45 protein-coding genes (1 of these 45 running past the window's edge) are annotated in these 57,671 nt (G+C 54.5%); 26 read left to right on the plus strand and 19 right to left on the minus strand.

Features of this window, described 5'->3' with window-relative positions:
* Nucleotides 1-413: 413 nt before the first annotated feature.
* A complete protein-coding gene (locus JFT58_RS22845) occupies nucleotides 414-4,358 on the minus strand; it encodes a YobI family P-loop NTPase (protein WP_198834641.1) in 3,945 nt (1,314 codons plus the stop codon).
* 436 nt (nucleotides 4,359-4,794) lie between these two features.
* Nucleotides 4,795-7,605 carry a UvrD-helicase domain-containing protein gene (locus JFT58_RS22850; RefSeq protein WP_198834642.1) on the minus strand — a complete coding sequence of 937 codons (2,811 nt, stop codon included), beginning with the start codon at nucleotides 7,603-7,605 and terminating at the stop codon, nucleotides 4,795-4,797.
* A gap of 210 nt (nucleotides 7,606-7,815) precedes the next feature.
* Between JFT58_RS22850 and JFT58_RS22855 the strand changes: the two genes are divergently transcribed.
* Together JFT58_RS22855 and JFT58_RS22860 are read left to right on the plus strand one after the other, a co-directional pair.
* Nucleotides 7,816-12,087 (plus strand): hypothetical protein, encoded by a 4,272-nt coding sequence (locus JFT58_RS22855; RefSeq protein ID WP_233095432.1) that lies wholly within the window; start codon nucleotides 7,816-7,818, stop codon nucleotides 12,085-12,087.
* A gap of 187 nt (nucleotides 12,088-12,274) precedes the next feature.
* Nucleotides 12,275-12,643 carry a histone-like nucleoid-structuring protein, MvaT/MvaU family gene (locus JFT58_RS22860; RefSeq protein WP_186572942.1) on the plus strand — a complete coding sequence of 123 codons (369 nt, stop codon included), beginning with the start codon at nucleotides 12,275-12,277 and terminating at the stop codon, nucleotides 12,641-12,643.
* Between the two features lie 126 nt (nucleotides 12,644-12,769).
* On the opposite strand, the gene JFT58_RS22865 is transcribed toward JFT58_RS22860, so the two are convergent.
* The 4 genes from JFT58_RS22865 to JFT58_RS30680 all read right to left on the minus strand — a co-directional run bounded on the left by JFT58_RS22865 (nucleotide 12,770) and on the right by JFT58_RS30680 (nucleotide 18,180).
* Nucleotides 12,770-13,462: an ImmA/IrrE family metallo-endopeptidase gene (locus JFT58_RS22865; protein WP_053256027.1), complete on the minus strand. Its 693-nt coding sequence runs from the start codon at nucleotides 13,460-13,462 to the stop codon at nucleotides 12,770-12,772.
* Nucleotides 13,463-13,643: 181 nt separating this feature from the next.
* Nucleotides 13,644-14,987: an RES domain-containing protein gene (locus tag JFT58_RS22870; protein WP_186572943.1), complete on the minus strand. Its 1,344-nt coding sequence runs from the start codon at nucleotides 14,985-14,987 to the stop codon at nucleotides 13,644-13,646.
* Nucleotides 14,988-15,114: 127 nt separating this feature from the next.
* Complete coding sequence (locus JFT58_RS22875) at nucleotides 15,115-16,047, minus strand: hypothetical protein (RefSeq protein ID WP_131696322.1); 933 nt, start codon at nucleotides 16,045-16,047, stop codon at nucleotides 15,115-15,117.
* A gap of 207 nt (nucleotides 16,048-16,254) precedes the next feature.
* Nucleotides 16,255-18,180 carry a DUF4209 domain-containing protein gene (locus JFT58_RS30680; RefSeq protein WP_198834643.1) on the minus strand — a complete coding sequence of 642 codons (1,926 nt, stop codon included), beginning with the start codon at nucleotides 18,178-18,180 and terminating at the stop codon, nucleotides 16,255-16,257.
* Nucleotides 18,181-18,714: 534 nt separating this feature from the next.
* Between JFT58_RS30680 and JFT58_RS22885 the strand changes: the two genes are divergently transcribed.
* The 5 genes from JFT58_RS22885 to JFT58_RS22905 all read left to right on the plus strand — a co-directional run bounded on the left by JFT58_RS22885 (nucleotide 18,715) and on the right by JFT58_RS22905 (nucleotide 23,877).
* The gene (locus JFT58_RS22885; protein WP_233095433.1) at nucleotides 18,715-19,989 is read left to right on the plus strand and encodes an ABC-three component system protein; all 1,275 of its coding nucleotides are present in this window, start codon (nucleotides 18,715-18,717) and stop codon (nucleotides 19,987-19,989) included.
* Nucleotides 19,986-20,474, plus strand: a complete 489-nt coding sequence (locus JFT58_RS22890; protein WP_017135679.1) for a three component ABC system middle component — start codon at nucleotides 19,986-19,988, stop codon at nucleotides 20,472-20,474. The genes JFT58_RS22885 and JFT58_RS22890 overlap by 4 nt, the downstream gene beginning before the upstream one ends.
* On the plus strand, nucleotides 20,471-22,435 hold the full coding sequence (locus JFT58_RS22895; RefSeq protein WP_181127115.1) for a DUF3732 domain-containing protein: 1,965 nt from the start codon (nucleotides 20,471-20,473) through the stop codon (nucleotides 22,433-22,435). Before JFT58_RS22890 ends, JFT58_RS22895 begins: the two co-directional genes overlap by 4 nt.
* Nucleotides 22,436-22,515: 80 nt before the next feature.
* Nucleotides 22,516-22,833: a hypothetical protein gene (locus tag JFT58_RS22900; protein ID WP_122676546.1), complete on the plus strand. Its 318-nt coding sequence runs from the start codon at nucleotides 22,516-22,518 to the stop codon at nucleotides 22,831-22,833.
* A 642-nt stretch (nucleotides 22,834-23,475) separates the two neighbouring features.
* A complete protein-coding gene (locus tag JFT58_RS22905) occupies nucleotides 23,476-23,877 on the plus strand; it encodes a helix-turn-helix domain-containing protein (RefSeq protein ID WP_198834644.1) in 402 nt (133 codons plus the stop codon).
* A 22-nt stretch (nucleotides 23,878-23,899) separates the two neighbouring features.
* On the opposite strand, the gene JFT58_RS22910 is transcribed toward JFT58_RS22905, so the two are convergent.
* Entirely contained in the window at nucleotides 23,900-24,241 is a 342-nt protein-coding gene (locus tag JFT58_RS22910) for a hypothetical protein (protein ID WP_017135675.1), read from the minus strand.
* 101 nt (nucleotides 24,242-24,342) lie between these two features.
* On the opposite strand from JFT58_RS22910, the gene JFT58_RS22915 reads away from it, so the two are divergent.
* The 4 genes from JFT58_RS22915 (at nucleotide 24,343) to JFT58_RS22930 (ending at nucleotide 30,770) form a co-directional block, all read left to right on the plus strand.
* A complete protein-coding gene (locus JFT58_RS22915; protein WP_017135674.1) occupies nucleotides 24,343-24,495 on the plus strand; it encodes a hypothetical protein in 153 nt (50 codons plus the stop codon).
* Nucleotides 24,496-24,827: 332 nt separating this feature from the next.
* Complete coding sequence (locus tag JFT58_RS22920) at nucleotides 24,828-27,248, plus strand: tellurite resistance TerB family protein (protein WP_198834645.1); 2,421 nt, start codon at nucleotides 24,828-24,830, stop codon at nucleotides 27,246-27,248.
* Entirely contained in the window at nucleotides 27,245-28,540 is a 1,296-nt protein-coding gene (locus JFT58_RS22925; protein ID WP_017135672.1) for an ATP-binding protein, read from the plus strand. Before JFT58_RS22920 ends, JFT58_RS22925 begins: the two co-directional genes overlap by 4 nt.
* Nucleotides 28,541-28,583: 43 nt before the next feature.
* Nucleotides 28,584-30,770: a DEAD/DEAH box helicase gene (locus tag JFT58_RS22930; protein ID WP_026013578.1), complete on the plus strand. Its 2,187-nt coding sequence runs from the start codon at nucleotides 28,584-28,586 to the stop codon at nucleotides 30,768-30,770.
* A 227-nt stretch (nucleotides 30,771-30,997) separates the two neighbouring features.
* Here the strand turns inward: JFT58_RS22930 and JFT58_RS22935 are convergent, their stop codons facing one another.
* Nucleotides 30,998-31,987, minus strand: a complete 990-nt coding sequence (locus tag JFT58_RS22935; protein ID WP_198834646.1) for a DNA-binding protein — start codon at nucleotides 31,985-31,987, stop codon at nucleotides 30,998-31,000.
* 201 nt (nucleotides 31,988-32,188) lie between these two features.
* Here JFT58_RS22935 and JFT58_RS22940 point away from each other — a divergent pair, with 201 nt between their 5' ends.
* The 8 genes from JFT58_RS22940 to JFT58_RS22965 all read left to right on the plus strand — a co-directional run bounded on the left by JFT58_RS22940 (nucleotide 32,189) and on the right by JFT58_RS22965 (nucleotide 38,874).
* Entirely contained in the window at nucleotides 32,189-33,133 is a 945-nt protein-coding gene (locus tag JFT58_RS22940) for a tyrosine-type recombinase/integrase (protein WP_198834647.1), read from the plus strand.
* Nucleotides 33,134-33,211: 78 nt separating this feature from the next.
* Entirely contained in the window at nucleotides 33,212-33,604 is a 393-nt protein-coding gene (locus tag JFT58_RS22945) for a hypothetical protein (RefSeq protein WP_198834648.1), read from the plus strand.
* Between the two features lie 406 nt (nucleotides 33,605-34,010).
* The gene (locus JFT58_RS30425) at nucleotides 34,011-34,421 is read left to right on the plus strand and encodes a hypothetical protein (protein WP_233095434.1); all 411 of its coding nucleotides are present in this window, start codon (nucleotides 34,011-34,013) and stop codon (nucleotides 34,419-34,421) included.
* Nucleotides 34,418-34,804 carry a GMC oxidoreductase gene (locus JFT58_RS30430; protein ID WP_233095435.1) on the plus strand — a complete coding sequence of 129 codons (387 nt, stop codon included), beginning with the start codon at nucleotides 34,418-34,420 and terminating at the stop codon, nucleotides 34,802-34,804. Before JFT58_RS30425 ends, JFT58_RS30430 begins: the two co-directional genes overlap by 4 nt.
* Before the next feature lie 68 nt (nucleotides 34,805-34,872).
* On the plus strand, nucleotides 34,873-35,292 hold the full coding sequence (locus JFT58_RS30435; RefSeq protein WP_233095436.1) for a c-type cytochrome: 420 nt from the start codon (nucleotides 34,873-34,875) through the stop codon (nucleotides 35,290-35,292).
* The gene (locus JFT58_RS30440; RefSeq protein WP_233095437.1) at nucleotides 35,289-36,128 is read left to right on the plus strand and encodes a c-type cytochrome; all 840 of its coding nucleotides are present in this window, start codon (nucleotides 35,289-35,291) and stop codon (nucleotides 36,126-36,128) included. The genes JFT58_RS30435 and JFT58_RS30440 overlap by 4 nt, the downstream gene beginning before the upstream one ends.
* Nucleotides 36,129-36,311: 183 nt before the next feature.
* A complete protein-coding gene (locus tag JFT58_RS22960) occupies nucleotides 36,312-38,024 on the plus strand; it encodes an AAA family ATPase (protein WP_198834649.1) in 1,713 nt (570 codons plus the stop codon).
* Entirely contained in the window at nucleotides 38,014-38,874 is an 861-nt protein-coding gene (locus JFT58_RS22965) for a hypothetical protein (protein ID WP_198834650.1), read from the plus strand. Before JFT58_RS22960 ends, JFT58_RS22965 begins: the two co-directional genes overlap by 11 nt.
* A 446-nt stretch (nucleotides 38,875-39,320) precedes the next feature.
* On the opposite strand, the gene JFT58_RS30850 is transcribed toward JFT58_RS22965, so the two are convergent.
* Nucleotides 39,321-39,635: a hypothetical protein gene (locus JFT58_RS30850; RefSeq protein WP_198834651.1), complete on the minus strand. Its 315-nt coding sequence runs from the start codon at nucleotides 39,633-39,635 to the stop codon at nucleotides 39,321-39,323.
* A 227-nt stretch (nucleotides 39,636-39,862) separates the two neighbouring features.
* Between JFT58_RS30850 and JFT58_RS22975 the strand changes: the two genes are divergently transcribed.
* Entirely contained in the window at nucleotides 39,863-40,156 is a 294-nt protein-coding gene (locus JFT58_RS22975) for a hypothetical protein (protein ID WP_198834652.1), read from the plus strand.
* 136 nt (nucleotides 40,157-40,292) lie between these two features.
* Here JFT58_RS22975 and JFT58_RS22980 read toward each other — a convergent pair whose 3' ends face one another.
* The 6 genes from JFT58_RS22980 to JFT58_RS23005 form a co-directional block, all read right to left on the minus strand.
* Nucleotides 40,293-42,287: a UvrD-helicase domain-containing protein gene (locus tag JFT58_RS22980; protein WP_198834653.1), complete on the minus strand. Its 1,995-nt coding sequence runs from the start codon at nucleotides 42,285-42,287 to the stop codon at nucleotides 40,293-40,295.
* A complete protein-coding gene (locus JFT58_RS22985) occupies nucleotides 42,287-44,368 on the minus strand; it encodes an ATP-dependent nuclease (protein ID WP_198834654.1) in 2,082 nt (693 codons plus the stop codon). The genes JFT58_RS22980 and JFT58_RS22985 overlap by 1 nt, the downstream gene beginning before the upstream one ends.
* A 203-nt stretch (nucleotides 44,369-44,571) precedes the next feature.
* Nucleotides 44,572-44,838 carry a hypothetical protein gene (locus JFT58_RS22990; RefSeq protein ID WP_198834655.1) on the minus strand — a complete coding sequence of 89 codons (267 nt, stop codon included), beginning with the start codon at nucleotides 44,836-44,838 and terminating at the stop codon, nucleotides 44,572-44,574.
* A 39-nt stretch (nucleotides 44,839-44,877) separates the two neighbouring features.
* Complete coding sequence (locus JFT58_RS22995; protein WP_198834656.1) at nucleotides 44,878-45,375, minus strand: hypothetical protein; 498 nt, start codon at nucleotides 45,373-45,375, stop codon at nucleotides 44,878-44,880.
* A gap of 173 nt (nucleotides 45,376-45,548) precedes the next feature.
* Nucleotides 45,549-45,872, minus strand: a complete 324-nt coding sequence (locus tag JFT58_RS23000; protein WP_198834657.1) for a hypothetical protein — start codon at nucleotides 45,870-45,872, stop codon at nucleotides 45,549-45,551.
* The gene (locus JFT58_RS23005; protein WP_198834658.1) at nucleotides 45,872-46,606 is read right to left on the minus strand and encodes a metallophosphoesterase family protein; all 735 of its coding nucleotides are present in this window, start codon (nucleotides 46,604-46,606) and stop codon (nucleotides 45,872-45,874) included. The genes JFT58_RS23000 and JFT58_RS23005 overlap by 1 nt, the downstream gene beginning before the upstream one ends.
* A 315-nt stretch (nucleotides 46,607-46,921) precedes the next feature.
* Between JFT58_RS23005 and JFT58_RS23010 the strand changes: the two genes are divergently transcribed.
* Entirely contained in the window at nucleotides 46,922-47,299 is a 378-nt protein-coding gene (locus tag JFT58_RS23010) for a helix-turn-helix domain-containing protein (RefSeq protein ID WP_233095438.1), read from the plus strand.
* A gap of 628 nt (nucleotides 47,300-47,927) precedes the next feature.
* Here JFT58_RS23010 and JFT58_RS23015 read toward each other — a convergent pair.
* Genes JFT58_RS23015 through JFT58_RS23030 form a run of 4 tightly spaced genes read right to left on the minus strand, consistent with a single transcriptional unit; the run spans nucleotide 47,928 to nucleotide 52,372 of the window.
* Nucleotides 47,928-48,899 (minus strand): hypothetical protein, encoded by a 972-nt coding sequence (locus tag JFT58_RS23015; RefSeq protein ID WP_198834659.1) that lies wholly within the window; start codon nucleotides 48,897-48,899, stop codon nucleotides 47,928-47,930.
* Between the two features lie 45 nt (nucleotides 48,900-48,944).
* On the minus strand, nucleotides 48,945-49,607 hold the full coding sequence (locus tag JFT58_RS23020; RefSeq protein WP_198834660.1) for a hypothetical protein: 663 nt from the start codon (nucleotides 49,605-49,607) through the stop codon (nucleotides 48,945-48,947).
* Nucleotides 49,608-49,609: 2 nt separating this feature from the next.
* Nucleotides 49,610-50,497, minus strand: a complete 888-nt coding sequence (locus tag JFT58_RS23025; protein ID WP_198834661.1) for a TniB family NTP-binding protein — start codon at nucleotides 50,495-50,497, stop codon at nucleotides 49,610-49,612.
* A 3-nt stretch (nucleotides 50,498-50,500) separates the two neighbouring features.
* The gene (locus JFT58_RS23030) at nucleotides 50,501-52,372 is read right to left on the minus strand and encodes a Mu transposase C-terminal domain-containing protein (RefSeq protein ID WP_198834662.1); all 1,872 of its coding nucleotides are present in this window, start codon (nucleotides 52,370-52,372) and stop codon (nucleotides 50,501-50,503) included.
* Between the two features lie 1,124 nt (nucleotides 52,373-53,496).
* On the opposite strand from JFT58_RS23030, the gene JFT58_RS23035 reads away from it, so the two are divergent.
* From JFT58_RS23035 to JFT58_RS23055, 5 genes are all read left to right on the plus strand, one after another.
* Nucleotides 53,497-54,330: a phytanoyl-CoA dioxygenase family protein gene (locus tag JFT58_RS23035; protein ID WP_054896447.1), complete on the plus strand. Its 834-nt coding sequence runs from the start codon at nucleotides 53,497-53,499 to the stop codon at nucleotides 54,328-54,330.
* A 12-nt stretch (nucleotides 54,331-54,342) separates the two neighbouring features.
* Nucleotides 54,343-54,759 (plus strand): RidA family protein, encoded by a 417-nt coding sequence (locus tag JFT58_RS23040; protein ID WP_054896446.1) that lies wholly within the window; start codon nucleotides 54,343-54,345, stop codon nucleotides 54,757-54,759.
* A gap of 90 nt (nucleotides 54,760-54,849) precedes the next feature.
* Nucleotides 54,850-55,512, plus strand: coding sequence for a TetR/AcrR family transcriptional regulator (locus JFT58_RS23045; RefSeq protein WP_054896445.1), 663 nt, complete (start codon nucleotides 54,850-54,852; stop codon nucleotides 55,510-55,512).
* 187 nt (nucleotides 55,513-55,699) lie between these two features.
* On the plus strand, nucleotides 55,700-57,184 hold the full coding sequence (locus JFT58_RS23050) for a flavin monoamine oxidase family protein (protein ID WP_054896444.1): 1,485 nt from the start codon (nucleotides 55,700-55,702) through the stop codon (nucleotides 57,182-57,184).
* Nucleotides 57,184-57,671 carry the 5' portion of a c-type cytochrome gene (locus JFT58_RS23055; protein WP_054896443.1) on the plus strand. Its footprint extends 169 nt past the window's final position, so only the first 488 of its 657 coding nucleotides appear in the window; its start codon is at nucleotides 57,184-57,186; its stop codon lies beyond the right edge, outside the window. Before JFT58_RS23050 ends, JFT58_RS23055 begins: the two co-directional genes overlap by 1 nt.

Consider the following 57,671-nt stretch of genomic DNA (forward strand, 5'->3'; position numbering starts at 1 on the left):
TTCTTTTCGGTCACTTGTTTGACCGCCTGGATTTTGAATTCTTCGGGATATCGCTGGTTGCTCATGGCACCTCCTAATGGGCCTCATTTTAAGGCTTGGAGGTGTCTACGAAACTAGGGGCGATTCACCGTGTTGTGTCGTGTGGCGCATTAAGCAGATCTCGTGAGCTGATACTTCAAAGACATCACAGACGACTCACAAGCTGCACCGGAGAGATACACGGATCGCTACATGGCGTTAATCGTCAATCGATAAAGTGCTTAAGCCACGCTGACTCAATGAACAAAACGGTTGTGGTGAGTCTTCATGAGTCCTTAGGAATACATTTGTACTCCATCACCATCCCGGTCACCTAGGCCCTGACAACCTCCACTCGTGACCAGAGCATTCCCACACTGCTCGGCAAACAACGACTATAGCCTCCCATCCTCAGTCGTCATGGTTGAAGGCCTGGTAGTCGCGACGATGACGTCGTCCTCTGGGGTCACCGTTGCCAGGTACCCCTCAGATTTCATCGCGCCAACCAACCTCTGGTTTGACTCAGTGTTTCTTACCTTAATCTTCTTGACCTTCGAGCTCACGGTTTTGAAGTCCTCATCGCCGAGCAACGCCAGAGCTGCTGAAACGTCCGGCCACTTCATCCCTGGAAGACATTGTGTCAGCATTTCAGAACGATGCTCCGGCGTGAGGCTTGCGTTGCGAACCAGATGTCGCAGCACAGGCGTCAGCGAATCAGCAAACCTTTCGCCAGCTTGGTTGGCTAGCGTAGATACACGGCCGAGCTCAGGAACCGCTTCGGGTTTGCTTTCAATCGTCTCCAAGCTAAGCCCTGACCACATCTGAATTTTCAGTGTGAGTGGCAACGATTTGCTTCTGCTCAACGTGAACATCGAGTCGAGTTGGAGCGAGCCGATATCGATCTCTGCCTTCGCTAAATCCCACCGTTCAACCAGATACTGGCCTTCGAGGTGTGGGCAAGTACTCAATACGATGTCCCTGATCTCCGAGCTGTATGGAAGGAATGATGAGGCCACCAGCATGACCCAGCGCCCCGCAGGTAAGACCGCTTTGATCATTGATAGATCTTGGAGCACGACTCCATCGAGCAATACCTTGAGCACGTCATTACTGATATTGGTGGAGTTAAGAAGATACTGCTGCAGCGTCCAATCTGCGCTCGTTGACTGCCACAGCTTGCCCTTGAGAGACGATGCGTTCCGCGCGATGAAGCCCGTGAATAGCGTTGCGGATTCCGCTCCACTTTCATCGCCCGAATCGTGGCCGTCTCGTGCAATGATTTTGTCGTAATAAATCCATACGGCCTCTACTTTGGCCGCCAGACGATCAGACTCAAGTGCCTTTCCCCACAGGTGCTTCGGGGCATCAGTGAGTGCCTGTAGGTCGCATGTCGTATGATCAAAGAGTCTGTCTGCCAGGTCATCATTCGAGTCCAGCTCTGCCAGTAAGCTCGCCAATGATTCGCTTGATTCATCCAGGACAGCAGACTGATCCAGAAGCGCTTTGGCGAGCTCATCGGCGTGAGATAGCAGATAATCACCGAGCCCATCGATGCCCAAAGCCTGCAGTCTACGCAGAGACACGATGCCCACATCTGCAGGATCAGATTTGGCCTCTTTAGAATCCCGCTGAGCTTCCGACTTCGCGCATATCAGCGATAGCATTGGCAGGTTGATCTTGATGCAGCGCCAGTCGATCAGCCTTTCGAGGTCTGCGAGACTCATCATATGGCCCAGTGAGGCAAACTGGACTGGGTAAGCCCTCAGCCACGCCCAAGCTCCCACATTGCTCTCTAATCCTGGCATCAGGCGTGAGGCATCTTCCAGCCAATCGATCGTAGGAATCAGATCCGTTGAAGCGTCATCGGCCAGGGTCTTGAAGTCGGATTCTGACAGGTTGCCGGCGATTACTTTGACGAGGGACTGACGGGCCTCGCTTCCTTCAAACACGCCGCCAGCGTCCCCCGTGTCTCTAGCGTCGAAGAGGCTCTGAAACAGTTTGGGTTCGAGGCGGTACACGGCGCGGATAAATTCAGCCGCTTCTGTTCGGTTCAAAAGTTCGCGTACAGCGACGGCCATCCGTTCGGGGTGTTCGTTGAGGCCGCTCTTAAGTATGTGGCTTAGCTGGGCATCTGCTGAGTTAGTTGCGAACGAGGTTGGTCGGACGCTGAGACAGGCGATCAAATCGACGATGATCCCCCTGCCCTCGTCGAGTTCGTCGCTCTTAAGCTTCTCCAGCACGGTATTCGGACTGTCGACAGGCGTGGATACCTCAGGCAGCACGCCACGTCTCAGCGAAAGTATCAGATCTTTGTCTCCAGGTGTCAGCGAACCTTGATAGAAATAACCAAGGTAGTCCGTGTAGTCGGCGTCGAGAAAACCATGCAGCATCAGATAGCTGACGACGTTCAAGCCTGGAAGTTTGTTTCTTACGACATTCCCATAGCCTTTTTTGACGGCAGTACTGAAGGACATCCGGATGACCTGATCCGATTGCTTCTGCACCGCTGCGATTTCGTCCGCGATTGTGCTGAGTCGCCGCCCAAGCAAAGCATGGCGCCGTTCATAGGATGTAGCGGTGAGCAGCTCAGCCTTCGAGACATTTCTAGATGGGTTTCTGGCCCGCCCGAATTGATCCAAGACAACCATTGAGAGAGGCCCGGCGTGATTCATGAATACGTCGAACACCTCGTCGGTCACGAACTGCTTTGGCGTGTACTGGGTACCAGTGATTAGGACATGGGTTGCCGTGTCCATTTCGGTCAGTCGAAGAAGCGTGAACCACACGTAGGCCCTCAACTCAGTGACATTGTTGGCCAGTTCGAAGACCCGGTCATCTCGCTCACGCCGCAAGTCATCAAGTCGCTTGGCATTGGCGCTGTTCTCCTGGGTTTTCCAGGCAGCCAGTCCATTGATGACGCCATAAATCGCCCCTCGGCGTTTGACCAGGTCGGCGTACGCTCCGGGATGCAGATTTCGAATGGCGACAATCGCAAACAGCTTGTCTGGCTCTAGGCGTAGGCTGCTGGCAAGGATATTTGAGAACATATCGAATTCATTGACGATATTTTTCACCAGCCGGAGGTCATCGATGTAGTAGCAGACCGTCTCCACCAGTCGACGGTCGAGATGTTCGCCCAAGGGTTTCGATTTGAAGGTTCGATGGTTCAGCAGCTCCATCATCTTTTCTTGGGAGTTTTCCGAGTTGATGACGGGGATCACTGGGACGATGAGGTCAAAAAACTTGGTTTTCTCGCCGACGACGAACATTTCATCGCGCAGCGCGTAGACGAAATAGACGGGGCGTTTCACCTGAGGTGATTGCTTGATGATGAAATTGATTTCTCGCAATCGGGTGAACACGTCATGGATACCGAACCGGTCGAGATCCTCAATGATCACCACGTCAATGCTGCTGCGTTCAAAGCAGTAAATGATTTCATCGATATTTTTGTGCAGGACGGAGCCATGGTGGGTGGTCTCCAGTTTCCCGCCTTTGAGCGTCAACCCATCGATACTGAACAGCGAACCCAGCCTCAGACACGTGTGTAGCAGGAGTACGCACCCTAAGACGGCGATCCCGACGGCCAGCGGGCTCGGGATCAACAGCAGCCATTCCATGAGCCAAGTCGGTTCGATCTTCGGCAGCTTTTCTGCCACAGGAACGTAAAGTCTCAGCGCTGCCAAAATGAGGGCGCTATAGCAGAGCGTTTTCCACCAGATCTTCAGGCCGGAAGCCTGATCGATTCTCTTAAGGCGGGTCTTGGGAAGCGTCTTTGCTGGGACGGCGTACAGGAGCTGCTGGACGATCGTCTCCTCAATCCGAGCAACGAGATCGGATTCAGCCTTGTTTGCCTCGGATTTAGATTCCTGCCCTGCCTTGGTGGAGGATTCGGAGGGCCGCGAAGAGTCCGAGGCCACGTCGGTATCGCTAACAAGCTCAGACGCCCCGGAGATTTCGTTATCCTTGCCGAAGGTAGCCAACGAAACAAACGCGTAGACAAACTCTGGGTGGCGGTGGACGAAGGTGCGAAGCACGCTGCTCTTCCCTGCCCCGTACTCCCCCGTAATAGCGATGTTCCTGACTTGATCATTCCTCAGACCGTTCAATAACTCGCGCTCATACCGCTGTATCTTCTCTGGCTCAATGAGCACAGGGGTTAGCGGCTGGAACAGATTTTCATGAGTAGGCGTGGCCAAGAACGCATATGCGGCCTTGTAAGCAGCGACGACCGCGCAAGGGTATCGCTTCAGGCCGGCCAGCTTGCGGCGAGTCTCGTTGTTCCAGACGGTATAGGCATGTACTGCCCGGTGATAAATGGCGCGCAAGCGAATGAACATCCGTGTCTCCAAGCAGGCTGGCGGCTACCAGGCATTCATCTGCCGAAGACTGAATGATCGATCTTGGGTCTGAGCGGGAAGGTGAACTTCCGGTGAGCCTGGTACGAGGGTTGGGATGATAGCTCACGGCCATCTTCGCCTGCGAACCCTTTGTTCACCAGGCAAGAGCTAGGCGCTAGCTTACCTCTGCACGATCCGCATGCATGACCAGGCCGGGAGAGGATTAATCAGGCTGAGAAGAACGTTATTTGGGCCGGCCTAGCCGTCGCTGCCGGATCGAGAATCTTGGGAGCTTGGACGTTGTGTGCATACGGAGTGTCGGTAAGCCGCTAGCCGCCAACAAAAGATTACCATCAGCATGCGCGGTGAATGACTTGTTGCCCGCGCATACCTGCAAAATATCCGAGTTCATGTTGGAGGCTCACGACTGATGTCCCTACGTGCGTTTCTTCGGCGGCTTGTATTTGCACCTGGGAAAGGTTGAGCAGGATTGGAATTCTCCGTACGGCCCTCGTCGCCATATCAGCTCCCCTACCTTGCAGCCCGGACAGACAGGCCCCTTGGCCATGGCGGGAGCTTGCGCAGTGGCCGCCCCAGCAGAGGCCCTATCGGACTTAAGTTCAGCGGACGCCGGCTGTGTTATCGCTCGTCCGTTGTCATCACAGGGAGCTACGACACCTTCGTCGATCAACTCTTGCAGGAAAGATGAGCGGCGCCCTGCGACTGTGAACATCGCAATGCTGCGCCTTGCCCTTGTGAGTGCGACGTAGAACAGCCGGCGTTCCTCACTGGATGGAAAGGTGTCGCCCTGCGGCATAACCAGGGAGAACAGTGGATCGTCAACTTTAACGTTTGGAAACCCACGCATGACCATGCCTGGGAGAATCACATAGTCGGCCTCGTCACCCTTCGAGGTATGCACGGTCTTGAACCTGAACGCCATACGATCGCCAAAACGTTGCTGCCAATCGTGACTCAGGAATTTGGCATCAAGCTTGTAGCGTCCCAATACGAAGACATTCACTTTGCCGCCCCGTCCCAATGGCACGCTTCCATCGCAGATCTGCTGGTAAAGGCGCTCGACATATTTATCAACCGCTTGGGCTACCTTGTTCCGGTGCTCGACCTGTATAGCCTGAAAAGCGGGCCCGATGGCCTCCGTCACAGAGTTCACGTTCTTCTTGAACTGCGCAGGGTTCTTCGATACGAATCGGCTTGAGACGTCACAAATGGCCTGCGGGCATCTGAACGTCGTTTCAAGCCGGAGAACCTGGCCGTGGCCGTACCAGGGTTTGAAACCTGTCATGACGGAAACGTCAGCGCCCGCGAACCGATTGATCGATTGCCAGTCGTCCCCCACGGCGAACAGAAACCGATTAGGCTGCCGAACGAGGGCCTTGCAAAGTCGGGCTCGTGCTCGCGACGCGTCCTGATACTCATCGGCCATAACCAAGTCGTACGGCGACCGGTGCCCTGCCTCCAAATACCCTGCAGCCTTGTTAATCATGTCCTCGAAGTCGATTCCGTTCTCTGCGGCCAAGGCTCCGTTCCATTTCTTGACTACAGGAATCAACAGGTCAACGAACATCTCGAACCGGTACTTGAAGGCCCTACTGTCCATATCGGCCAAGCGAGCCATCAAATCCTGTTCCGTGTAGCAGTTGCTTTTGAAGTGAGTGATGAACGTCCGAATCAGTCCGAGTAGGTCGGCATGCTTGATGGGTTCCAGACCATTGGAAGGGATCGGTCGATCAGGGTTTGGATCGAGCTCGATGCCCCTGTCAGTGAGCTCTTTTGCAAGATGGGTGAACGCTTCCCCAGTGCAGACTTGATGCGAAAGCGTTTCGATCAGACGTGTTCCCTTCTGCTTGTGGATCTGGCGCTTCCACGCCACCCCGTCCAGGTATTTCTTGAACTGCTCAGGCGGCTGGCCATCTTCGTCCAGAGCAAAATGCTCATGGTAGAGATTTAGACCTGGGTAGAAGAAATCCGGGAAGTACTGACGATGTTCTGACGTCGCAGTCGGGTGTTCGTACTCACGCTCGTACTGGTAGTCAACACCGTTGTAAAAAAGCCAGTTGGCGATGATGCACTCTTCCTGGCTGGCCACCTCCTCGCCTTTTAGGGTCACCAGTTTCCCCTCGCCGTCCGAGTTTGTCGTGTCAAATAGCTTGTCTTTGTGCGAAAGAGGCAGGTGCCGGCCAAACACTAAACGGAAAATGTCCCAACGCGTACGGAATGCTGGAGACTTGTCTTTGAGGTCATCAACGATTTCGCCCAGCTTGGCCAACGCGAGATGCTCTTTACGCGCCCAGGCGGGTACATGAGGTGTGCTGCCGGTAGCCGAACCTATGATCTTCAGCCCTAACGAATGGAATGTCATGGCTGCGATCTCGACGCTAGGCTGGCCAAGGCGCTCAAGAGACGCATTGGCCCGAGCTTGCAGCTCTGCAGCAGCATCCTTGTTGTAAGCCAGCATGACGATCGATGTGGGGCTGACAATCCCCCGATGCATGGCATAGATAGCCTTGGCGACCATGGTGGAGGTCTTGCCAGAGCCAGCCGATGCGACAACCTGAACCCGATTGTCAAAGCACACCACTGCCGCCGCCTGCTCGTCAGTTAAAGGCTTACTTTCTACCTTGTCGAAAAGCTCCCGGCAGTCACTAAGCTCTCGCTTCGTGTGCAGCTTGTTGCGCTCTTCCCATGTGCTCGCCCAATCAGACGTCCACCGTTCGATATCGAACTCAGCTTGGGCATACCCATCATTCAGATGGGCCCTCACCTCTGGGGTGTCAAGTAGCTCTTTTAGCGCCGCTACGCTCAACTCCAGGCTTGGTTTGCTACCCAGTAATGCTTGCTGGTTTTCATAGGTAAGCCAGCGGTGCTTTTGATCAGCGGTTGCTAAGGCATGGTCAGCCTCTGCGAGCCACCGGGACAGCTTGGCGTAGTAGGAATCGAAGCGTTGGCAGCGGGATCGTTTGAGGAGATCGTTCAGTGCACGGTGCAGAGCTGGAGCGCGTAGGTTCGAGAGTCCACCAAAGCGCACGCCGGTGCTTGCAGGCCACACCAGTTCCGACCAGAGCATGCGGCTTTTGATTTCAAAGCTTGGGAGCGTTTCTGGTGCTATGTGGTATTGCTCCCCACCGACGGCCACGACAAGACGATCGCTTTCGACGAGGAGACGCCAGTTGGCTGATCTAGTCAGTAAGCGCCCTAACCTAGATGGCGTCCATTCCAAAAACATACACGATTCCTACACCCAAATAGGCGCAATTCTATCCCAATCTTCAGGGCTTTCGGACGCGCGCATGGATAGGTTCAGATCTCGGGGCTGGAACTATCCCAGTTGGTTCCGCTCTGGCGAATACCTGCGACCAAGGACTGATCTTCAAGTTTGTGATCATGCACCTGCTGTTATGTACACCTGGATGCCCTCTACGCACGGAAACGTTTAATGCCCTCCAGGCTTCCCGGGCTGCGCGCTCCGGTTGTCCTGGACAGCGTTGCAGGCAACGGCATAGCGGCTAACTTTAGTTCCCCCTACCCTTCGAGTTCAAAGCTGATTTCCCGTCAAACGGAAGTTATGATGCTCTCTACGCATCCGCCGACGTCGAGCGCCGCCGGGCAAGCATGGAGCTGTTCAAACGTGACAATCGAGCGGTATTTTTCTCGCCATCTGCGTCTTGAAAACAACGAATCATCTGGCTGTCTAGCCATCGTTGATGAGGATGGTCTCCTTGCCATTGCAGGCCCCAAGGTCATATTGGGGGAGCCGGGCATGGGTAAAAGCCAGCTGATTGAGGAATTAGGACGGCGCTTAGACGTCCGGCCAATCAGCGCGCAACGGTTCATCGCCAGCGGCAACCCGGGGCGTTTTCATTTTCCTGGTAAACCTCTGTTGATAGATGGGCTCGACGAAGCCATGGCGCGGCGGGATAGCGATGCTGTGGATATGGTGTTAGGGAAGCTTGAGGATGCCGGGCATCCCGACTTCATCCTTTGCTGCAGGTCGAGAGAATGGCAGTCACGCAATGTTGTGAACCTAGCGCAAATTTATGGCTCAGCCCCCAGCATCCTAACCATCGAAGCGTTTACGAGGTTTGATGCCTTTGCTTTCATGCGCCAGCTCTACCCAGAACTCGATGTGGATCATGTCCTTGATCACCTTGAGGATCAAGGGATTGCCGAGCTCTACCATAATCCTCTGACTCTTAGCCTCATTGGCAAAGTCGCTGTTGCTGACAGGACTCTCCCTGCTACACGTGCGGGCCTCTTCGAACGGGTGTGCACTCTACTCTGGCCTGAGCATGACCCTCACCGTATTGACGGCGCGCTTGGCCTTCTTTCTGAAGAACAAGCGCTTTCGGCCGCTGGGGCTCTCTGCGCGGGATTGCTACTCGCGAGCGGGGACGCGATCAGTCGCTCCGGCCCTAATCATCTCGTAGTAGGGGATGTCAGGCTTGCAGAGCTCAGCGAGCTGCCCGAGGCGGAAGCCGCACAAGCAGTTTTTTCCTCAAAACTGTTCCAGACTGTTGGCCCGGAACGGGCAAAGCCCATACACCGCGTGGTTGCAGAGTTTCTCGGGGCTCGATGGCTGTCAAAGGTCGCAATAACCACTCAAGCACAGAAGAGAGTGCTCGCTCAGTTTCGCACCGGCGGCAGTGTGCCTGCGAGTTTGCGAGGCCTGCACGCGTGGTTGTCTTACCACAGCCAAGCTATGTCATCTGCGGTGATTGCAGCCGATCCATATGGCGTGTTGCGGTATGGCGAGACGGCGAACCTCACTGCAGAGCAAGCTCAAAGCATGCTCGACGCGCTTACATCCCTGTCGCAAACAGATCCATTTTTTAGATCCCAGGATTGGGGCAGTCATAAGGCCATTGGCCTGATGCATGATCACTTGGTAAGCAAAATCGAGACGATCATTACATCGCCGGACAGCAATGTTCACTTAAGGGCCCTTCTGATCGAGGGTCTCACGGGCACTCCGTTGGCCAGGTCGCTCGAAGACGCTCTTGACGGTGTGGTGTTTTCGGATCGACATGCTTTTTCAGAGCGCAAGCATGCTGTACAGGCTCTGCTGCCTTCCTGTGACCGGGCACGCCGGCAGAGCATGATTGATCGATTACATCAGTCGTATACTGACGTGTCGTTCGAGCTTGCGCTGTTCGTCATCGAGGCGAATGATTTTGACGTAAGCGATGAGCTTATGGCCATGAATATCCTGGCATGCTCAGGGCTGTATGTATGCTCGCTACCTAGAGCATCCTCAAGGACATCTGGCGGAGTCTACTGGCTACCTTTTAGCCAAAAACTGGCTCTCAGTAGGATTCCAAAGCTGCTGAGCCTGCTCACCGAGCAATGCGTTCCGGTCGACTTTAGTGAAACTGAGCCACCAAGCTACTTGGTCGGTCTTATCGCGCTTCTTATCAGCCGCGTCATCACTGAAAACGTACTCACCGACTGCCCAGAAGATGCCGCGCTTCTCTGGAACTGGCTAGGCGCTATCCACCGGCTTGACCTTTATGATGTACCTGAGAGGAAAACACTCAACGCCCATCTCGACAATGCCGACGATCTCAGGCATGCCGTCCAGCAGTATGTGCTGCATGATCAGGAATCTGCCAGCTCCGTCTGGTCACAGAATTGTGATCTGGAGGATCGCCTTTTGGGGCTTGCAAGCCGCAAGTCCGACTTGCTCTTTTTTCTGGAGCGACTGGCTCTCTTTAGCACTCAGGATGAGAAAGCCCGGGCGCAATGGCGTGATTTGATGTTGATAGCGTGTAGAAATCGCACGTTTGACCCTGATGTTCGAGCTGTCAGCCGAAAATTCCAACGAGATGACCCTGAGCTGGAGGCCTATGTCTACACGCTGGAAAATCCAGGCAAATCCGAACATGCGATTCAAAGAGAGTTGAGGCAGGCGAAGCGAATAGAAGCGCTCCGCGTTCAGTATGAAGCCGATCGCGACCACTATCTTCAGCACCGTTCATCTCTGCGAAATGGCGATCTGCGGGAGATACTCCTTGCGGCCAGTTACTACCTGGGCCACCACGACGTTTACGACGTGCACCTTAACTCAGTTGAGGCCCTAACGGCGTGGCTTGGTGCCGAGTTTGCCGACGATGCCATTGTAGGCTTTGAAGCCGTACTACACCGCGATGACCTGCCGTCTCCCCATGATGTGGCTCACAGTCCTGCTGAGGAGAAGATGTGGAACTACTCTCTACCTATGGTTGCCGGCTTACTGGCCAGGCTGCGCGCGGGTGAAGGCTTCTCAGACATCCAATCACCCGTTCTCCTATCCGCTTTGATTGCTTGCTTGCACAATCAGATAACGCTTCTTCCCAACGACCTTTCGTCCCTGTGCGAAGCTCTCGAAAACGAGTTATTTGGCAACCATGACTTGCCAAGGCGAGACACCCTGAGTCGTTATGACTTCGCTTGGCTGTGCCTTGAGCCCTGCATCAAGGCTGGCAAACCACAAATCTCAGCAATGAATGCAATCTTCTCTCAACCCCAGTGGCATGCAACCGCTGCTCTCCTTTCTGCCGCCTGGCTCAGCGACCAACTCGTGATGGGAGAATCGGTTGAGAACAGGATGATCCATCTCTTGGTCGCACCAGAACATCTGCACGAAATGGGCGCGATCGCGAAGCTTTACTCGGACGTTGAATTCAGCTCCGTCAGTCGGATGCTCATGTGGCGGGCCGTAGATTTTCTGGTCAGCTTTAATGAATCCAGGGAGGCTCTTGCGGTAATTGGCAAAGACGAACCGGATTTCATTTGGCCCATCATCAGGCTTGTACCCGGAGAGCGCCGAGGGCAAAAGCGTGTACTCGATACCGCTCAAGTCAAATGGATCGTATCCAATTTTCGAGGATCCTGGCCGCGCCAGAACAGGCCGTGGGTGAGTGACGGAAGCAAATCTCCTTTTGAGGCTGCCAGTTTCGTTCGATCAATGATCCAGCGGCTCGCAGACGATACTTCGATCGAGGCAATTGAAGCCCTGCAGGAGCTGATTGCAGAGCCGGAAGACAGCTACACCCTGGATCTTCTACATATGGCGGCCGAGCAGCGACAGAAGCGTGCAGAGGAAGACTTCGCCCCCCTTCAGCCAGGTGCCTTAAGTGCGCTGCTCCGTGAGGGGCCGCCGACGAACATGGTAGACCTCAGAGCACTGGTGCTCGATGAGCTTTCCGTGATTCAGAAAAAATTGTTGGGTGATGACCTGGATCGGGTAAGCGTGTTCTGGGGCGACAACGGTGTGCCCTACGTTGAGAACATCTGCAGAGACCGCTTTGCCATGCTCATCAGCCGAGAGCTGGAGCAGTTCGGTATCAGGGAGCTCACAGAAGCTGACATGCCCAAATCCAAGCGAGTGGATCTCGCGTTCGCCTGCGGTGACTTTCAGATTCCAATTGAGATCAAGTGCCAGTGGCATGACGAGGTTTGGCAGGGTGCAACCCACCAATTGCATGATCGCTATCTGATTGATTGGCGCTCGCATGGCTGCGGGATTTACCTGGTGTTCTGGTTTGGGGAACTACCGTCCAACACGGGAAAAAGACTGCAGGTTCCGCCCTCGGGCGTCCCTACCCCCCGTACGCCTGAGGCCATGCGGCTAGCCTTGATAGAGTGCCTTCCGGAAGCGTTGCGATCTCGGATTGATGTAGTGGTCATAGATCTCGAAGCTGGAAGAACAAGCCTCACGCCTCGCATCTAGGAGGCTGTAGTTCTCACTCGCAGACTACCTTGGTTTCGCAAGCTCGCATCAATGGCCATACTCGGATGATGTTCGACTCTTTGCTCTTTGATCTTTGCTCTTTGGCCTCAGGCATCGGCTTGAACCTGCGCATTGATGGCCTGTAGCCCCACCCCTATACTCGACGCACCATATACAGGAGCATCAAATGTCCAGACTCGCCGAATTCCGTAAGTTGGAGCAACAACTGGCTGCTCAGCTTGCCGAACTTGAGACCCTCAAAAACGATGATGGCCTGAAGCGCGAAATCGAATTTGAACAAAAGCTCCGTAGCCTGCTCTCGGAGTACGGCTACAGCCTGCGCGATATCATAGCCATTCTTGACCCACAATCTGTCAGTCGACGTGCACCAGCCGCTGTGGCTGAAAAGTCCACCCGCAAGCCCCGTCAGCTTAAGGTCTACAAGAACCCACATACAGGCGAGCGCGTCGAGACCAAGGGTGGTAACCACAAGACCTTGAAAGAGTGGAAAAGCCAGCATGGTGCCGACGAAGTCGAGGGCTGGTTAGCTAAGTAACCCTTCAGAAGCAAAGATTAGGGGCCTCGTGAAGGCCCCTTTTTTATTTTACCCAGAACAGTGATGCCTCTCTGGGCGACCCAACAACTTCTGCCTACTGCACGTTCCAGTAACGCCCTGCTCGTTCTAAGGCCACCGCACCAACTCCAGCTCCTTGAGCCGGATGGCCATCGCCGAGTCTGAGACACCGAATTGCTGGGCCAGTGACACCAGGTGCTGGTTGTTAAATCGGGTGCATCGCGCCAGCGCCAGCTCACGTTCTCCCGACTCTTTCGGGGAGTAGAGAAGCCGATCCGGATTGTTGGGGTCGAGGTGATAGGCAATCACGTCACTGAAGCGCAATTGCCCCTTGCAACAGAACATGAACTCGAACCGTTCTCTCACCAGCTTCTGAGGCATTAGGAAGCAGGCGGCGAAGCGATCGGCTTGTCTCTCTGCAGGTGCACGTGGTGTTTGCAGATGACTGCCGTCAAAAGCGCGGTCGCGGTGCATGATAGTGTCTTCGTGGAGCACAAGATGGCCGATCTCATGCGCGCCGGTGAAGAGCTGGACTTTGTCACCAAACTCAGTCGCGACGGCGATCTTGTTCGATTGACGGTCAATCAGGCCCGCGATACGAGTACCGGCGTTGTGCCGATTGAAATGGGTGTCTCCCAGGGTGGGATGCTCATGGTAGTCGTAGCCGCAGACCATGGCAGCGATCCGGGGGCTGCGCATCATCATCGGCGGAACATCTTGATCTGGCCACAGGTAACGGCGATCACGGTAAATCTGCATGAGCAGATCGGTCGCTGCTTTCTCGATATGGGCTTCGTTCATGGCAAAACACCAGATGTAGGCTCTCAAGCACAATTTAGCCCAATATGTAGTGCTTTCAATATGTGCCTAACCCAATATATAGGTTTTGCCGATGAACGGTACGGCTGGTACTGGCCCGCTAAACTCCGATGGGTTCCGAGATCCCTTATAAGATCCGAGCTCTCGTTAGGAACCAGCCACGCTATCGAAACCCATGGTATTTCCTGTCCTGCGACCAAGGAACATAGTGGACTGGGTCGATCTCGGTGCTGAAGCGGACTCCCTGGACTTTGTGAATCACAATGCCGTCTCGAGCTAGACGTAGGCTTGGCTCCGGCGGAGGTACCAGAGGGACGTACCGGGAGGATTGATCTGAGTCTTTAGGTTCCGCTTCCCAGTACTCTGGGTAATACACCAACCTATCTTCATCCGGTTCCCAGAGACTCACATACTCAGCCTTTTGTGTGTCCTCGAGCCTTTCTACCCCACTGGCCTTGTTGAAAAGAATGACGTTCTGCCCCGGTGACGTATCCTGTTGCACCTGCACAGAGGGAAATAAGATACCGTCGAGATTCAGCTTTTCATGGGTTGCAAGGAAATCGGCAATAGCTTGCGTGATCAGATACCCGCTTTCCGCCGAGTCCGGCATAACTGGCATCGTCAGCTGGCGCTGTAAGTCTTTCAGAAACGCGCAGCGTTCGGTGAGGCTCCTGCGAATTGGATTGAAGTAGCTCAACCCCCGATGCGGACGCATTGAAGCCAGGTCGTTCAGGTTGAGAAGCCTCAGAGGCCGGATTACGTCGAACCGCGCGGTAACTACCATGCTGCCAACCGGAGGGCGCACCTCCGCAATTGCCGTGTGGTCATCTGTTGCGCCGTAAAAAACCGAAATTCCCTTGGCGTTCATTCGGCCAGGAGATCCCTTGCCTCCTGGTACCGGGCCGAGATGCTTTTCAGGGTGAGTCAGCGCTTCCTCCATGCTCTGCTCATCCTGAAACACCCTACCCCGTTGGAATGACGAGATTGGATAACCTTGGCCTGCGATCACAATGGCTGACCGGTCGTCCACCGAGCGCAGATCTTCTATGCCGTCGAAGACCATTGTCAGGATTGACCCCACCAAGGGATTTGCCAGCCGCGATTCGAACTTCAAGCTGTGCTCCATTTTCCGCCAACCGATAGTCAACTCGGACGAAGCCTCTGTTTCCTCTTCGAAACAAGGATCGTCATCATCTGGACAACTCCAAGAGTCGAGCAAGCGCTCATGGATGTCAGAAAGCAGGGTCTCATCGGAACCCAGCATGCGCTCCAGCACGTCATACAGACTTTCACCGATCGGTGGGTAACCATGATGAATCACTGAATTCGGTTGCTGAACCTCACGGAACGAGGCGTGGATTGCCGTTTCGCAGAGTTCCACCAGCTCATCCATGTCCATGACTGGGAGCTCTCGGTCGCAGTAGTCACACTCGCTGATATCGTTCTCCGAAGCATGATCCTGCAGGAAGGTTTCGGTAAGGCAATCGGTACACACCACTTGACGCATCACTTGCTCCTTTGCTGCATTACACGGCGCCTATCTACGTCTAGGCGAAGGCCTCTCGCTGATTTAAGCATTTACCCATCGGGTGCCGCCCTTGCCAATGGTTAGGAGCTGCCATCTCTACTGAAGCTCAGTTCCTCAACGGCCCCAAGTCAATCGCCAGGCAGCGAAGGTCAGTAACCTGTGCAACCATGGTGTCGCTGGCCTCGTGATAGGTGAAGGTGCCGAGGAAATAGAACGTGAAGTACCTTACCAGCCGTGCCTGATCGAGAATTTCATTCACATAGCGCCTTGATCGGTGCTGAGTCATGACCTCATCAGAGACCTGGAGAGAGGCATCTTTGTCCGTAACCTTGTCATAGAAGTTGAATACGAAGCCGGCCCCTTCACGCGGCTCAATCCGGCCACCGCCGTTGTAGACGTATCCTGCAGTGTCAGGTCTGGCCCAAGCCACCTTCTTGAAGTACGAACGCAACGGTATTTCACCACGCCCTGTCACGTTGATCGTTACCTCGGGAAAGAGGTCTTTCAAGGCTTCGCGTGTGTCGTGGTAGTAATCCACTAGCTCACGCAGGTCACCGCTTCGGTGCTTCCGATCGGATCGGGTGCCTTCTGCGCCGCCACCGCCCCGTCGACGAATAGCTCCTGCCTCGTCCTCGTCGCCTGGTGCGGCTCGAGGTGGACGTACCACGGGTTGTTCTGGCTGTGTCGGGGGAACAAAGATATCGATTACCGAAGTGAGTTGGCGTTTTGCCAAGCGTGTGCGGGTCTGTAACTCAGTCTCTCCGGGCAACGGCGCATCGCTACCTTCGTCCTCATCTGGCAGCATCCACTCGCAGTCCGCATGATGGTCATAGTGCTCGTTGTCTTTGTAATGCGGAGATTTGACGCGCGCTTTTTCGGTCGGGTGGATGTAGTAATTGACGGCTGTGATTTTTGGCACCACCTTGAGCGCCCTGCATTCCGGTGATGAGCACTGGAACAGAAAACGGCTACGTGGCTGGTTTTGGTTGAAATAGGCCTGATGAGCACCGCCAATGGTTAATTCTTTGGCCAAATCCACACAGTATGCCCGGGTGATCCTTCGCTTCGTTCGCATCTGCAGCCTCAACGCAAAAGCTTGAGACTAACGCGCGGTGTTTGGAGCGCCAAGGCCTGACCTAGAGCTGTTAGCTAATACCTTGGTCGAACATGGTGTCATCAGAAAGGTGAAGTTGGTAGAGGGTTTGGTCTGTTTCCTGACCAAACCCTCGCCTGGGGTTCGCAGATATTAAGAAGCATCTGTCTCAGGTTCGCCAGTAACTGCCGGCGCGCCTTCTACCGTAGAGAGTAGATCCTCGGCAACGGCTTGACGGTTTGACGCAGACTGGGCCCAGTACACCATGGCTACCCATCTCAACATGAACCACCAAGCGTAAACGGCGTCCGCCGAGTAAAAATCGTCATCATCCATCAGGCCATGAGCGAACGCGTTTCGCAGGTTCGGCCCGAACGCGCTGCAGAACAAAGCCTTCATCTCGAACACGATGTCGCCACCGAATACTGCATCGACGCCATCTACGTCTAGAAGCGTGCTCAGGCCGTTCTCGTTCTCGATACCCTCCAAGTCAGTGTTGGAGGTTTTCAGCCTCGCTCCTTTCATATGAAACCGGACGATATTCTCCAGTTGGGGGATTAGGAAGTGCACTGCCATGCCGAAATCACCCGTCATTCCCCAATACAGCCCCTTGCCGACCATGTGCGCCCGATCAGGCGGTACTAAGGCCGACGCTTTGGCAAGTTCAACCAGATCCTGCTCTTTATAGCAGTGTTCCCGCTGTATAACGCCCAGTGCTGGAATCACGCCGCCTTGCACGGTTAGGTTGCGTGTGAGCGCGTGGTTTTTGACCATTTCTGCCCAAACGCGCTCCTCATTATCCTGCGAGGGCTCAGCGCCTAATGACATAGGTTTGGTCTTAGCGATCACACGCCCACCCTTGTCGAGATATGTCGCTTCACTTAGCGCACCGATCAACCCTACGCGCAGCGTGTTCAAGGCTGCTTGGCGAGCGGCCTCTTTCTGGGCAAATGGATAAAGCGCAGCTAATGCACGGAGAGCTTCAACCGGGGACTTGCCCGAAACCTTCTCCAACGCATCACTGACCAAGCCTGAGATATCTGTAGGCGGCGTCGAGATCACGCGCATCATCCCCACCGCACGATTGCCTGCATCTGCGATGCGTTGAGGCAATCGAATCAATAGCTCGGTGATGCCAAGCTGACCCCTGAATCGCTGCGGTACCTTTCTGTAGATCTGTAATGCCTTCTCGAGGTTGTTCAGCGCGATCAGCGGCTGCGCGCCCTCTCCATCACCAAGCACCTCAGCTTCTGCCACCCACGTATTGGCCAGGGCTGCTGTCATGCGTGCCGATGAAACAGGGTCTTTAGCTGCGCGGTACGCGTCCATGCTCAACTCATAGCAACGTCGAGCCCGTAGGATATGGCCACTGCGCTCTGAATCCCGGCCGACTTTTTCCAATCTGGACGGCAGATCTGCTGCTTGGCTGTGCACCACGCGATGCTCAAGTATCAAGGTAGCGATTGGCGCCAGCATGGGGGACGGGGCGTCAAATTCTTGGTCGAGTGCCTCGAACAAACGATTCGACAGTTGTTCTGCGATTTCCTTGCCGGCCTTCCCCAGCCTTGGCGCCAGCATTAGTGCACGACCCCAGCAATCTTCGCCGCCGCGCCACCAAGTGTCGTCATCCAGCGGCACTGTCTGGTATCCCGCAAGCGCCGCCTGGGCATGCTTGATGTGACGCCGTCCCGGTATGATCCAAAGGACTTCTGCAACGCGAGTTTTCACGAGGCCAGTACTGAGCTCATCGGTCACGGCTTCGAGGAAGTTGAGCTCATCGCCCGTTACATCGGTAATGTCCAGTGACCGCTTGTCCTTCAGGATCGCGAAGGGGCTGAGGGGCTCATTCGGATTTGAGGGGTTTAGCATCATGGAGCAGAGGTCAGACAGGAGCCAAAGCACCCGGGCCTGGGCGAACTCCTCGCTAGCCAACTTTGCTCTCGCGGCGTCAGCTAGTGCACGCCATATATCCTCGTAACGAGCTGCCACACCCTCGAGTGCGGTGGCGAGGTCGACTGCGTGTAGTGCCTCTAGGGTCAGTGGCGTGCTTTCAGGATAACGATAGAACTCTAGCGACACAGCTAATCCTCATGAGGGGGCGACTTAGAGCGGCACACGCGCTCGGAGCGTGATCATATCCGCTATCCATGGCTGTTGATTACGAGTAGCTCATTCGGCGGTTAAGCCAATAATTGCCATTTGCCATTACGCAGATCAGAATAGCCCAGCGAAAAACTTCGACGATCACGAACGATCTGGGATGGGAATGACAGTTTCAGGAAGAAACAGCGGCGAAGCACGGCGGGCACTCCCCTCGCGTACCGTAGTCCAGTGCCCGCGAATCTACCTACCTAAGAGTTCGCCCGGCATCACTTGCCGTCACCTCGTCAGTTACGACGTTCGGCGCCACCACGCTCCCCGCCAGCACCTCTCACTGATGGCATGTTTCTGCACACCATTCGATTCGAAACGGCTGATCGATGACTCGTCAGCACGTCGTTCTACGCTGGCGGACTTTCCAGCGCATTTTCCCGAGATTGTGGGGTTCACGGTGACCCGCATGGAGGGACGGACGCTGCTCCACCCTCTCCTTCCCATTACTGCTCACCAACCATGGGCCGCATCATGAGTTCTGCGATACCTGATCCTCAGCAAGGCCAGAAGGCTGCCGCTGACCGCTACAGTGCTCGAGAACAAGGCTTGGGCTACATTTTTCAGCCCCGCTTTGCGTTATATCAAGCGCTGGATCTCCCAGAAGACACTGCGATTCTCATCGAAAAAGAAGATGACCTGGATTTCGAGGACGCCTCGGGCATAAAAACCCTAGCATCCCTGAAACATAAGGCAGTAGGTGACCGGCTGAATGACCTGTCCATCGACTTCTGGAAGTCCGTCAATATCTGGCTTACTCGATATAACGCCAATGGGCGCATCGAGTCGAACTTCCAGTTTTTTCTTTTCACCACCTCAACTGTGGCACCCGGATCGTTCCTGGAATTTTTTCTCCATGGCGCCGACACGACCAACGCTCTACCCAGCGTATGGGAAGTGACGGATGCCACGCTGCACACCAGTGAATCCAAAACACTTGGGAATGTGAAGGTGCTGTTCTCGAGCCTGTCCGACGCCGAGAAAGAAGACTTTGTCTCCAGGATCTCCATCGTCGACGACGTTCCGCGGATTCAAGACCTTCCGGCGCTAATCAAAGGCCAAAAAATGCGCGCAATCCGCCCTGAGCATCGAGACGCGGTTTTCGAGCGCCTGGAGGGATGGTGGAACGACTTGATCATCCAAATGCTGTGTGACCCTGACTTTAATCCGATCTGCGGTTCTGACGTATCAGAGAGGCTCCATGCGTTCAGCGAGGAGTATCGCGCCGATAACCTGCCCATCACCTTTGAAGACGCTGAGCCCGAAGCGCCAATTGAAGTGGCAGCCGATAACCGCTTGTTTGTCGTCCAGCTACGGCACCTGCAGCTCAGTCAAGGCCGGGTTAGGAGCGCAATACTCGATTACTACCAGGCTTTCGAACAGCGATCGGTTTGGGCGCGCCAGCGCTTAACAGGGGCCGGAGAAATCGAAGCCTACGAGGAGCGGCTAACCAAGGAGTGGAAGCGACACCGGGACATCATCTTTGATGACGCATTGGAAGTGGTTGAAGAAGACCGATCTGAGTCCGGTCTCGTGGCTGCTGGGAAGAAGCTATACACTTGGGCAGAGGTCGAGGCTCAAAAACTGGAGCACCTTAAGATTCGAGCCCGTGTTACGGCCCCTTACGTGGTGCGAGGTAGCTACCAAATCCTCGCCAATAAACGCCCGACGCCTCCCGTGTACTGGCATCCACAACTCTTGGATCGCCTTACTGACGGCTCAGGAGAGTCGGAATGAATCGATGGGATCAGCGTCCGTTTGAAACCAAAAACCTTTTCAACCCGGCCTTCTGCGCGGTGGTTCTGATGCGCTCGATCAAGGCGTACACAACTATAGATCCGCGGGGTATGCCGTTTTCACTGTCACTTCTGATACTGCCACTGGCGCTTCATGAAGAATCGCGAACGGTAATTCTTGAATATGCCAGAAGCTACTTGCTCAAGGCGGTCTCGGTACACCCGCAATTGCTAATTGGTTTCCCAGAGCGTGTCACAGAGATGATGCCCTACGCATTCGAGGCCTTTGGGGTTGCGCACCAATCGGACTGTTTTGAAGCCACTGCAGAGGGACGTCTGCTGCCCAAGGCCCGCCGGCTTAAGGCAACCGTCGACGGCACAAAAGAATCAATGGAATGTCAGCAGACGGCCATTTTGCTCGGCAAAGAGTTTGCCCGAATCGCGGACAGAGTAACGGTCTACACGGCATTTGGAATACGACCATGAAAATCAGCTCCATCCACATCTACAGCCATGATGGCCAACGCCGCGACGTGAATTTCGAGATCGATGGTCTCAATGTGATCACTGGGCGCTCTTCGACTGGTAAATCGGCGCTGTCCGACATCATCGAATATTGCATGGGCCGCTCTGAATTTAACGTGGCCGAAGGTGTGATTCGGGACAAGGTGTCCTGGTTCGCGGTGATCTACCAATTCGAAGATGTACAAGTGCTGGTGGCAAAGCCTGCGCCTCCGAGGGGCGGTGACAGCTGCCGGATGGCAATGACGCGCACGGGAGAATTTGTTGCCCCGCCCGATTTTGCCGAATTGATCGCCAATACCGATGACATCGCAGTCACCTCTCTGCTTTCCCGCCAGCTAGGTATCCCAGAGAACCGCACAGAGGTGGCTGAGCAACACACCCGGGTCAGCTACGAAGCGTCTATCAAGCATTCTTATTACTACCTCTTCCAAAAGCAGGGCCTGGTCACCAGTAAAGATCAGCTTTTTTACCGTCAGAGCGAGGCGTTTCAACCTCAGGCCATCAAGGACACGTTGCCTATATTACTGGGTGCTTCGACCAATGAGCGGTATGAGCTGCAGACGAAACTGCGAACCGCACAGCGTGACCTGAGAGCCCATGCGAAGCTGGTCGATCAGTCTAAGCAGGTGATCGGCAACAGCCGCAATATGGCCGTTGGCTTGTTGGCCGAAGCCAAAGCCGTCGGTATTCTGCCAGCCGATCATGATGCCGGTGAGATTGAAGAGATTCTAGTGGCGCTCCGCATGGCTGGACAGTGGGTGCCTGCCGCGATGCAGCCTCAAGCCGAAGATAAAGCACCGAAGTTAGAGCTGGAGTTGGCGAAACTTCGCAAGGGTCGGCGCGAGATCAAGTCGAAGATCGAAGCAGCGCAAAACTTTGAGCGCAGAGCAGGTGGGTTCGAGCGCGAGGCTGTTGAGCAAATTGACCGCTTGGCATCTATCAAAGCCTTGCCCAAGAACACTGCAACCGGTGAATGGCAGTGGCCTTTCGCAGAAAAAAATCTGGGTATGGACACCCCCATTGCCAAGGCTTTGATCAGTGAGCTCAAATCCCTTGAAGTAGAAATGCAGACGGTGCTGGGCCAGCGTCCTCACCTACAGGATTACCTCGCAGAGGAAACGCAACGGCTGCGAGACACGAACCAGCTCATCACGGAACGAGAAGCTGAGTTAGCAGCTGTGATCGCTGCGAATACGCTGCTGGCTCAAGCCCAGAAGCAAAGCGACGCGGCCAAATACGTGGTCGGCCGCGTTAGCCTCTTCTTGGAAGGCTACGTTCCGGATAACTCCTTGAAGCAGCAACAAGCTGAACATCGGCGTAAAGAACTTCGGGTCAAGGAGCTCGAGAAAGCATTGGGAGGCATCGATGTCGATGATCGCCTGGCCTCGATCCTGAACAGCATTTCTGCCCAGATGGGCGTCTACAACAAACGTTTCAAGTCCGAATTTTGCAATCTTCCCGCGCGACTTGATTTGAAGCGTCTCACGGTAGTGTTTGACCGGCCCGAGCGACAGGTGCCGATGTCCAAAACGGGAGGTGCTGAAAACCATCTCGCCTACCATCTATCTGCGCTGCTGGCCCTTCACTGGTACTGCGCCGAGAGCAAGAGCCCCATGCCTCGGTTCCTTATGATCGACCAGCCCACACAAGTGTACTTTCCATCTGAGGAGGTCTACAAAGCCGTGGATGGGTCAGTCGAAACGACTGAACAGTCGGATGCCGACATGGACTCGGTGCGCAAGCTCTTCAACCTGCTCTACAAGTTCGCGGTTGAGGACGTGCCTGGGTTCCAGATTATCGTGACTGAGCACGCCAACCTGCGCGACGACTGGTTCCAGAAGTCGCTCGTGGAAGAACCCTGGAGCAAGCCACCAGCACTGGTACCTGAGGACTGGCCGCTCAAGAGCCCAGCGGGCGAGTGAGCCCCGGCTGTCTCTCTTGGCCAATAAAGGGAGGCAGGTTTCACCAATCAACCCCTTCATTTTTCGATAATGGATTAATCATGACCCTTTCAGCAGAACAGTTGTTTGATGAGTTGAAGCAAGCGATTGACCGCTCAGTCGCGGAAGAGTCTTTCGCGATAGTCAAATCTGCAGCGGAAGCTGGCGGGATGGTTGGAGGCGAAAAGGACGGAAACGTCACGACGCTGGAGTACCAATACGGGTACACCGACTCCACCCGGGCCCAAGTCACCCTCGCGATAAAATCCTGGGATACCAGTTCCCCTGGCCAGATGAAGCCTGACCGCAACAAGATGACCATAGAACTGATCCGCGATGGTCGGATTGAGCAGAGTCATACGGATTCGTACGAAGACTGATCGAGGTTTGCTTATGCGCCGATGCCTGACCTCGTAGTACATGGCTAGCTGAGGATCAGGCATCATGAATGAGTGTGTTCGGACTCCACTTGCTGGAAACTCTGGAGCCGCTCAGTTTTTTTAAAAAAACAGCGCGTTTGTTTGTATTCAAAGCATAAGCGCAGCCAAAGGCTGCGAAGAAGGCGATCTCCCCCTCAGCCCCTACGGGGCAATGCAGATGCGAGCCTGGCAACCGAGACCAAATCTGGAAACCGTCAAAAGCAAAAACCGAACCGGCAAAACCGCGTGTGAACCTTGCAGATCACCTGCGGCTGCACACCACTCGCTTTTTTCTTGTCCTCAAATATAGAACTCCGTCTCGCGAAAAAAATTTCAAGGGGGCATGCAGGGAAATAGTTGAAATACAGAGAAAGTCACTGATTCCATAAGGTTAATCAGTGAAAACAACTAGATTGCGGTGCGCGATGGTCACGGGCACTCCGCGCCGGGAAAGCTGCAGGCTTATCCCGATGCCGGCCTGAACAGGTTCTTCGTTGAGACTGGCGGGAAGGTCTCTGTGGTACTGTCAGATGCTCTACGTCGGGTACTTCCGCTGAAAATAGTTTGCGGGCCTTTCTCGCCTGACATTGGCCAGGAGAATCTATGTCGCTGAAAGCAGCTTTCGCCACTGTACTGAAAGCGATGCGCATTAGCCGCGGGTTGACGCATAAAGATATGGCCTTAGCGAGCAGCCGTGGCTACATGCTGAAGCTGGAACACGGCCGATCAAGCCCTACGGTAGAGAAGCTGACTGCGATAGGTGATGCGATGGGGCTCAGCCCTTTGACCCTTCTCACACTGACGTTGAGCGTAGAGAGCGGTCAATCAATTGATACCCTGGTACAGCAGCTGAAAGCTGAAGTTGCAGATCTGGAGACCAATGGCGCGTTCAGCGGCCTGGTAGTCTCATCAGCGACTCCGATCTGCATAACAAAGCCCTCATCGGCACGCCGGCACAAGGCTATTGACCCGTCATCGCAAGCTGAACTGTGCTTTGCCGAGTAGCAGAGGTTGCGATCGCCGAGTGTCAGAGTCCAAGGTCAATCGAAAACAGGATATCCGTAAGCTCAACTGGAACGGCCTTCTCTTCTACAAGGCGTTTTAGCACCTGATAAATCACATGTGACCGTAACTGTTCCCGGGCAGGGACGTAGCTGCTGTCGGTGCGCGGCAAATCCGCGCTGGGCAGGACGCGCTCAAGCACTGCAAACGCTACGGCGCCAACGTCTTGCTTGTAGATGCGAGTCAAACTGTCCAGGCCCGGTTTACGGCGGTAGCTGGCGACTGCATCAACCACTATCGCCATGAGAGAATCACGATAGTGCTCAGCGGCGCACAACCACACCTGCGCTTCCTGCTCAACCTTCAATGCCCTGTCCTCCTCGCTTCCAATCGGCGCGCAATATTCGACCAAAGCGCGCTTGAGCGCTAGGGGTCGGGTGCAGTTCTACCATCTAGGGATTTCCGAACATGCACATTCAGCTTGATCTGAACCGTAACGACCGCGACGCACTGCTACGACACTGTCAAGAGTTTGTTCCTGACAGCGGAGATACCCGTGAAGACGCCCGCCTGGCTGAGGCTTTGGAGGCGCTAATCGCTGCATTGGAAGACGCTATTTGAAGTGCAGAAGAGACGTCGTCGAAAGCCGCCTTAATCGACCAGTTGAGGCGCCAGAGATGCGAAGGAGTACATATGTACTCTTGGGTTTAATCACCCATCGCGAGACGCTACCAAGATTATGGTCTCACTGAGAATTAGGCGTATGAAGAGCAGCGCCACGATCCATTCACCTCCGCAACACAGCCCTGACATAGCCTTGTAAGCAGATGGCTTTGTTGGGGATCCGTTTAAGTAATCTCGCCCCAGCGCTCCCTTCGTCTGTTCCGCTTGGCCCGCCTCGTGAAATCCGTAAGAATGTCATCTGGCCATTACCAACTGTACGGAATACTCATATGCCACGGAAGCGCAAAGGGAGCGGCGGCGGGCCGATCGCTCTGTACGCCTTGTTATTCGTTGTTGCCCTTTTGGCGCAAGTTCCAAAGCAAGCGTGGATCGCCCTTGGAGTTATCTTGGGCGTAAGTGCGTTGGTATGGGCCGTCAGACGCGCCACCCAGGCAAAGCGTTACGCGCCTGAAGATGACATTGTTGCGGAGATCGCCGCTGAATCTCGACAGGCAACCTCCTCCAGTCTCACCGTCCAGTTCGGCACCAGTACCCGCGAGCGAGACTTCCATACTGTCCAAGTCGGTTCGTCCAGCGATAGTCAGAACTACGCCATCCCAAAGCCAAGTGCAAAGCCCATGGGCGTTCGCTGGCTTGCAGAAGGTGAGTCCATCACCGTGGCCGGATTGGCTATCCCGGGTGGAATGCTCTACATCACCGAGCGGGCAACCCAGTTCGGTCAGACTGAACCGTCCCTGATTGATGCAACGCTTCGAGTCGCACGCTCACCCATGAGCCTTACCGAGCGGCAGATGCCCTATTGGCCAAGTTACCGAAGCATCACGCCTGAGGCGCGGCGAGCGTATCTGCAATGGTTGGCAGGAGGTCGCCGCCAGCCTGCGGATGCGGGATACGTGTTCCTGTTTTTTTACGGGCTGGAACGCCGCGCGCTGATCGATGCACCGAGCGATCCTCAGGCTAAGGTAGAGATTGCTGCCATCAAGGCCGAGGTCGAACGCTTGCTTGGTCTCTACGGCGACAACCATTCTTTCCGCGGCTACGCTACCCGCTTTCTCGCCCATATCGACGCGGGTTCTTTTCAGCCTCAGAGCTATATGAGTGAACCGATTGCCAGTGCCGCAGATGGGTACGAGCTGCCCATGCCACTGAGAGTCGCGCTGGGTCAGATGGCCGTGGATAAATACCCTCTCAATCCGAGCTGGGCATTGGCCTGGGCGCTCGCAGAGCCCAACATTTCCAGACGCACACCTGTGACCCGTTGTCCTGAGCAATTCGCAGCGCTCTTCAAAAACCAATTCGCAAAACGTTATCCCAACGGCATTGTGCTTCCTCAGAACAAGACCAAGCTGAAGATTGCCTATCGCCCCGCTTCTTCCGGATTGAGCATCCCGGCAGCAGCCGTGGGCGACCTCCCCGATGTCGCCGCAACCTCAGGAACGCGTAACAAGCTGCAGGGTATAGTGGAAGAATGCACCACCGTTCTAGACGCTTACAGTCGATATCTGGGGCGCAACCCAGACGCTGGATATAGTCTGGAAGCCATCCTGCAGTTGCCAACAGAACTCTGGCCTGCTGAAGCAAAAGCCGAACTCGAACAGTTGGCACAACGCGTCGGCGGCGAAACTATCTGCATGAGTTTCGCTGAGCTGGCAGGCCGTTTCAAATCCGCCGGCGCGCTTTCCCGCGACAAAGTCGTGGCACTCGCACGGGCCTTGGAAAGCAAGCGGATCGGATTAGAGCCCGATGTGCTTTCTGGCAGCCGTACGCCCAAGGCAGAAGACACCATCGCACTGTTCGCAGCGGACTCTGATGAAGGTACTCTTCGTTCGACCGATGCTTACAGCGCTGCAGCAGTTACTTTAGACCTGGCCAGTGCAGTGGCTGCGGCAGACGGTGACACCTCGCTAGAAGAGGTGAGTCTGCTGTCCGGCCACATTGACTCATGGGATCACCTCTGCGTCGCGCATCGAAAACGCTTGAAGGCGCACCTCCAGATTCAACTGAAGCAACCGCCGACACTGGCAAGCCTCAAGAAGAAGCTTGAGCCGCTGACGATCGAGGCCAAGCGGAAAATTGCCAGCTTCCTGGCCCACCTGGCACAAGCGGATGGCGAGGTGACGCCACAGGAAGTTAAGCTCCTTGAGCGCGTATACAAGTCGCTCGCCCTCGATCCGCAGTTCGTCTACAGCGACCTCCACAGTGCAGCTGTTCGTCCCTCCCATGGAGTGGAGGCACTGACTGCGAATGCCGCGCTGGCCACTGCGACACAGACATCAGAAAGCACTGGCTCTGGCTTTGCACTGGACATGGACAAGGTCGCTCGCTTGCAACAAGAAACGGCAGAAGTGTCGGCGCTCCTGGCCAGCGTCTTCAATGAAGAATCGCTGACTGAGACGCCTAGCGCCTTGGAGCCCGAGGCGCCCCAACGGCAGGAAGAAAGTACCGCCGAACAGCTTGCTACCGTACATGGCCTGGACGTCGAGCATTCAGCGTTCCTTCGGCTTCTGGTGTCACGGGCTGAGTGGAGTCGTGCCGAGCTGGAAGACGCAGCCAGTGATATGGAACTGATGCTGGATGGCGCCTTGGAGCGGATCAACGAGACAGCGTTCGAGCTGTTCGACATGCCCGTGACCGAAGGTGATGATCCCATCGAAATCAACCCCGACATTCTGGATGAGCTAGCCCTATGAGTAAGATACGAGCCAAGGATCGCGACGCGGTCATTCAATCGCTGCGTGCGGGCGTAGTGCCCCGTGTTGGGCAGCATCTCATCCAGGTAGGTCGAGCGGGTGAACTCGATTCGCTGCTCAAAGATGTGGATCGTCTCGCGGATGGCGGCTCGGCTTTTCGCGTCGTCGTTGGCGAGTACGGCGCGGGCAAAACCTTCTTCCTGAACCTAGTACGCGGCATCGCCATGGAGCGCAAGCTTGTCACCATGCACGCCGATTTGAATCCAGACCGCCGGCTTCACGCTTCAGGTGGCCAAGCGCGCTCACTTTACTCGGAGCTGGCCAAAAACATGGCCACCCGCACCAAGCCAGAAGGCGGCGCTCTGCAGGGTATCGTTGAGAAGTTCATCTCCCAAGCTAAAACGGAAGCCAAGACCAAAGGTGTCGAGAGTGAGGCGGTCATTCGTGAGTACCTGGCAGAGCTCACCGAGATGGTCAATGGGTATGATTTTGCCGACGTCATTGCCGCCTACTGCCGCGGCTTCGAGGAAGGTAACGAGCAGCTCAAGGCTGACGCCATTCGTTGGCTACGCGGGGAATTCTCCACCAAGACTGACGCCCGCGCTGCTCTGGGCGTGCGGACGATCGTCGATGATGCTTCTGTCTACGACCAGCTGAAATTGCTGTCACGATTCGTACGCCTGGCTGGTTTCGGCGGCTTGATGGTATGCCTGGATGAACTGGTCAACCTGTACAAACTGGCAAACACCCAGGCCCGTAACGCCAATTACGAACAGATTCTGCGCATCCTCAACGATTCGTTGCAGGGTTCCGCTGAAGGCCTGGGTTTTGTATTGGGCGGCACACCAGAGTTTCTGATGGACACTCGTCGGGGGCTCTACAGCTACCCTGCCCTGCAATCCCGCCTCGCTGAAAACAGCTTTGCTAAGTCTGGCCTGGTCGACCTTTCTGGGCCTGTCATTCGACTCAGCAGCCTGACACCTGAAGACTTCTACGTGCTTTTGCAGAAGCTGCGCAATGTTTACGCCTACGGTGAGCCTGAGAAGTTTTTGCTGCCGGATGAAGCCATCCCCGCTTTCATGGCGCACTGTAATCAGCGCTTGGGCGAGGCATATTTCCGGACGCCGCGCACGACCATTACGGCTTTCATCAACTTGCTCGCGGTGATCGAGCAAAACCCTACCGCGGATTGGCGAACCTTATTGGGCGCCGTGGAGCTGACCAAGGATGAGGCCGGGCAGCAAGATCTAGAAGTTGAGGCCGACGATGAGCTCGCCAGCTTCAAGCTCTGACTCTTCTTCGTTCGAGCGTTTACACCCGGAGGTTCAGCAATGGATCTGGTCACAGGGGTGGACGTCCCTGCGTGATGCGCAGGAGTGGGCGGTACCGGCATTGGTGGGCGCCGATCGCGATGTGATCATTGCAGCGTCCACTGCCGCAGGTAAAACAGAGGCCGCATTCCTGCCGATCCTGACCAACCTGCTCAACAACAGTGATCCAGCCGGCGCGGTGCTGTATATCAGCCCGCTCAAGGCGCTGATCAACGACCAGTGGGACAGGCTTAGCCGGTTATGTGAGAGGCTCGAACTGCCCGTCGTTGCTTGGCATGGCGATGTGGCAGCAAGCAAGAAACAACGGTTTTTGAAATCGCCTGAGGGCATCTTGCTGATCACTCCGGAGTCCCTAGAAGCCCTGTTCGTAAACAGAGGCTCAGGCTTACCAGGGGCTTTTCAGAACCTTCGCTACATCGTCGTCGATGAGCTTCATGCCTTCATCGGAAGTGAGCGTGGAAAGCAGCTGCAATCGCTAATGCAACGGGTTGAAATCGTCGTGGGTAGAACGCTGCCCCGTGTAGGGCTTTCGGCGACGCTTGGGGAGATGTCGCTGGCCCGCAAGTTCCTGAGGCCGGCGTGCCCGGATGGCATCACGGTTATTGAGTCAAAGTCCTCTGGCCAAGAGCTCCAGGTACAGGTGCGTGGCTACATTGAGCAGCCCATGCAGCAGCTGGTGGTGGAACACCCGGGGAATGCGTCAACAGATGAAGGCGCAGAGAAGGAAGACACCTCAGGTACCAAAGTGGCTATCGCAGGTCACCTGTACAAGGTGCTGAGGGGGCATAACAACCTGATCTTCCCCAACAGGCGCCAAGAGGTTGAATGGTTTGCCGACCGTCTGCGCTCACTGTGCGAGAACGATGGTGTTCCGAACGAGTTCTGGCCGCATCACGGTAGCTTGTCCAAGGAGCTACGCCAGGATGCCGAGCGGGCGTTGAAAGCGGGAGATCCTCCAGCTTCTGCCGTATGCACTACCACCCTGGAACTGGGTATAGACATCGGTAGCATCAGGACGGTCGCACAGATCGGCTGTCCTCCCTCTGTGGCAAGTCTCAGGCAAAGGCTTGGCCGCTCGGGTCGCCGCGCCGGTGAGCCTGCGATGCTCAGGACGTACTGCCGGGAGCGCCCTTTAACAGATAAGTCGGATCTCTCCGATCAGTTACGTGAGGGCCTTGTCCAAACAGTCGCCATGATCCGATTGCTGATCAGTGGATGGTTTGAGCCGCCTCGATCGGGAGGCCTACACGCTTCGACACTGGTGCAACAGTGCCTATCCTCAATTGCTCAGCTCGGCGGTGCTTCTGCGGCGCAATTATGGGGAAATCTCATCGCAAGCGGCAGTTTTGCGAGCGTCACCAAGCCTGATTTCCTGGGTTTGCTCAAGGGTATGGGTGAGAAGGAATTGATCGTCCAGGACAGCTCAGGACTTCTGCTACCAGGCGAACTCGGGGAGCGGTTGATCAACCACTATGAGTTCTACACCGCCTTCACAAGCGATGAAGAGTTTCGTTTGCTCCGGGATGGGAAGCCACTTGGCTCGCTGCCCGTCAGCAAACCCCTGACCAAGGGACAACGCATCATCTTCGGCGGAAGGCGTTGGCAGGTTCAGGATGTCGACCTCGAAGCAAAGGTGATCGTGGTCACACCGGCGCGGGGCGGCGAGCCTCCTCAGTTTGATGGGCTTGGTGCCCAGGTGGATGATCGTGTCAGGCTTGAAATGCGAAACGTGTTGATGGAGACCACATCCTGCCCCTTCCTAGACAAACACGCTCAAGCGCTCCTAGACGAGGCTCGGAATAACTTCCGCGCTCTCGGGTTGGGTGACGCGGCGATAATTGGCTCTGCCAGCGTAAGCCATGTGGCAACCTGGCGAGGGGATTACACCAACGATGCGCTGGCCTTGTTGCTCAGGCATGTGGGTATTCAGTGTGAAAACACCGGGCTATTCCTGGAAGTTGCATTCGGGGCGGAGGACACATTGCGAGCGTTGCGCGTGGTCGGTCAAATGGACATCTCGAACGTAGAACCGATCTTGGAAAATGTCGAAAACATGATCCGAGAGAAATGGGATTGGGCCCTTCCCCGCCCGCTTCTTATGAAGTCGTTCGCCTCAAGCCATCTTGATCTCCAAGCCGCGGTCACCACAGCTCGACTCCTTACACTGGAGTCGCAGGTTGGCAACGAATAGTACTTCGCTCTTCTCCACGCCCATGATTTCGGCCGCTTATGTGTAGGTGGCTGCATGGGCTTTGAGCGAGCTGGCTTCGGCTATACAGATACTGGTAAGCCTGAAGTTAGAGGGTATGGCAGGCGCTGGTTCGCATGGGGACTACCTGGCTCGGATCGCGAGCTGCGAATTCTGGCAGGAGTACAAATATACTCAGCGATGTGCTAATGGGTTCAAGGTTCTCTGGACTACGCCTGCGAGCCATCCGCCTCACTCGATACGCGCAAAGCCATGAGCTCAGCCTCTGCGGTGGTGAGTTTGTGTGCCAGATCCACCTCCCTTAGCTTCGCGGCTGCGAATTGCGACTGAGACTCACCAGCCTCTTTAGCCTTTGCTTCCAACTGTTGAGCGAGCAGTTCCTTCGCACCTTCCGCACGCGCAGTAGTAGCATTGGCAATGTTCAGCTCACCCCGCAGGGTTTCGACAGCCTCACGATGTTGCGAGGCTTCCCTGGCATGCTGGCGATTTTCGGCAATGAAGCGCTCGTTATCCCGGATCAATCGGGTGATCTCCTCCTGCTTGACCATGAGCGTCTGCTGAAGGACGGTCAGCTCCTGCTGCAATTGATAGAGCTGGGACTCGTGGCGGTTCAGATCTTGGTCTCGCTGCTCCTTGATCGAAGCACGGTAGTGTTCCAGGGCCTCCCGGGCATGCATATGCTTTTGCTCCAGAGACTGGATCTGCACATCCTTCTCTTGAATCCGGACTTCGAGATCACTGTTGCTCTGGGTGAGCCTGGCGTTGCGCGTGATCTCAGTCTGCAGTGTGGACTGAGTGGTCTTAAGCTCTTCAGTTTGAGCAGCCAAGACATCTCCTTGCGCCCTGAAATGGAGCTTGACTTCATCTAGCTCGCTCTCAAGTGCCTCGGCTCGTGAGACCAATAGCTTACGTTCGTGCTCGAACTCTGCACGTGCCTCAAGAAAGGCCTGGCTGCCCTCTTCCTGGACTTGATCCAACAAGCTTTCGACGACCCCGCGCAGCGCGCCGCTCATGCGTTCACGAGGGTTCGCTTCTGATCCTGGTGATTCCAGCTGCTTTAGATACCGAGCGATCGTGGTCTTTGAGCCCGTATTTCCAATCTCCACTCGGACTGCATCAATGCTGGGATAAACACCACGCATCAGCAGGCTGTTCCGCGCCTTTTGCACTACCGCTAGGTTAACGCCGCCTCGCGCCATACACCCTCCAGACGATTTCGTGTCATGCCACATGTCATGCCATTACATGATAGGAAATGCTAAACCTTGCTGGAAATTTGCCGACAACTGGCAAGATATAATCGAGGGTTATAGCTTGCTAGGCCTAGCTGCGGGGGTAAGATGGCCTGAAAGGCGGTACAAATGGCCAGGGCGAGCCATCGAAGGTTGGGATGGGTAAATATGGTGGTTGAAGTGGCCAGCAAGGCAGACAGATACTTGGAGGCGAGCGTTCGTCAGAACACGTCGAAGAGCTACGCTGCCGCCCTCTCCCATTTCGAAGTCACCTGGGGCGGGTTCCTGCCCACCACAACTGAGTCCGTAGTGCGATACATCGCTGAATACGCCGACCAGCTGGCGCTGAGCACGCTGAAGCAACGCTTGGCTGCGCTCGCAAACTGGCATCAAAGCAACGGCTTCCCCGACCCCACTAAAGCGCCTAAGGTCAGGCAGTTGCTGAAAGGCATCCGGGCGGTGTACCCCGTGCAGCAGAAGCAAGCAGCTCCTCTGGCGTTACTGCACCTCGAAAAAGCAGTGGCGCACCTGGAGGATGAGGTTGCTCAGGCAAGAGCAGCCGGCAACATGGCCGCCCTTCTCAAAGCGACCCGCGACATCGCCTTGCTCACCATCGGTTTTTGGAGGGGGTTCCGCGGAGACGAGTTGGCTAGGCTCACGATCGAGAACACGCATGCAGAGCGATACGTCGGGATCAGATTCTACCTGGGGTCTTCCAAAGGAGACCGGCACAACACCGGCCGTGAGTACAAGACGCCATCGCTGAACAAGCTCTGCCCAGTGGAGGCGTACCTGAACTGGATCGAAGCTGCAGGTCTAACTCGCGGCGGAGTGTTCCGGGGAATTGATCGCTGGGGAAACATCAGCCATCGGCCTCTCGCGGCGCACAGCCTGATACCCCTCCTCCGCGACACGCTAGATCGGTGTGGTTTGCCGTCGGAGATCTACAGTGCTCATTCGATCCGCCGAGGATTTGCCTCCTGGGCGGCAAGCTCAGGTTGGGACATCAAGACGCTAATGGAGTACGTGGGTTGGAGCGACATGAAGTCAGCACTCCGTTATGTAGAACCAGCTCAGCAATTTGGTGGGCTCATCAGAAAGCTTGAAGGCTGATCGCAGGGGCTCAGCCACATGATCGCCCTCACGTATTGCAAAATTGCCCCGATCCAATGACTGCCATGAAGGGTACGCATGCAAAAACTCGCGCCTGAAAAACGTAAAATGCTTCGTGAGTTCCTGAAAGCTTACGATCAGAGGATGTGGTTTCTCGTTTCCTATGCCCGAGATGCTGACGTACTGAAATATGATCCCGAGTATGCGACCACAAATGAAAGCATTCGCCAGCTTGGTGCGAAGGCCCTGGGTGAGCTTCGAGCTCAGATATTGGCCCACGGGCTTGAGATCCCAGCCTTTGCAAAAGCGATTGAGGTAGGCGAGAGGAATCTCAAAAAGATAATCGCCCACCAACCCAGGAGTGGCGTACGCTGGCATCTCAATAACGCGCGCCACGAGGTGTTGAATGAAATGAGGAAGGATTGGGCAAACGTACGCATCACCATCCAATACATCCATCCGGATGCATGAGCACGCACTCCCAGGCTGGCACGCTAGATACTCACCTATGATCCAGCTGCACCTGTCGCATGCGGATGAGCTGCGGACAGGGTTCCCCCCTTCTCTCGCATCGGAATTGATGCGCAGCGCGATCGCTTACAGACCAGCGAGCCTGGTCATCCACGCTCGCACGCGTGATAGACAAATTTCATTTGGAGCCGCCTGGCCGCACTAATGCGCCGCCCCAACTTTACGCTGCTCAGCGAGACCGAAGTGCTTCACGCAGTGAAGCACGACGACGGCAAGACCGTGAAGGGCGTCAAGTTCATCACCAAGGAAGGTGTCGAAGGCTTCCAGCCGGCAGACGTGGTGTGCATCACCACCTACCAGATGGACAACGTGCGTCTGATGCTGCTGTCACGTGTGGGTGAACAGTATGCCCCCCCGCACGGGCCGAGGCACGATTGGTCGCAACTACAACTACCAGACCTGCTCGACGGTCACCGGCTTCTTCGACGACAGCTACATGAACCCCTTCATTGGCGGCGGCGCCCTGGCGGTTCAGATCGATGATTTCAACGGTGACAACTTTGACCACTCCAACCTGGACTTCATCGGCGGCGCAGGGATAATGGGGTACTCCACCAATGGCCGCCCAATCCAGAATGCCAACACCGTGCGCCCCGGCACCAAGCGGTGGGGAACCGAGTGGAAGAAGGCCTATTCCCGCGACTACCAGCAGTACGGGGGCATTTTCTGCCAAGTTACCTCGATGCCTGTGCGTGAGGCCTACCTGGATCTTGCCCGACCTACAAGGATCGACACGGACAGCCGCTGCTGCGCTTGACCTTCGACTGGAACCGTAACGACACCAAGATGCTCGACTTCGTGACCGACCGCGCCGTACGGATCATGAAAGAGGCCGGGAGTAAGGACATCATCATCGAAAACCAAGGTGAAAAGAGCTGGAACCCTTATTCGCAGCACAGCTCGCGCACGATCGGTGGCGCGGTAATGGGCGCCGATCCAACCACGTCAGCCGTTAACCCGTACCTGCAGAGCTGGGATGCGCACAACCTGTTCGTCGTCGGCGCCTCGGCGTTCCCAAACAACGGCGGCTACAACCCGACCATAACCGTGGGGGGCGCTAGCCATCAGAGCCGCACGCGCCATCCACGAGACCTATTTCAAGAACCCGGGTACGCTGGTCAAGGGCAGACCAAACAATGACAAATTGGAAATCAATCGCCAAAGGCGCCGCACTTGCGGGAGCCATCTGTGGAGCAGGCGCCGGCTGGATGGCATGGAAAACCTTCGACATGTCACGCTCTGATGTCGCAGATGACAAGGTTGCGCTCTCTGATTTTCGGAGCACAGACCAGGTCGCCATCACTCGGGGCGAGTACGTCATGCGCCTGGCGGATTGTGCTGCCTGCCACAAGCTCAATTTCGCGGGCGGGTACAAGATCGACACGCCCTTCGGTTCGCTCGTAACGTCCAACATCACGCCGGATGTCAAAACCGGCATTGGTGCCATGATCGAAAGAGATTTCTTCAACGCGGTCAGACAAGGCATTGGCTCGCACGGCCTGCTCTATCCGGCAATGCCCTACCCCGCCTATACCACGCTCAGCGACAAGGACATGCACGACTTGTGGGCCTACATGTCAACCATCGCATCGGTGAGCAAGGAGATCAACGAAAAAACGCCGGGATGAACTTCCTGTACAACATCCGCCTGGCCATAGCGGGTTGGGACATGCTGTTCTTCGACAACACCCAGTACATTACTGAGGTAACACAGAGTGAAGATTGGAACAGGGGTAAGTACCTGACTGACGGCCCCGCCCACTGCGGTACCTGCCATACACCCCGCAATCTGCTGGGCGGCGAGCGTACTGATGACTACATGCAAGGCGCTCTGCTGGGTACCTGGTATGCACCAGACATCACCCCTAATCCGCACACAGGGATTGGAAACTGGTCGGTCGACAGGCTGACGACTTACCTTCAGACCGGTTCGGACGGCTTTGCAGTGGCTGCTGGCCCAATGGCTGAGGCGGTTGAGCATTCCTTCCAGTACTACTCGACGCCTGATCTGCAGGCTATCGGCACCTACCTGAAGTCACTTGCAGCCTCCGACCACAAGCCGGGTAAGCCGATGATCATGAGCGAGGCCGCCAGCGCAAATGCTGCTTTGGGGTATGAGGTGAATTGCTATGCCTGCCATGGTCTGGAAGGTGAAGGGATCGAGGGGATGGTAACCGCCTTCGCAGGCAACCACCGTATGCTTTCGGATGACCCGACCAACCTGATCCATGCAATGCTCATGGGAACGCGAGCGCCGCACACCGAGGCCAGGCAGGCGGCGGCGGGCATGCCTTCCTTCGCCTGGAAAATGAGTGACCAAGAGGTCGCTGACATCCTGAATTATGTACGCAACTCATGGGGCAATGGCGCGCCAGCCGTTACCGCCAACCAAGTCGCTGAGATGCGCGCAGCCCCCGGGGCGCACGAGAAGCTCAGCGCTCCCAAAACCCAGGCGCTGCAATGATCTTGATGAGAAGTCATCAGTAGCCGCTGTACTCCTCAAGGCACCGCTACACCCGGCGGTGCCTTTCTGAGCGAACCCGCGGCGATGCCACCCGGTACTCTACCTGGTGGTTTAGAATAGAATGGATCCTCTAGGCGGGAGACATTTCATGCCGCTACATTGTTATCTCAAGGAAGGTGTTTTTTGAAAGTATTTTTCCACGCCGGCGATAATTGGAACCGAACTCCACCTTTAACAAAAACCGAAAAAACAGTACTGGCACTCAGTTATAATAACTGGGATGACTATTCTGTACGGACTACGTTGAACGCTGCATTCTATTATGAGGGCGAACGAATTTTCGAGTTCAACCTCAAGCTACTCATCGAGAACGACACCAACTCGCCAGTGAAGCTCAATGCGCTGCGTAACTCGGGCTGGGATGGCTATTTCCCCATTCCAGATACAAACTACGCGTCCGTCCCAAGTGACATTGAATTCTATGATGCGCTCATCACAAAACTGGGCGTTCAAGATGCTCAGAAGGTTTTGATTCTTATTCGAGACGCAGGTTATCTCGTAAACGTCACTCAGGACGAGGCTGCAAGAAAACTGACCGAACAGGAAAATTTTTCTACCTCACCGTTGCGAGAAGCCGGCGCTCGCAAATCTTTCCAAGATGGGTGGAAGGCATTTTCTGGAAATTCTCAATCAATTAAAGATTTCACGTTAAACCTCCCAGGTCGGGGTGTTGATGCGGTCACACCAGTCAGATTCAGATTTAATTCCGACACCCTTCCCTACGACATTAACGTCCTGATCGGGCCGAATGGCGTCGGGAAGTCCCACACGCTAAAAAATCTCGTTGCTTACTGGTTGGGCATGGATGCCGGTTCTCAAACACAGCTTCACAAATCCAAACACCAGCCATTTGATGCCCACCCGAACATTTCGCGACTGATCTTGATGTCTTATAGTCCTTTCGAGGACTTTGTTTTAGACCTGTCCGATTCCAAGCTCAAAGATAAAACTGCGTATAGGTACTTTGGCTTCAGGAGAGGCAGGCTTTCCGCCCAGGGAACGCGCCAAAGCTCCATCAGCCGTAACCAGCCCGCCAGCGATTCAGTCGAGTCAATGTTCAAGGCTCTAGCGGATGACGACGCCTTTAGTTTCCTTAACACCTGGACATCCAAATTCTCAACGATTCTAGATGTACTGCAACCCGCGCTTGGCTTCGAGAAGCTAGCGGTAGAGATCAATCCTAAGGCGGAGCTACCTCTTTTTCTCAAGTCTCTGGTCATTGAAGGTAATGATGGAAAGCAGTATATTCAGCTGACGCCGCTTACACACTCGAAGCTCCTCAAACTCAAAGAGAATCTTTTTTCTGTCGTCAACAGCAAGGCAGGGGTCGTATTCCTTAATGACACGGATAAGCTAGACCTCAGCTCCGGCCAGCGACTCTTCGTGTACATGGTCATAAATATTGTTGGACAAATCAAAGCAGAGAGTTTGATCATCGTAGACGAACCAGAACTCTTCTTGCATCCGACGTTTGAGGTGGAGTTCGTGGCCTTGCTCAAGAAAGTGCTTGCCGCATTCAATTCAAAAGCGATCCTAGCGACCCATTCACTTGCCATCGCTCGTGAGATCCCGGCAAACTGCATGCACGTTTATCGCAACGGGCAGTATGGGCTTGAAATCGATCATCCACCATTCGAAACTTTCGGTGGAAATATGCAAAGAATCTCGTCCTACGTGTTCGGGGACAGCAAAGTGACCAAGCCGTTCGCACAGTGGATTGAGGGGGCCATTCAAAAAGCCGGCAACCCCAAAAACCTGCTGGACAAGCTCAAAGATGAACTTAATGAAGAAATGACCATTAAAATTCTGAATGCGAGCGTACCAGATGGTCACTAAGATCCCCAAGCCCGACGAAGACAGCATTGCCGTGTTAACTTTAGTGCTAGGCGAAAGAGTCAAGTTCAAGAAATTTTACGGTCGAATCACGCCAGACCTTACCGCCCGATACCAGCAGTATGACGATCAAAAGGGTTGTCCATCCGGCATGCCGCCGTTGGTATTGAGGAACTATGTCGATACAGACGGAGAGGCTGTCAAACGCAGGACATCATTGTTGGGACTATACAATCCCGACGAAGACAAATATCCTTTTAAAGAATTGGAGAAGCTCAGGAAGAAGAATAAACTTTTGGCATGCCCAGTATGTGGTGAACTTGGGAGGCCAAGGACACTTGACCATTGCCTACCTAAAACAACCTATCCAGAATTCGCGGCAAACCTGTTTAACCTCGTACCTGCCTGCGATTGGTGCCAAGGGGAGAAGCTGGTAGACTATAAAAACGCCGCTGGCACTAGAAGTTTCTTGCATCCGTACTATGATGACGTCAATCAACCGCTGTACTCGATAAAACTACAAGCGCCCTACCTGACTCCCGTGATTTCTTTCGAAATATCGAACGACCTGACCTTGGATCTGAAAAACCTAGTGGCATCGCATTTGGAAGGAATCGGTTTTTGGGAGCGTTTCAAGGAATATTTCGAAAGCAGCTATCTGAACATTATTCGGATGGCGAGCGAAACCCGAGCTGGTGGTAAAGTCACGGTCACCACAGCCATCGAAAATGGTTATTCATTAGAAATAGGGAAAGGGATTAACAGTTGGGACGCTGTCGTGTATCGCTCCTTGCTGGCGGATCCCGCTGTGATGGATTTCCTTCAAAACGGAAAGCTTTCTGAATACCCCTAAGCCCTACAGCGGTACCCTGGACGATCGAATGGCGTGCGCCAGACCAATAATGGCGCACGCTCGCACCACGTCCCTCGCGACCAGTGCAATGCCGACGTTGCTTGGCAGGTCGTGAAGGCGTTTTTGACACGCCAGAATTCCTTGAATGTGTGCGAGAGGTACCGACCAAACCAAGCAAGCCATACCGCTGGTGCAGGCCCACACCAATAACCCAAGCACATTCCTGGAGATTTTCGGCAGGGGCTTCGCTGAACTGGTGGGTTCTACATCGTGCTAGCGTTCGCCCTGAACTATGCCGGTCAGCATGGCTTACCTGCTAACCAGGGGAATGCCTGCAGCACCCTACCGCTTGCATGCCGGCTAATTGTGGACTGAAAGCACCAGCCCAAGCGTGTTCAAAGCATAGTATTCTTCTGGAAGTTGAGCCCTGGCTCCAACTCCTTGAGCTAAAGTTGAAGCTCAACAGCTCCGCACTCAAAGCACGGTTTCAAGGCCTCCTCGGCAGCTGTGAATAGAAGACGGGCTATTTCTTGACGAACCTCGAACGTTCGCCCAGGAAGGATTTTGACGCTGATAAACACAAACGATGCTTCAGTCTTGTTGTGAGCGACAAGTGAGCTTGCCGCTGGGAAAAGAAGCGTCCTAACTCCACCATCTGGAAAGTGACCACAGTCCCGCGCAGCTTGGTGTAGCGCCTGTTTAAGTTGCGCTGCATCCTCGTCTTTCACCGCAGTGGTGGACTCAATTCTTATGTGAGGCACGTGAGGCCTCCCTAGTCTTTGACGGCAATACGATACAAGATTTTACTGCCTACGCTGGGCACTGACGCGATGCGCTACCGCCCACATGGTCTTGGAGTTTCACCGATCCGTCACAGTGGTAACCACATGTTTCAGCGCCTTGAATACCGGCAAAACGCCACCAAGTCTATCTAGTCGGTTGCGATAAGGACTTCCCAGGATCGCTCGACCCATTAGGAGCGAAAGACATGGCCAAGGCTAAGACCATCAGCGATATCAACGACAAGTACCACTACAAGGACGAAAACCCAGGCGGCAAGCGGGACGCGAAACTCGTGTCCTGCGCCCAGTGCGACGACTACAACGAGTTGAGCTACATCTACAACGAGAAGCTCAAACCGCTGATTGAGAAAAACAAGATCTCGCATGAGGATGCAATTCAGGCGCTGGACGAGGCCTGTCAGGAGCTCAAAAACCCGCGCACCCGCGTGAAGTTTTATGAGCTGTTGACCGACAAGCTCGGCTACGACATCGCGGCCTAAGCCTGCGAGCGTTACACCGGGACTGGATGCCCACTGTCAAACGAGGCATCCAGCCCTCTCAAAAGTGAGATTCGTACGACGGCAGACATACCACCAGGTTGGCACTCCAAAGCGCTCCGAACGCGAGCAGTTTGACTCAGCCAGTAACTCGCGCATCGAGTTCATTGATCACCCACCCCTGTGCTTCCAGCGCGGCCCTCCGCTCAGCTCTCACCTCCCCCTCTCCCAGCGCACTGCTCCGAATGGCGAGACACAGCAGATGGGTGGGCCTAGTCATACCCACGTACATGAGCATCCTGTTTTTCCGGAAAGTCACCTGGTGTTCCTTCTTTACCAGCGGCTTACCCTCGAGCCAGGGCAACATCATCTCCAGAACGTGCTGCCCATTGAACGTTTCCAGGATCAGCGTCGCCGAATGAGTCTTGCCCTTGACTGAGTGCATCGAAGCTAGCTGCACGTCGACGGGTTCGTTCCTGCCATCCTCGAACCGGAATGTATTGATGGTTTTACGGGGTAACGCCGAATCCACATTTGCCGTATCGCCTGGCTCTGTCCAGGCAAGGTAGCCTTCAACCTCACCGTTGAATGAAATCTCCTCCCCGGAATGCAGCTCTTCGATCAGGCGCTTGAGTAGCACCGCATGCGTCTCCACCCACCGTTCCTTACGCAGTGGATGGGGGTGGAACAAATAGAGGTAAATGCCTCGTTGGTAAGCGTTCAGTAGGTTCGCGTTACCCGCCAAGCTTCGCTCTATATATCGGTGAAGCCGTGCCCTGATCTTGACCGGCTTCCTCAGCCCGGCTCGCTCCGCGAGATGAAGCAAACACTTGGCAATCATCTCAACGCTTTCGTGTGCGTGGCCGCTGATAGCCAAGTGTGCCCTCGCCCTGCGAACCCCCTCAACAAACGTTTTAGGCGCATACCTCGAGCTATTAGCCTCTGAGCGATACTCGCTCCAATAGTGCACCAGCGCCTTGGGGAAGTGCTCTTCCTTGAACTCCCTCAGCCGGTGTACAGCACCGACTGCATGCACCCCGTGTTCGCGTTCAGCGACAGGTAGGCACCGAGACACCAGTTCCCCAAACGCGCCGAGGACACTGCTTGTATCGTTGTCAGGAAAGACAAAGATTGTATTTGGGCAGCCATCCCCCGTTCTTCCCCGACCGATTAATCCTCCGGTAATCGGAGCGACGGCGAACCCGTTCGCTAAGGAGGCAATGGCCTGGTTGAACCGAAAGCTGGTAGAGATATCAATCGTCTCTCCGTCAGGAAATGCGCCATCGGACTCTCTGTCACCCTTGAAGATCTGTTGGTTCGGGTCTCCTACCCTCACCACGACCGTATCCACAGCATCGCGTGGAAATACGAGGTTAAGTAGACGATTCTGCGACGCGTCCGTGTCTTGCATTTCATCGACGAGCACGCACGGAAACCGAGCTTGCAATGAGCGAGCGATATCCGGTTCTTGCTCGATCATGGCCTGACCGAGTGTGAACACCTCGTCGTAACAAAAGTAACCTTCCGACGCCGCAGCGCCCATGGCTCTGGCTAGTTTCCCGTGTGATGGAGCTTTGGGCGAACAAATGTAGTGCACGCCTCCAAGCGGATTCGAAAAATCAGCGGTTTGAAGACGAAGATCAGCAAGCGTTGTGTCTCTGTTACCAAGCCAGCTCTCCATATTTCTTCGCTCGCGCCCCAACGCCCTTCCCCTGGCACGCCCGGTCGCCTCATCATCAACCATAACAAGCGGATGACCGTTCGATCTCAGCCAAGGTGAGGCCAGAAACCGCATGACAAAACCGTGGATGGTGTCGATGAAATGCGGGTATCGCAGCAGTCTCTGGCCGACCTCCGTGGTGCCCAGGCGATGCTCAATCTCCTCGCGTGCGGCATTGGTGTGCGACAGCACGCAGATTCCCTGCGTTCGACTGCGCCAGTGGCGACCGAGAATGGCCAGCTTGGCAACCACCAAAGTGGTCTTGCCGCTACCCGGGCATGCTGCCACATCAAGAGTATCGAGACGTTTGAGAAAGGCTCTTCGTGGCTCGTCGAGGTCGCGCAGCGACATAAGCGTGCTCACCCATTCGATGTCGGCATCGGTAACTGCCGGAACAAGATCCTGGAGCCGCATTACGCCAAATCCCCCGTTTCAGCAGCTTCTGGAGGTGCGATGCTGGTTGGCTCAGCGGGAGGCTGGGGTGTCAGATCCGGGATCGGCCCACCTGTAGCGTATTCGATCGCCTCAACCACATACGGCGGCAGCGCAGCACGCAAGCGACCCTGGTCGAGCTCACCCTCTTCAAACGCCGCCTCCAGTAGGTCGACCAGGTGCTGTGCAGTGATCGACTTTGAGCCAGAGTCTATAAATCGATAAATCTCAGTGGCGCGCTCCGCTTCGTCGGTGTAGCGCTCCTTGAGCGCCGCCAGCGCCTTACTCGCCTTCTCAAGTACTTTCATGCGCGGCAAGGTGCCTTCATTGATTTTCGCGTCATGCAAAGCCAACGTGGCGGCTCTATGCATCCAATCCATGAGCCCTTCAACGGCGAGGTCATACTCGAGCGTCCAATGATTGGCCACAAAGGTCTTCACGTTCTGGCCGTCGCCACGCGTCCGTTTATACCGATGAGCCGCGAGCTTTGGTGCACGCTCATCATCAGTAGCACCGAAGTCGCTCATCATTTTCCAACGCCGAGGCGCTGGTTTACCACCTGGAGTGAGTTTGTTCGGGTCTAACCCCATGATCGCCGGCGCGCAATCAGGCATCACATCCATATCGGTGATACAAGCCGTAGGTATCTGGATTACACCTTCCGAGTCATCGGCGCGCTGCATGATGTTCGCGTAACGACGCAACCCAACTCCCCCGACGTTCACGATCGACACGCCGTGCTTGGTCAGATCACGCTCCAACAGTCGAGCAAGGGCCGGCAATAGAATGGCCTCTGCATCACCTTCAACGATGAGCAACCCCTTCGCGAAGAACAGGCTTGCTTTCGTGACATCCAGAAAACGACTTAGGAAGCGATAATCGTCAGCGGAAAGCTTGGTGCACTTTTGTGCCATGGAAAACGCGCGCTGACCGTGAATGAGCACCAGGTTTTCCAAGGCAATCTTGGAACTGAGGTTCGGGCTGTGAGTTGTGAGGATTACCTGAACAGCTCGCGTGTTCGCTGGCTCCTGCCCCTGAGCTTGAGCTGCAGGTTGGGATGCGTTCGCCAGAAACTCCATGAGCCTGAGCTGGCGCTGCGGGTGAAGGTGCGCCTCTGGTTCTTCGATTAACAGGAGCGGAAGTCCGTCCGGCTCCTTGCCAAGCAGCAGGAGTTCGCAGGCCATGAAAAGTAGGTTATTTGAGCCCAAACCATAACTGCCCTTCACTAAGCCTGAACCCTTGTCGAGCAGTCCCAGCTCCAGCCGCTCAAGGATTTGCTTGAGCTTGGTGGTCTCACTCCCTGTATCGCCGAAGCCAAGATTGCTATGAAGCGGCTGTCCCGCGAGAGAGAGTGGCTCTAGATACCGATCATTGATGGTCGCCTGGGCAACCTTGATAGAGTCATGGCCCCGGACGAGCTCACGCATGAAATCGCCCATCCCCGCGATACTCAGGCCATAGGCATCAGCTGTAGAAGCTGGTGGAGCGGTCTGCACATACGACTCCCCACTGTCGATACCGGGAAAGCTGCTCAGCACTTGAGAGAGCCGGGAGTTACGGCCCGGCGACATCTCACGCTCGGCATCGCGCAAAGGCTTCAGGTAAGCGGTCGCCAGTAGTTGCCGCGCCCCGACGTCCAGGGCCGGCCCTTCCCCACGCTCACCACATCGAACCTGAATGTCGACCCAGCGCCTTGATGCCGTGGGCACAGCGAGTCGACGCGCTGACCAATGCACATGGAGCACGCCCACGCCGTGAGAGAATGTCACATACTCAGCAAAAGCACCGAGCTCCAAGGTGGATAGCCCGGAGAGTGTGCAAACCAAGGTGATGTCGGTTGCAGGCTCACCATTGCTTTGCACATGAAAATCTTCCAGTTCCAAGCGCAAGAAATCAGAGTCACGGGTCTGCAAGACATGCCGGATGGCATCGATTACCGCTGTCTTGCCAGCATCGTTCTCACCGACAAGCGCAGTGACGCCTTCATTGAAATGGATGACGAAGCCTGGAGTCAGATCACCAAACTGGCGGAAATTTTTGATCGACAGCGATGAAAGATACATACCACTTCTCCCTAAGCCTGGCTCATGGCCGAGTCGAGGCTTCCTAGCCAAACGCAATGTGACTGGCTATATGCCACAGACTCGGGCAAGGCGCTATCTCTAGCGGCTAAGAGCGGTGGCTGAGGTGCAGGAGCGCTGTGGTATCGGTTTTCCTAGTTGCCGAGCCCGAGGCGGATGCAGGACGACGCGGGTGGGATCGCTGGTCACGAGTCGTCGAGCACCCGAATCGACTGCAACTCCAGCTCCAGAGCAGCTTGGAGATTGGCTAACTGAGCAGGCGAGATTTTGATTCCAAATGCAGCCGCAGTGTCTTCGAGGCCATGGTCGTGGGTCATGCTCCAGCGGATATCATTGGGGGATGAGGCGCGACCCTGCTGTGAGCCCAGGCGGAGAAGCCGTCGATAGGGGTTCTGCCGGTTTCGAATCTCCAAAAGCGTACCGAAGAGATCAAAAATTACCGCTACTGTCATTCGTTGCTCCTCATCAGTACGCAGCCTCGCAGCTGCTCGCTACTGCACAACCACTCCATGCGCGGCGAGCTCGTTCACCAGAGTGCTTCGACGCAGCATCCGGGGGATTTTAAAGAGACTTCTGTATGCATAGAAGAGGCACACAGGCGTAAACAGTAGCCCGATACCAAACGTCGCTGTTGCGATGATCAAGCCCGCAGGAATTGCCGCCACAGCGAAAACGATCCCTTTGAGAATGCTGGATTTAGCAACCTGCCGCAGGTGATCAAGGTCATATTCAACCTTTCCATCTGCCTTTTGGAACGCCACCAGAACGATGCTTTTCTTGTTCAAATGCTTGTAGTACCAAGTGCGAGGCTTGTCAGTAACAATCGCCCCGTGCCTTTTCAGGTAGTCGAGCATGCAAACTTCTTTGAAATAGAAGGTTTTCCCTTCACTGTCTTCACACCGAACTTGGCTATAGAGCGTATCAATTTCAGCAGAATTTTTAACATTGTAGTTCTTGATGGTAAGTTCAATTCTTTTCAGACCAGACATGCATTTTCCTTAGTGCTTTCAAAGGCCACGTGAACACGAGTGCGCACGAAGCCGTCCAGCGAGTTGGTCAGCGGGATATATAAAGCTCTAAATCCGAGGTGCTCGCCGCGCCTTGCCAAGTACTACAGGTTGAAAGCGGCTTCCAGGCCGGGTGAGTCAACCCAATTGAATGCTCACCGCGGCTCGCTGAGCTCGCTAGCGATAACGTAGTAGTCTTTGCCGCTTAGGCTGCGCATTAGCTTGAACCCCGCCCTTGTCTCAACAAGCTGAAGTGGAGGGGTAGCAACCGTCATCCCATTCGAGCTCACGTTTGACTGATCGTTGTAAACGAGCGCCGCATAGCTCTGCCCTGCCCGTGCTGCGTTGACAAGGTAAGCGTCGACGACCACCCCCCAGGAAATGCCCTGTGCCTGAATGACTTCTGAGGGAAGATCTCGCTCGAGCTCTATCGGCTCGACGGCGTGGTCAAAAAAGTGCTTCATCGCCGAAGTGGCCATTAGATTTGGATCTCGAAAAAAGGGTCAAAACCGGTGTTCTCTCCAGGGTAGCCACGGGGGTTTGAGATCACCCGGCAGCCAGCCAGCTCAACATCTGTAGCCTCATGCGTGTGACCGAACACCCACACATGGGCCTCCTCAATTAGGTGCTGCCAGTCGTTGGTGTACGCTGCAGTAAGATGCCCTTCATGCTGCTCACCAATCACCACGGAAGATGGTGAGTGATGGGTTACCACTACCGTTTTGCCGTCAAATGGTTGAGCAAGCTCTTGGGTGAGCCAGCCCTTGGCGGTGTGGTTCCGGGAAACCAGGTCATCCGGTCTCAATCGTCTGTAGTTCGAGTCTGCCCTGATGTACTTGAAGTCGTTCATGCCTTGCCTGGCAGCGTTGCTAGCGGCGATCTGGTTCCCTGTTGACGTGAAGTCAGTCCACGCTGTGCTGCCGAGGATTCTGACATCCCCCAGAATCAGCGATTCGTTTTCCAGCACATGCACGTGGCCGGCCGCGGCGTCCTTCATCTTCTGCAAGGTGCGATCAAGGTGCCCGTCGTAATATTCGTGGTTCCCTGTGACGTACACGACCAGGCAGGCGAACGTCTCGTTGGCCCACTGGACGCCCCTGACCTTTTTGTTGATGTCGCCGGCGAGGATTACCAGGTCAACTCCACCATCAAGGGGCGGCGGGTCGAAACGGTGGAACTCGGCATGGAGATCTGAGTAAATTCTGATTCGCAAACGCTGGCTCTTGAGGATTTAGCTATAAATTGACGCAGACTGGGTTACGGAGCGCACGCGTGCCGGGACTACCGGCGCATGGAGCGGAAGCATCCCAGCCTTCGCTTCCTCGATCAGAACAGCGCACGAAATATGCCTGATAGTTCATCTCGCAGCACTATATTGCATGGAGTCGAACCGCGCAATATGGCTTTATCCTCGGCTTTGGGTATTCCAATGTCGTTGAGAGAACCGCTGGCCGCAGTCTTAAGGCTGACACGTACCGCCCGGAATCTGTCCCAGGAAGACTTTCATGGCCGTGTCGAGGCGCGTCAGATGAACAATATCGAGCGAGCGAAAAGCAACCCTACCCTTTCGTCGCTCGAAGACATAGCCATCGCGTTGGACGTCGATCTTGTAGCGCTTGTGGCCGTGGCCAGCGCTCATGACCGCAGCCAGACTCCTAAGGAATTTTTGAAAGACCTGGCCGGCGAGATCACCAAGCTTGAGAAGCTCGGTGTCCTGGACAAGCTCGACGGCGAGTTCACGGACGGCAAGCTTCAGTCGGTGCACGGTCGTATTCGATCAGGCGCTGCCAATCGAGCGGCGGTGCTTCAGTGCAAGGCTGAGGGAAAGACGCAGAAGGAGACTGCGGAGCTGCTGGGGCTTGCGAAATCGACGGTGAGCATGATATGGAAGGAGCCGAAGGTCTAACAGCGCAGTAGCCTCATTGAAGTAACTATTTATACATGTTTGATTGAGGATCCTGTTGCCGAAACACGAAGCCAAACTTCATCAACGCTGGAGCCCTTCCGTGAGGAGGATTGTACTCCAGGCCAGGTCAAGGCAGTCCGAGTGGACATAACAAGATACCTTGCAAGGATGCAACGGTGGTATCTACTTGTTCCGAAATTGAAGCAAAAGAGGTTCTGAAAACGTCTGATCTGCTGCTGCATATCTCTGCCGGCCACTGAAAAAACCTGGATAAAAATAAGTCGCTTAAATCACGTGCGTTATCGTACTCCTGCCCCACAGGCCACGGCGAGTACAATGTTGTATCGGTAAATCTGATCCGACGGTGCCTGGCGGTTGGCCAAGGTTTTCCCCACCTGACTGCGCTCACAGCTATCTCCATGCCATTTCGCTCCGAGCTGGGACGCATCGAATATTGGAAAACGTATACGCATGGCATGGCCACTAGAAAGCTAATCCATACTCCGGCACCGGCATATGGGCCGCCTGAGCAGACTGAGCCCAAAGGTAGCGTGATTTCGCTGATTAAAGAGAATTTTGTATCCATTCAATCTCCACTCTCTCTTCTAGATGTTTTGACAGCCGATCTTCACTTGCCAGTTGAGGCGACGAACCCCTCTATAAATCTTTGAATCCTGCGGGAGGCTGTACAAGCGTGCCATTTCATAAGTCGGCGTGCGATGACTGCAGCGTGTTCTGGCGTAAAGCCGTTGCATGAGTAGCCCACACCAAACGCATCCGATAACCCCAGCATCCCACCAACTGCGCTCAGCAGATCCTCAATCACGCTCGACTTTTCTTCTGGCAAGACCTCGAAGAGCCAACCAAGCATGAGGAGAGCAGCCCTTCGGTGGGCGACACTGGCTATCAATGGGCCGTGAGTGAAAGTCTGTTGGAATAATGGTAGTTGTAGGTAAGCAGCGCCGTTACGGATGTGGCGGTTGATGAGGCCAAACTTAGGATAAAGCATTAAGGAGATTAAAAATTTCGAGAACATCCACTCGTTCGCTGGGTGGCCACTATTTTGTAGCTTGTCGGCAAAGTCTTTAACCTCGAAGCTTTTGAGCATATCTTGTACAGACATCAAAGATTTGATAGTCCGCGCCCCTTCTTCAAAGCGTGATGCTGAAAGAAACCTGTCTTCGTGCAAGTGATGCAACTCGAAAAACTTCATGGCCATGTTCAGCTTAGGGCTAAATGCCTCTGCGGCATCGATTAATGGCAACCTATGTCGCTCGCAAACTACTGCGACCACGGCACACCACTCCTTGAGGGCGGTTGGGAATGCCTGGGTGCGGAAATTTTCAGCCAAGCATTTATAGCAAAACGTGCGTCTGTAGAAGCGTGGGATCAGCCAGCTGCTAGGCGGCTGAACGAAAGCAGCCCTTAATTCACAACTCATGCCTACGGCATCACACGCTGCGTTGGCAAAGCTGGAGTTCAGCGAGAAATCCGGATCGAAATCTGAACCGGGGGCGAATGCCGACCAAAGTTGACTGAGCTCCTCGCGCCCAAGCGGCGTGTATCTAGAAACCATGCTTTGCCTATACAGCCAGGACAAAAGGAGCTCTCCCTCAATCGGTAAGGAATCGACACAAACCATCATTTAATGCTTGCCTTTGTAGCGGTACGCGGGGTGGAAAAGCCGCAGGAAGGTATCGCCCAAATTTCCTTTAGTATCGTTGTAAAGCGCTTCCAGCGACACGTCCGCGAACAACGCGCTTGAGTGTTCGGCAAGTATCGATTCAAAAAAAACCAAGTACTCACTAAAATCTCGAAAGCCCTTTAAGCTGATAGTCTGAGCGGAGTGCGACGTAGACCCTCGGAGACCGAGCATGGTCGATATATCTGAATCCAGACCAGAAACTACTATGTTTACTGATCGGAATGCAGTCAGGATGGACTTAATTTGTTGAATAGTACGGCGCCTTGCGCTTTCGTTACCGAGGAATATATCAATATGATCGATAAATATTGTCGACACCTCTCTCAAGGTAACAATTTCGACCACGAAACCTGGTATTTCTTTTCTTCCTTGAAATTCACTATCAATATGTAGCTGATGATACAACTGACCAAGAAGATCCAGACCGGAAAGTTCAGGGTGGTCTGCTATTGTGAATACGGGCGTAGTCAGGCGTGACCTGACGTATTCCATGCAAGTCGGCAAGCCGAAACCCGGCTCGGATGAGATAAGACAAAATGAACCTCCAAGTGTCAACGCAGCCAACACCTCGTTAGCGGTGGCATACTGCGCAGGCGAGAGCATTATCATTTCTGTTTCGGCTTTCCGGGATGGTGGATTTTAAACCCATACTTAACCGCTAGGGCGTCAATGTTATGAAATTGATCTTGATGTATGCGCTCAGCGCCCTGTTCGATAGCATCCATCGCGGTGCATTTAAGGATCTTCACGATGTTATCCAGAATGCCATGTGAATTAGAGTAAATAAGCGTTCTGAGCTTAGGAGACGAAACATTCGATGCAAATTTAAGGGGGAGATGCGTTTCATACGTGGCAATAAAGTCAACAAAGTCTTGATCCAAGCTCCACTTTTGGAGTTCCCATTGCACAAACCGCCGATCCAAAACTCGATCAAGCGCAATGGCTTCGAGAGCGACGGAGTTACCGAAGGCGATGACGCACAATTTGAGCTTTCCTTCCGCAAGGCTGCGTACTAGCGATAAAATCACTTTCTTGTTAACGTTCCCCTCAAGCATCGCGTCTGATAGCTCGTCGATAACGATCGCGCCTATTTCCCCTGATTCGATTTTCTTAAGTATAATGTCAATTCTATTTGCAGCGGTTGTTCTCTTGCCGATCTGCACATGAAACTGCTCGCAGATCGCATCATGTAATTTGTATCTATTTATATTTTCGGTCAGGGTAATGAATACCATCTTTTTTCCTGACAGGTGACCCAGAGCCTGAAGGCGTTGAAACAAGGCCGACTTCCCATCGCCGCCTTCACCATGGATGAATATGCTTGAAGCCTGTATCTGGTTTTCTGTATAAATCATATGATTCAAGCAGTTCATTAACGGCTTCAGACGAGGCGTATCAATCCAAATATCATGGCGGCAAATCTTGATCCGTTTTTCTGCCGGCAACTCGATTAGGTGCCTTAAGTCCGTCTTGACATGACTGAGGTCGCTCATAACTCAAGTCTCCTTTGGGTCAATGATTAGCACTGGAACCAGCACATCTATCTCTTCCGGGTCTGAGATTATCCGTGGTGGGAAAATATCGTCTTCCTCCCATTCATATTCATCGGTTTGAACATAGGTTTTGTCGTCATCAATGGGGTGTACCTCTACGTCATTTATATCTACCTTCTCGATAGAAGGGGGGGCTGGAGGTGGTGCAGGGAGGGCTAACTGTTTTGGCGCATTCATGAAAACCGCTTTCATCGCCTCAGCTTCTTGAACGATTTCTTCCTGCCGATCCATGGCGGCGCGTGCGAAATCATCATTGACAGTACCGCTAGCGTTATTGATTAAAGCCGGCAGACGCTTTGACAGCTGCTTGTGAATTGAGTAAGACTCCCAGTGCGTCGACAACCCGGCGCGGGTATATGTACAACGAATTTTTAGGAAGGCATGAGGTGCCTTCACCCAAATATAATTTAGATCGTGCTGTAAGTATTTTACATCCAATCTTTGGCCGACATATTCCTCTAGAGCTTCGCTTGCATACCTGCGCCCGGCGAAATTAATTCCATAAGGATGAATTTTATGATCAAAGGAGGTGGGACAAAAATCGATAAGGAACCTCTCCTCTTCCTCCTTGCCAATAACCCTGGACGAGTCATACTTTCCTTCGCTTTTATAATGCGTGAAAGCTTCCCTGGGAGTGCAACCAAGTGTTCTTTTAATCGTCCCATGATAAAGTGTCACTTCTTTCATCATCCACTCCGCACATTGCTTAAAATCCATCGTGGCATTTAGCTCACTTTCAAAGCTTTGTCGCTCTACCACGTTGCTCCCAGTGGCGCCTGGAAGAAAATGCACACCAGTTGTCATGAATGAGCCAATTACTCGTTCTATGATCCCGCCGTACCATTTTTTGCCGATGGGGCGATGATCCCACTCCATACCCCACTCTTTGCACTGCTGGATGAAAGCCACGCTCGAGAACTCTGCGGCATTATCGGTGAAAATCACAAATGGAATACCATGGAACGGATATTCACCAGGATGCATCAAAAAACTGAACAAGCTGCTTTCTTTACCCATAACCGCGAACGCTAATGCCGCGGCAACTGTATTTATACTTGGGGCTTCCATACTTAAATAGAAGCCTAGAATCACCCGAGACCTGTCACAGATGATCATAGTTATCCACGGCCTACCAATGATGACGTTTCTATTAAACTCGTCGACTAGCAATATATCCACGCGCGTATGATCCATTGATACACGACGCAGCAAACCATCGACAATTAATTTCTTTGGCTTAAAACCATATTTTTGATTGAACTGATCAGTAGTTAGTTTTTTTCGGTCTCGGTCTCTTTCAGGTATCTCATATAAGTGTCTTCTTGCTGCATGGCGACTAACCGGTTTTACGCCGGCCTTTTCACAATAACGACGTGCCCACTTCAATAACTCACTGATCGAAGCCTTTGGGCCTTTATAGTGCTTTTCAAACGCTTCGTTTAGCGCGGCTATCTGTCCCGATGTTGATCGGTTGCTCCCTTTAGGCGTTCCTTTATGATTACGAACTATATTTTTTCCGTTTCGATAGTTATCCAGTAGCTTGTAGAATTGAGATTTATTTAATCCGAGGAGTTCCATGCCTCTCTTGGCGGGCAGCCCTTGATCGATTTGCGCGAATACGGATTTACGTTCATTCGCGAGTTTCTCCTCCCGATAATCAATTGTTCTTACCTGATACGGAATGACTTCATTGGTGGATGGAACTCCAGATTCTTTCCAGTCTCTGGGAATCCCATCGTGTGAATTTTTCACTGGAACCAATGTTCCATCTTTTTCTAGTCTCTGAGCTTCGCCCTCCAGCTCATCACTATCCATATCAAACCTACCTGCTGTGTTGAATGACTGAGCCGTATGTCGCTTGGATGATCATAGTCGCGAGACTAAGCCATGCAAGCCCTACCAATTTTCGGTGCGAACTCGACCTGAAAGCAAAGAAGACGATTTATTTGAATATTGAACTTTAAAAATTGGGAAATAAGTACACCAAGTTGCCAATTAAAAGCCCGGTCATTTCAATGGTTTAAATTAAATTATCATAGGTCGCTGTAATAGAGAATTTTCAATATATATTTAAAGGGAGATAGGTTTTTTTATAATCGGAAAATGATAGATATGCAGAAAAATGTTATAAAAATATTCTATGCGCGTGCTCCAATCGCGCGAATTTTTCGGTAACACGCAGCCTGCATCACAGATGCGTGATTGTGAGAATGCTTTATGAGAATCGGAGATGTCGGACATAACCGCTTCGAGGGGAACAATTTTCCAATCAGAATTGGAGATGCCCAGCCAACCAAGACTGGTACATAAGAAGGAAAGCCATAAACTCGTACAGCTGTAGCGAAATCTACCTGGGTCTGGCCTGTGCTTTTCATCGCCGGAATAACGATAACGACGTTTTCATTGCCGGAAAAACGTTGTCGATTTTCCGATGATGGAGCGATATTATTGCTAACTATTTGTAATTTATAATAAATCTAATTGTCCGTTTTGTTTTCAACGTTCACAAATGAGCCATGTCCATAGTGCTCATGACGAGTCCTCTTCAGGTCAACGACTACCGCTGCTCGGGCAAGCTGGTGACGCGCGCCGTTGCCCATGCTTGTCCGCTCATGTACGTCCAACTCAAACTCAGGCGCCGCGTTTTCAATACTGCGGCGGCGCATCTACGAGCGATCCAGGCTTTCTATAGCTACGCAAAAAGCCGATACCTGGATAAGGGCTGTGCGCTCAGACAAGGTGATGCTTGGCACCGAGTGGGGACTGCGCAGCTGAAACCCTCATCTTTGATCGTGACGGCGCCATTGCTGGTATGCACAGATCTTCAAGATTCTGTCATCGTAATGGCTCTTCATAATTAACATAACTGCCGTTGTGTTTAATTTTGAGGGCTGCTAGCATCGAAATTGCCACGTGGCATTTTCGAGGAGAAAGCTCTCATGCAACTCTCTGTGCGAAAGGCGTTCCTGGAAGACGGGGCCGTCCTGATCAAAGGTTTTCTGAACAAAGATCAATTGGCTGAGTGCCGGGCAGCCTATGACTGGGCAGTCGAGAATCACGGCCCTCATGCAACCCGAATGTTCGACGGGACTGAGCAACAGTCCCATGTTGACAATGCCAACCCCGTCGCCAAAGCCCGTCTTGAAGAACTCGTAACCTCCCTGCCCTTTGGCCAGCTGTTTGCGCAGCTCTGGGGCTCGGAAAACGTGTGGTACTTCGCCGAAGAGGTGTTTCTCAAAGCAGGTGGGCGCGGATCTCGCACGCTTTGGCATCAGGACACGTCTTATCTACCATGGGCCGGAAGCCACTGGGCCAATGCCTGGATCAGTTTTGAATCAGTGCCGAAGAAAAACGCTTTGGAAATCGTTCGAGGTTCGCACAAAGGACCACGCTACGACGGCACTACGTTTCGCGATCCTAACGATCCGACTCAACCGCTGCATGGCGGCGACGCATTACCACGCCTGCCGGATATCGAGGCGCTGCGCCAAAACGATCCCGAATCATTCGACATCATTTCGTGGGCTACCGAGCCTGGCGATATCGTCTTGCTGCATCCGGGTTCACTGCATGGTGGCGCTCCAGTGGATGAAGCTTTCCCGGATCGTCACACCTTCGTTTTCCGTTTCTTTGGCGACGACGCCACCTTCCATCCTTTACCAGAAAACAGCGCGAGCGGTTACCCGCAGCAAGGCGTGCTGTTTACTGAAGAACTGTCGACCCTGAAAGCGGGAGACGGCTTCCGCCACCCAACGTTCCGCCAATTAATATAAAGGAGCATTGCCATGAACACTCAAGTCCTGCAGCGTCAGTCCTTCAACCCTGGTCACACCCAGGCAATCTACGACAACTTCCACTTTTCCCAGGCAACACGCGTCGGCAACATGATCTGGGTGTCCGGCCAAGTCGGTATCGACGAGGCCATGGTTCCCGCCGAAGGCATCCAGGCGCAATCCCATCTGGCGTTTCAGTCTTTGCGGACCATCCTCGAAGCTGCCGGCGCAAGCCTGGCTGATGTCGTCGAGTTGATGACGTTTCATACCGATCTGCAGGGCGAAGTGCACGCCTTTGGACAGGTAAAGGACGAATACTTCCCTGAACGTTATCCAGCCTGGACCGCTGTCGGCATTTCACAACTGGCAATGCCGGGCTTGCGCGTGGAGGTTCGGGCCGTCGCGGTGATTGGCAGCGGTCGAATCTGAACGATTGCATGATCGCGACGTGCCAAGCCAAAATGGCGTTCGCAGCCGCTGCCGGCTCAACGCCTTCAACCAACGGAATCACTTTCTCTCATGCATGATGCTCAAGCGCCTTCCACGGATAGTCAGCACTCCAAAGACAGTGATTCAGCGCCCGCCCCACGTCGCGGCCGCCCGGTAGGTAATCGTCTGGAAAAACGCGGTGAACTGTTGACTGCAGCCATCGAAGTCATTGCGCAGGAGGGTTATGCCGGGACGTCTCTGCGCAAAGTTGCCAGCCATGCCGGCTGCACCACGGGCGCCGTGACCTATTACTTTGCCAATAAAGAAGAAATGATCACGGCGGCGGCGCAGAGTCTGTTTGACGAGTTCGATCACTTGCTGGATGCCGATCAGGAAAAAGTCGATATCAGGGCAATGATCGAGCAGTGGTTGAACCTGACTCAAGCCAACGACTCGGCGCGTTGGCTGGCCCTGTTTCAGATGCTTGCACACGCCCGGCACGAACCGGTGTTTGCCGACGTAATCCAGAAACGTTACTCGCGCTTTCGCGAGGATCTCGCAAGCATTCTGGGCAAAGGACAAACCCAGGGCATCATTCGCAAGGACATTGCTGCCGATCTGCTCGCCGATCAGCTCAGCGCGCTGAGTGACGGCTGGATGATGATGTTGCCAATCGAGCCAGAGCGATTTGAAGCCAAACGCAGCAAGGCCTTGATGGATGCGGTCATCACGCTGATCAGCCCCGCTCGCTAAACCCTACCCTGCCCTCAGGCATCCAGAAGATTCGCTTCATTTGCGCAGCGAATCCTGCTTGATGGCGCCCGCCTATCTCTCACCCCCCTCGGTTAATCGCCATTGCGCCGATTTCACTTTGCTGAATTCCTGTTCCGTCATATATTTGCATAACATCTGTGATTATAACTAAAAGACGGAGGTGACGATGGATGCGGATCTCGATGAACTGTCGACGCAATCACGACAGCGACGATTGTTATTGCAAGCGGTTGGAGGCGCGGCCCTCGCCGGAGGGCTCGGTGTCACCGGGCGTGCGATGGCGCAAACCCAACCTTTAGACACCTCGATACTGGATGTGGTGATCATTGGCGCAGGCCTGTCCGGGCTTACGTCTGCCAGAGACCTCCAGGCCGCTGGCTGCGAGTCGTTTGTCGTGCTTGAAGCCCGCGATCGCGTCGGTGGTCGCACACTTAACCATGACCTAGGCAATGGCGTAATCTGCGAGGCCGGTGGGCAATGGATCGGCCCCGGTCAAACGTCAATCGCCGATCTGGCCAGACAGCTTGATGTCGCAACCTTCCCTACGTACTACAAGGGCAAGGCGGTCTATCTGATAGACGAGGTAACAGTCCAAGAGGACGTCAGCGATGGTCCGAATTCCAATACTGACATCGTCGCAAAACTGAACAAACTCGCCGAAGGCGTCCCCAGCAAAGCGCCGTGGAAAGCCAAGGATGCGGGTGAGCTGGACAAACTCTCGATTGGCCAATGGCTGGCCGGGCAAGGCATCAGCAATGTCGACAAGATCGGCTTCAACATGTCCGTGAGCCTCACCTTCGGTACCACGCCGGCCGGCATGGGGCTCCTGCATTACCTGGCGATGATCAACTCCTCTGACTGCCGTCTCGAAAAGCTCGAAGGTGTCCAAGGGGGTGCACAGGAATCACGTTTGGTAGGCGGCTCGCAAATCCTCAGCTTGAAGATGGCGCAAGCTCTCGGAGAAAAAGTCCGATTGGCGTGCCCAGTGCGCAAGATTGTCGGTTGGGATCGTGATGTCGTCGAGTTGCATACCGATCAGGGCATCATGCGCACGCGGCAGGTGATTGCCGCGCTGAGCCCGGCGCTGTGCAATCAGATCGTCTTCGATCCACCCCTGCCCTCCGGGCGTGCCGAGCTGCATCGGCATTGGCCGGCCCATGCACCGATGCGCAAGACCGTGCACGTCTATGAGCGCCCGTTCTGGCGCGACCAAGGCCTCAACGGCCAGATCGTGCAAGTGGAAGGTCCGCTGATCTGGGCCTTTGACAATTCGCCGGAGGACGGCAGCCTGGGTGTGCTCAGCGGCTTCGTCAGAACTGGCCAATTACCCCATGACCCCAAAACCGCGCAGGACACCTTGTCGGCGATCTACGCCAGCGCCATGGGCGAACAAGCCCTGCACCCGATTCAGTTTCATGATCTGGACTGGGGCAAGATCGACCCGTGGAGTTTGAGTTGTATTTCCCCCATGCCCCCCGGTTTCTGGACGCAATGGGGCGAGTATCTGACGCCGGCGGTCGGCCGCATGATCTGGTCGGGTACCGAGACTGCGCAGATCTGGGCCGGGGCAATGGACGGTGCAGTCCGCGCCGGACATCGCGCCGCAATGGAAGCGCTCCAGGCGTTACTTCAACCTCGGAGGAACGCCTGATGAAGCGGATTATGATGGTTGGAGCCATCGTCGTGAGCGCAGCGTTGGCCGGATCAATTGCGATGTATGGACCGGAACTGTGGGCGGGCTATCGTTTCATGCAGGCCGTGGATCAGCACGACGCTGCATACCAGGCCAATGGCGGTGCGTGGCCACAGTTACAGGACACCTGCGCGCTTTGCCATGGCGCTAACGGTCAACCGCGCGACGCTCAATACGCAGCGCTTGCAGGGCAGACCGCAGCGTACATCGAAAACCAGTTGCACGCGTTTGCCGAAGGACGTCGCCACAGCGCACAGATGGAGCCACTGGCGGCCAATCTGACGGACGAGCAGATCAAACGTCTGGCCGCCTATTTTTCCGAACAGAAACCTGGTGTGACTGAAGTCCCGACGAAGGATGATGCGCTGGACCAGCGCGGTCAGCGTGTGGTCGCCGCCAACGGGTGTGCAGCCTGCCACGGCGAAAAACTCTCTGGCGGCCCCCT

The organism is Pseudomonas sp. MF6767, from assembly GCF_016405475.1.
Lineage (GTDB): Bacteria > Pseudomonadota > Gammaproteobacteria > Pseudomonadales > Pseudomonadaceae > Aquipseudomonas > Aquipseudomonas paracarnis.

What these genes read in the sequence shown, in the direction of transcription:
- JFT58_RS22845 (WP_198834641.1), bottom strand. Translation starts at nt 4,358, where the DNA reads ATGTTCATTCGCTTGCGCGCCATTTATCACCGGGCAGTACATGCCTAT.
- JFT58_RS22850 (WP_198834642.1), bottom strand. Translation starts at nt 7,605, where the DNA reads ATGTTTTTGGAATGGACGCCATCTAGGTTAGGGCGCTTACTGACTAGA.
- JFT58_RS22855 (WP_233095432.1), top strand. Translation starts at nt 7,816, where the DNA reads ATGCCCTCCAGGCTTCCCGGGCTGCGCGCTCCGGTTGTCCTGGACAGC.
- JFT58_RS22860 (WP_186572942.1), top strand. Translation starts at nt 12,275, where the DNA reads ATGTCCAGACTCGCCGAATTCCGTAAGTTGGAGCAACAACTGGCTGCT.
- JFT58_RS22865 (WP_053256027.1), bottom strand. Translation starts at nt 13,462, where the DNA reads ATGAACGAAGCCCATATCGAGAAAGCAGCGACCGATCTGCTCATGCAG.
- JFT58_RS22870 (WP_186572943.1), bottom strand. Translation starts at nt 14,987, where the DNA reads ATGCGTCAAGTGGTGTGTACCGATTGCCTTACCGAAACCTTCCTGCAG.
- JFT58_RS22885 (WP_233095433.1), top strand. Translation starts at nt 18,715, where the DNA reads ATGGGCCGCATCATGAGTTCTGCGATACCTGATCCTCAGCAAGGCCAG.
- JFT58_RS22890 (WP_017135679.1), top strand. Translation starts at nt 19,986, where the DNA reads ATGAATCGATGGGATCAGCGTCCGTTTGAAACCAAAAACCTTTTCAAC.
- JFT58_RS22895 (WP_181127115.1), top strand. Translation starts at nt 20,471, where the DNA reads ATGAAAATCAGCTCCATCCACATCTACAGCCATGATGGCCAACGCCGC.
- JFT58_RS22900 (WP_122676546.1), top strand. Translation starts at nt 22,516, where the DNA reads ATGACCCTTTCAGCAGAACAGTTGTTTGATGAGTTGAAGCAAGCGATT.
- JFT58_RS22905 (WP_198834644.1), top strand. Translation starts at nt 23,476, where the DNA reads ATGTCGCTGAAAGCAGCTTTCGCCACTGTACTGAAAGCGATGCGCATT.
- JFT58_RS22915 (WP_017135674.1), top strand. Translation starts at nt 24,343, where the DNA reads ATGCACATTCAGCTTGATCTGAACCGTAACGACCGCGACGCACTGCTA.
- JFT58_RS22920 (WP_198834645.1), top strand. Translation starts at nt 24,828, where the DNA reads ATGCCACGGAAGCGCAAAGGGAGCGGCGGCGGGCCGATCGCTCTGTAC.
- JFT58_RS22925 (WP_017135672.1), top strand. Translation starts at nt 27,245, where the DNA reads ATGAGTAAGATACGAGCCAAGGATCGCGACGCGGTCATTCAATCGCTG.
- JFT58_RS22935 (WP_198834646.1), bottom strand. Translation starts at nt 31,987, where the DNA reads ATGGCGCGAGGCGGCGTTAACCTAGCGGTAGTGCAAAAGGCGCGGAAC.
- JFT58_RS22940 (WP_198834647.1), top strand. Translation starts at nt 32,189, where the DNA reads ATGGTGGTTGAAGTGGCCAGCAAGGCAGACAGATACTTGGAGGCGAGC.
- JFT58_RS22945 (WP_198834648.1), top strand. Translation starts at nt 33,212, where the DNA reads ATGCAAAAACTCGCGCCTGAAAAACGTAAAATGCTTCGTGAGTTCCTG.
- JFT58_RS30425 (WP_233095434.1), top strand. Translation starts at nt 34,011, where the DNA reads ATGCCCCCCCGCACGGGCCGAGGCACGATTGGTCGCAACTACAACTAC.
- JFT58_RS30435 (WP_233095436.1), top strand. Translation starts at nt 34,873, where the DNA reads ATGGCATGGAAAACCTTCGACATGTCACGCTCTGATGTCGCAGATGAC.
- JFT58_RS30440 (WP_233095437.1), top strand. Translation starts at nt 35,289, where the DNA reads ATGAACTTCCTGTACAACATCCGCCTGGCCATAGCGGGTTGGGACATG.
- JFT58_RS22965 (WP_198834650.1), top strand. Translation starts at nt 38,014, where the DNA reads ATGGTCACTAAGATCCCCAAGCCCGACGAAGACAGCATTGCCGTGTTA.
- JFT58_RS22975 (WP_198834652.1), top strand. Translation starts at nt 39,863, where the DNA reads ATGGCCAAGGCTAAGACCATCAGCGATATCAACGACAAGTACCACTAC.
- JFT58_RS22980 (WP_198834653.1), bottom strand. Translation starts at nt 42,287, where the DNA reads ATGCGGCTCCAGGATCTTGTTCCGGCAGTTACCGATGCCGACATCGAA.
- JFT58_RS22985 (WP_198834654.1), bottom strand. Translation starts at nt 44,368, where the DNA reads ATGTATCTTTCATCGCTGTCGATCAAAAATTTCCGCCAGTTTGGTGAT.
- JFT58_RS22990 (WP_198834655.1), bottom strand. Translation starts at nt 44,838, where the DNA reads ATGACAGTAGCGGTAATTTTTGATCTCTTCGGTACGCTTTTGGAGATT.
- JFT58_RS22995 (WP_198834656.1), bottom strand. Translation starts at nt 45,375, where the DNA reads ATGTCTGGTCTGAAAAGAATTGAACTTACCATCAAGAACTACAATGTT.
- JFT58_RS23000 (WP_198834657.1), bottom strand. Translation starts at nt 45,872, where the DNA reads ATGGCCACTTCGGCGATGAAGCACTTTTTTGACCACGCCGTCGAGCCG.
- JFT58_RS23010 (WP_233095438.1), top strand. Translation starts at nt 46,922, where the DNA reads ATGAACAATATCGAGCGAGCGAAAAGCAACCCTACCCTTTCGTCGCTC.
- JFT58_RS23020 (WP_198834660.1), bottom strand. Translation starts at nt 49,607, where the DNA reads ATGCTCTCGCCTGCGCAGTATGCCACCGCTAACGAGGTGTTGGCTGCG.
- JFT58_RS23025 (WP_198834661.1), bottom strand. Translation starts at nt 50,497, where the DNA reads ATGAGCGACCTCAGTCATGTCAAGACGGACTTAAGGCACCTAATCGAG.
- JFT58_RS23030 (WP_198834662.1), bottom strand. Translation starts at nt 52,372, where the DNA reads ATGGATAGTGATGAGCTGGAGGGCGAAGCTCAGAGACTAGAAAAAGAT.
- JFT58_RS23035 (WP_054896447.1), top strand. Translation starts at nt 53,497, where the DNA reads ATGCAACTCTCTGTGCGAAAGGCGTTCCTGGAAGACGGGGCCGTCCTG.
- JFT58_RS23040 (WP_054896446.1), top strand. Translation starts at nt 54,343, where the DNA reads ATGAACACTCAAGTCCTGCAGCGTCAGTCCTTCAACCCTGGTCACACC.
- JFT58_RS23045 (WP_054896445.1), top strand. Translation starts at nt 54,850, where the DNA reads ATGCATGATGCTCAAGCGCCTTCCACGGATAGTCAGCACTCCAAAGAC.
- JFT58_RS23050 (WP_054896444.1), top strand. Translation starts at nt 55,700, where the DNA reads ATGGATGCGGATCTCGATGAACTGTCGACGCAATCACGACAGCGACGA.